This is a genomic window from Sulfitobacter sp. NFXS29, from assembly GCF_040148765.1.
GTDB lineage: Bacteria > Pseudomonadota > Alphaproteobacteria > Rhodobacterales > Rhodobacteraceae > Sulfitobacter.
Genome location: NZ_JAGDED010000008.1, coordinates 57,672 through 114,746 on the forward strand (window position 1 = coordinate 57,672; position 57,075 = coordinate 114,746).

The 57,075-nt window shown below is 61.6% G+C and carries 52 protein-coding genes and 1 pseudogene (2 of these 53 running past the window's edge); 28 read left to right on the top strand and 25 right to left on the bottom strand.

Going from position 1 to position 57,075, the window contains the following annotated elements; all coding sequences use genetic code 11:
- The 7 genes and pseudogenes from J3456_RS13275 to J3456_RS13305 all read left to right on the top strand — a co-directional run.
- Positions 1–416 carry the 3' portion of an FkbM family methyltransferase gene (locus tag J3456_RS13275; RefSeq protein ID WP_349580649.1) on the top strand. 274 nt of this gene lie to the left of the window's left edge, so only the last 416 of its 690 coding nucleotides appear in the window; its start codon lies beyond the left edge, outside the window; its stop codon occupies positions 414–416.
- Positions 406–1,469, top strand: a pseudogene (locus tag J3456_RS13280) (glycosyltransferase family 2 protein). The gene J3456_RS13275 and the pseudogene J3456_RS13280 overlap by 11 nt, the downstream one beginning before the upstream one ends.
- 142 nt (positions 1,470–1,611) lie before the next feature.
- Positions 1,612–2,571, top strand: coding sequence for a phosphoadenosine phosphosulfate reductase (locus J3456_RS13285; protein WP_349580650.1), 960 nt, complete (start codon positions 1,612–1,614; stop codon positions 2,569–2,571).
- 46 nt (positions 2,572–2,617) lie between these two features.
- Positions 2,618–3,649: a dihydroorotase gene (gene pyrC, locus J3456_RS13290; protein ID WP_349580651.1), complete on the top strand. Its 1,032-nt coding sequence runs from the start codon at positions 2,618–2,620 to the stop codon at positions 3,647–3,649.
- A gap of 55 nt (positions 3,650–3,704) precedes the next feature.
- Positions 3,705–4,382 carry an orotate phosphoribosyltransferase gene (locus J3456_RS13295; protein ID WP_132443518.1) on the top strand — a complete coding sequence of 226 codons (678 nt, stop codon included), beginning with the start codon at positions 3,705–3,707 and terminating at the stop codon, positions 4,380–4,382.
- 150 nt (positions 4,383–4,532) lie between these two features.
- Complete coding sequence (locus tag J3456_RS13300; protein ID WP_349580652.1) at positions 4,533–6,032, top strand: replicative DNA helicase; 1,500 nt, start codon at positions 4,533–4,535, stop codon at positions 6,030–6,032.
- 177 nt (positions 6,033–6,209) lie between these two features.
- Entirely contained in the window at positions 6,210–6,665 is a 456-nt protein-coding gene (locus J3456_RS13305) for a DsrE family protein (protein ID WP_259943898.1), read from the top strand.
- Positions 6,666–6,712: 47 nt separating this feature from the next.
- Here the strand turns inward: J3456_RS13305 and J3456_RS13310 are convergent, their stop codons facing one another.
- Entirely contained in the window at positions 6,713–8,020 is a 1,308-nt protein-coding gene (locus tag J3456_RS13310; RefSeq protein WP_349580768.1) for an alpha/beta hydrolase family protein, read from the bottom strand.
- 100 nt (positions 8,021–8,120) lie between these two features.
- The gene (locus J3456_RS13315; RefSeq protein ID WP_349580653.1) at positions 8,121–8,828 is read right to left on the bottom strand and encodes a sterol desaturase family protein; all 708 of its coding nucleotides are present in this window, start codon (positions 8,826–8,828) and stop codon (positions 8,121–8,123) included.
- A gap of 147 nt (positions 8,829–8,975) precedes the next feature.
- Here J3456_RS13315 and alr point away from each other — a divergent pair, with 147 nt between their 5' ends.
- The 5 genes from alr (at position 8,976) to purF (ending at position 14,893) form a co-directional block, all read left to right on the top strand.
- Entirely contained in the window at positions 8,976–10,019 is a 1,044-nt protein-coding gene (gene alr / locus J3456_RS13320) for an alanine racemase (RefSeq protein ID WP_349580654.1), read from the top strand.
- Between the two features lie 280 nt (positions 10,020–10,299).
- Positions 10,300–11,097 (top strand): DNA repair protein, encoded by a 798-nt coding sequence (locus tag J3456_RS13325; RefSeq protein ID WP_349580655.1) that lies wholly within the window; start codon positions 10,300–10,302, stop codon positions 11,095–11,097.
- A gap of 104 nt (positions 11,098–11,201) precedes the next feature.
- On the top strand, positions 11,202–12,569 hold the full coding sequence (radA, locus tag J3456_RS13330) for a DNA repair protein RadA (RefSeq protein WP_120350916.1): 1,368 nt from the start codon (positions 11,202–11,204) through the stop codon (positions 12,567–12,569).
- A 29-nt stretch (positions 12,570–12,598) separates the two neighbouring features.
- Complete coding sequence (locus J3456_RS13335; RefSeq protein ID WP_007119896.1) at positions 12,599–13,153, top strand: CvpA family protein; 555 nt, start codon at positions 12,599–12,601, stop codon at positions 13,151–13,153.
- A 255-nt stretch (positions 13,154–13,408) separates the two neighbouring features.
- Positions 13,409–14,893 (top strand): amidophosphoribosyltransferase, encoded by a 1,485-nt coding sequence (gene purF, locus J3456_RS13340; RefSeq protein ID WP_349580769.1) that lies wholly within the window; start codon positions 13,409–13,411, stop codon positions 14,891–14,893.
- An 88-nt stretch (positions 14,894–14,981) separates the two neighbouring features.
- On the opposite strand, the gene J3456_RS13345 is transcribed toward purF, so the two are convergent.
- Positions 14,982–15,251, bottom strand: coding sequence for a hypothetical protein (locus J3456_RS13345; protein WP_349580656.1), 270 nt, complete (start codon positions 15,249–15,251; stop codon positions 14,982–14,984).
- A 286-nt stretch (positions 15,252–15,537) separates the two neighbouring features.
- Between J3456_RS13345 and infC the strand changes: the two genes are divergently transcribed.
- Positions 15,538–15,999: a translation initiation factor IF-3 gene (gene infC, locus J3456_RS13350; RefSeq protein WP_259950033.1), complete on the top strand. Its 462-nt coding sequence runs from the start codon at positions 15,538–15,540 to the stop codon at positions 15,997–15,999.
- 111 nt (positions 16,000–16,110) lie between these two features.
- Here infC and J3456_RS13355 read toward each other — a convergent pair whose 3' ends face one another.
- The 6 genes from J3456_RS13355 to J3456_RS13380 form a co-directional block, all read right to left on the bottom strand.
- The gene (locus J3456_RS13355) at positions 16,111–18,036 is read right to left on the bottom strand and encodes an OmpA family protein (protein ID WP_349580657.1); all 1,926 of its coding nucleotides are present in this window, start codon (positions 18,034–18,036) and stop codon (positions 16,111–16,113) included.
- 161 nt (positions 18,037–18,197) lie between these two features.
- Positions 18,198–18,986 carry an FAD binding domain-containing protein gene (locus J3456_RS13360; protein ID WP_349580658.1) on the bottom strand — a complete coding sequence of 263 codons (789 nt, stop codon included), beginning with the start codon at positions 18,984–18,986 and terminating at the stop codon, positions 18,198–18,200.
- Between the two features lie 71 nt (positions 18,987–19,057).
- Positions 19,058–21,433: a xanthine dehydrogenase family protein molybdopterin-binding subunit gene (locus J3456_RS13365; RefSeq protein ID WP_349580659.1), complete on the bottom strand. Its 2,376-nt coding sequence runs from the start codon at positions 21,431–21,433 to the stop codon at positions 19,058–19,060.
- A gap of 115 nt (positions 21,434–21,548) precedes the next feature.
- Positions 21,549–22,034 carry a (2Fe-2S)-binding protein gene (locus J3456_RS13370; protein WP_007119904.1) on the bottom strand — a complete coding sequence of 162 codons (486 nt, stop codon included), beginning with the start codon at positions 22,032–22,034 and terminating at the stop codon, positions 21,549–21,551.
- An 86-nt stretch (positions 22,035–22,120) separates the two neighbouring features.
- Positions 22,121–23,122, bottom strand: coding sequence for a molybdopterin-binding protein (locus tag J3456_RS13375; protein ID WP_349580661.1), 1,002 nt, complete (start codon positions 23,120–23,122; stop codon positions 22,121–22,123).
- On the bottom strand, positions 23,119–24,078 hold the full coding sequence (locus J3456_RS13380; RefSeq protein ID WP_349580662.1) for an XdhC family protein: 960 nt from the start codon (positions 24,076–24,078) through the stop codon (positions 23,119–23,121). The genes J3456_RS13375 and J3456_RS13380 overlap by 4 nt, the downstream gene beginning before the upstream one ends.
- A gap of 144 nt (positions 24,079–24,222) precedes the next feature.
- Here J3456_RS13380 and J3456_RS13385 point away from each other — a divergent pair, with 144 nt between their 5' ends.
- The 3 genes from J3456_RS13385 to grxD are packed head-to-tail and all read left to right on the top strand — an operon-like array spanning position 24,223 to position 25,171.
- Positions 24,223–24,459, top strand: coding sequence for a BolA family protein (locus tag J3456_RS13385; RefSeq protein WP_259981201.1), 237 nt, complete (start codon positions 24,223–24,225; stop codon positions 24,457–24,459).
- A gap of 3 nt (positions 24,460–24,462) precedes the next feature.
- Positions 24,463–24,807, top strand: coding sequence for a hypothetical protein (locus J3456_RS13390; RefSeq protein ID WP_349580663.1), 345 nt, complete (start codon positions 24,463–24,465; stop codon positions 24,805–24,807).
- Between the two features lies 1 nt (position 24,808).
- Entirely contained in the window at positions 24,809–25,171 is a 363-nt protein-coding gene (grxD, locus tag J3456_RS13395; RefSeq protein ID WP_269345646.1) for a Grx4 family monothiol glutaredoxin, read from the top strand.
- Positions 25,172–25,347: 176 nt separating this feature from the next.
- Here the strand turns inward: grxD and rpiB are convergent, their stop codons facing one another.
- The 4 genes from rpiB to J3456_RS13415 form a co-directional block, all read right to left on the bottom strand.
- The gene (gene rpiB, locus J3456_RS13400) at positions 25,348–25,797 is read right to left on the bottom strand and encodes a ribose 5-phosphate isomerase B (RefSeq protein ID WP_067629151.1); all 450 of its coding nucleotides are present in this window, start codon (positions 25,795–25,797) and stop codon (positions 25,348–25,350) included.
- Between the two features lie 102 nt (positions 25,798–25,899).
- On the bottom strand, positions 25,900–26,235 hold the full coding sequence (locus J3456_RS13405; protein WP_349580664.1) for an MliC family protein: 336 nt from the start codon (positions 26,233–26,235) through the stop codon (positions 25,900–25,902).
- Entirely contained in the window at positions 26,232–26,624 is a 393-nt protein-coding gene (locus tag J3456_RS13410; RefSeq protein ID WP_067629152.1) for a cell division protein ZapA, read from the bottom strand. The genes J3456_RS13405 and J3456_RS13410 overlap by 4 nt, the downstream gene beginning before the upstream one ends.
- Positions 26,624–27,154, bottom strand: coding sequence for a hypothetical protein (locus J3456_RS13415; RefSeq protein ID WP_259943871.1), 531 nt, complete (start codon positions 27,152–27,154; stop codon positions 26,624–26,626). The genes J3456_RS13410 and J3456_RS13415 overlap by 1 nt, the downstream gene beginning before the upstream one ends.
- A 329-nt stretch (positions 27,155–27,483) precedes the next feature.
- Here J3456_RS13415 and tkt point away from each other — a divergent pair, with 329 nt between their 5' ends.
- Positions 27,484–29,499 carry a transketolase gene (tkt, locus tag J3456_RS13420; RefSeq protein WP_349580665.1) on the top strand — a complete coding sequence of 672 codons (2,016 nt, stop codon included), beginning with the start codon at positions 27,484–27,486 and terminating at the stop codon, positions 29,497–29,499.
- Between the two features lie 83 nt (positions 29,500–29,582).
- Here the strand turns inward: tkt and J3456_RS13425 are convergent, their stop codons facing one another.
- A complete protein-coding gene (locus tag J3456_RS13425) occupies positions 29,583–30,557 on the bottom strand; it encodes a DUF808 domain-containing protein (protein ID WP_349580666.1) in 975 nt (324 codons plus the stop codon).
- 218 nt (positions 30,558–30,775) lie between these two features.
- Between J3456_RS13425 and gap the strand changes: the two genes are divergently transcribed.
- Both gap and J3456_RS13435 read left to right on the top strand, forming a co-directional pair.
- Positions 30,776–31,777, top strand: coding sequence for a type I glyceraldehyde-3-phosphate dehydrogenase (gene gap, locus J3456_RS13430; protein ID WP_120350902.1), 1,002 nt, complete (start codon positions 30,776–30,778; stop codon positions 31,775–31,777).
- A 58-nt stretch (positions 31,778–31,835) separates the two neighbouring features.
- Positions 31,836–31,979: a hypothetical protein gene (locus J3456_RS13435; protein ID WP_349580667.1), complete on the top strand. Its 144-nt coding sequence runs from the start codon at positions 31,836–31,838 to the stop codon at positions 31,977–31,979.
- Positions 31,980–32,307: 328 nt separating this feature from the next.
- Here J3456_RS13435 and coaD read toward each other — a convergent pair whose 3' ends face one another.
- From coaD to J3456_RS13455, 3 genes are all read right to left on the bottom strand, one after another.
- Positions 32,308–32,805, bottom strand: a complete 498-nt coding sequence (coaD, locus tag J3456_RS13445) for a pantetheine-phosphate adenylyltransferase (RefSeq protein WP_349580668.1) — start codon at positions 32,803–32,805, stop codon at positions 32,308–32,310.
- A gap of 132 nt (positions 32,806–32,937) precedes the next feature.
- Entirely contained in the window at positions 32,938–33,372 is a 435-nt protein-coding gene (locus tag J3456_RS13450; RefSeq protein WP_067941819.1) for a CBS domain-containing protein, read from the bottom strand.
- A gap of 61 nt (positions 33,373–33,433) precedes the next feature.
- Positions 33,434–34,354 (bottom strand): LysR family transcriptional regulator, encoded by a 921-nt coding sequence (locus J3456_RS13455; RefSeq protein ID WP_349580670.1) that lies wholly within the window; start codon positions 34,352–34,354, stop codon positions 33,434–33,436.
- Between the two features lie 111 nt (positions 34,355–34,465).
- Here J3456_RS13455 and J3456_RS13460 point away from each other — a divergent pair, with 111 nt between their 5' ends.
- The 6 genes from J3456_RS13460 (at position 34,466) to J3456_RS13485 (ending at position 41,440) form a co-directional block, all read left to right on the top strand.
- Complete coding sequence (locus J3456_RS13460) at positions 34,466–35,965, top strand: CoA-acylating methylmalonate-semialdehyde dehydrogenase (RefSeq protein ID WP_349580671.1); 1,500 nt, start codon at positions 34,466–34,468, stop codon at positions 35,963–35,965.
- A 55-nt stretch (positions 35,966–36,020) separates the two neighbouring features.
- On the top strand, positions 36,021–37,130 hold the full coding sequence (locus J3456_RS13465; protein WP_349580672.1) for a carboxylate-amine ligase: 1,110 nt from the start codon (positions 36,021–36,023) through the stop codon (positions 37,128–37,130).
- Positions 37,131–37,211: 81 nt separating this feature from the next.
- Positions 37,212–38,354: an acyl-CoA dehydrogenase family protein gene (locus J3456_RS13470; RefSeq protein WP_349580673.1), complete on the top strand. Its 1,143-nt coding sequence runs from the start codon at positions 37,212–37,214 to the stop codon at positions 38,352–38,354.
- Between the two features lie 7 nt (positions 38,355–38,361).
- A complete protein-coding gene (locus J3456_RS13475) occupies positions 38,362–39,405 on the top strand; it encodes an enoyl-CoA hydratase/isomerase family protein (protein WP_349580674.1) in 1,044 nt (347 codons plus the stop codon).
- Positions 39,381–40,286, top strand: coding sequence for a 3-hydroxyisobutyrate dehydrogenase (gene mmsB / locus J3456_RS13480; RefSeq protein ID WP_502989506.1), 906 nt, complete (start codon positions 39,381–39,383; stop codon positions 40,284–40,286). Before J3456_RS13475 ends, mmsB begins: the two co-directional genes overlap by 25 nt.
- An 80-nt stretch (positions 40,287–40,366) precedes the next feature.
- Complete coding sequence (locus J3456_RS13485) at positions 40,367–41,440, top strand: transketolase (protein ID WP_349580676.1); 1,074 nt, start codon at positions 40,367–40,369, stop codon at positions 41,438–41,440.
- A 40-nt stretch (positions 41,441–41,480) separates the two neighbouring features.
- Here the strand turns inward: J3456_RS13485 and uvrA are convergent, their stop codons facing one another.
- The 8 genes from uvrA to J3456_RS13525 all read right to left on the bottom strand — a co-directional run bounded on the left by uvrA (position 41,481) and on the right by J3456_RS13525 (position 54,259).
- Complete coding sequence (gene uvrA, locus J3456_RS13490; RefSeq protein ID WP_349580677.1) at positions 41,481–44,366, bottom strand: excinuclease ABC subunit UvrA; 2,886 nt, start codon at positions 44,364–44,366, stop codon at positions 41,481–41,483.
- Between the two features lie 66 nt (positions 44,367–44,432).
- Positions 44,433–45,608 carry an MFS transporter gene (locus J3456_RS13495; RefSeq protein WP_349580678.1) on the bottom strand — a complete coding sequence of 392 codons (1,176 nt, stop codon included), beginning with the start codon at positions 45,606–45,608 and terminating at the stop codon, positions 44,433–44,435.
- A gap of 6 nt (positions 45,609–45,614) precedes the next feature.
- Positions 45,615–46,172 (bottom strand): class I SAM-dependent methyltransferase, encoded by a 558-nt coding sequence (locus J3456_RS13500; protein WP_349580679.1) that lies wholly within the window; start codon positions 46,170–46,172, stop codon positions 45,615–45,617.
- A 72-nt stretch (positions 46,173–46,244) separates the two neighbouring features.
- A complete protein-coding gene (gene lpdA, locus J3456_RS13505; protein WP_349580681.1) occupies positions 46,245–47,639 on the bottom strand; it encodes a dihydrolipoyl dehydrogenase in 1,395 nt (464 codons plus the stop codon).
- A 97-nt stretch (positions 47,640–47,736) separates the two neighbouring features.
- The gene (locus J3456_RS13510; protein ID WP_349580682.1) at positions 47,737–48,336 is read right to left on the bottom strand and encodes a DUF924 family protein; all 600 of its coding nucleotides are present in this window, start codon (positions 48,334–48,336) and stop codon (positions 47,737–47,739) included.
- Between the two features lie 65 nt (positions 48,337–48,401).
- Positions 48,402–49,736 carry an MFS transporter gene (locus J3456_RS13515; RefSeq protein ID WP_067938394.1) on the bottom strand — a complete coding sequence of 445 codons (1,335 nt, stop codon included), beginning with the start codon at positions 49,734–49,736 and terminating at the stop codon, positions 48,402–48,404.
- A gap of 72 nt (positions 49,737–49,808) precedes the next feature.
- Positions 49,809–50,873, bottom strand: coding sequence for a tRNA preQ1(34) S-adenosylmethionine ribosyltransferase-isomerase QueA (gene queA / locus J3456_RS13520; RefSeq protein WP_349580683.1), 1,065 nt, complete (start codon positions 50,871–50,873; stop codon positions 49,809–49,811).
- Positions 50,874–50,917: 44 nt separating this feature from the next.
- Positions 50,918–54,259, bottom strand: coding sequence for a YhdP family protein (locus J3456_RS13525; RefSeq protein ID WP_349580684.1), 3,342 nt, complete (start codon positions 54,257–54,259; stop codon positions 50,918–50,920).
- A 95-nt stretch (positions 54,260–54,354) separates the two neighbouring features.
- Between J3456_RS13525 and J3456_RS13530 the strand changes: the two genes are divergently transcribed.
- The 3 genes from J3456_RS13530 to J3456_RS13540 form a co-directional block, all read left to right on the top strand.
- Positions 54,355–54,828: a peroxiredoxin gene (locus tag J3456_RS13530; protein WP_349580685.1), complete on the top strand. Its 474-nt coding sequence runs from the start codon at positions 54,355–54,357 to the stop codon at positions 54,826–54,828.
- Positions 54,825–55,643, top strand: coding sequence for a ferritin-like domain-containing protein (locus J3456_RS13535; protein WP_349580686.1), 819 nt, complete (start codon positions 54,825–54,827; stop codon positions 55,641–55,643). The genes J3456_RS13530 and J3456_RS13535 overlap by 4 nt, the downstream gene beginning before the upstream one ends.
- A gap of 205 nt (positions 55,644–55,848) precedes the next feature.
- On the top strand, positions 55,849–57,075 hold the 5' portion of the coding sequence (locus J3456_RS13540; protein ID WP_349580687.1) for a DUF5930 domain-containing protein. 102 nt of this gene lie beyond the right edge of the window; 1,227 of the gene's 1,329 nt are visible here — the first part of the coding sequence; its start codon is at positions 55,849–55,851; its stop codon lies beyond the right edge, outside the window.

Below are 57,075 nucleotides of genomic sequence, written 5' to 3' on the forward strand. Positions count from 1 at the left end.
TCCGCCGGGTCCATGCGGCCAACGGGCTGAGCAACGCCCATGTCACCAATGCCATCCTTGGCCCTGCGCCGGGCAAGGTTGATTTTCACGTACGCGAACAGATCCTGTCCTCCTCCATGACCCGTTTCGAAGGCGAAGCCCCGCCCGAGACCCATCAAATCCACGTGCTGGGCGCCGCTGAGGTTTTCGCCGACCTCGCCCCCAGCGTGCTGATCTGCGACATTGAAGGCGCTGAAGTTGACCTGATCCCGGCGCTGCCGCTCGACACTCTGCGCGCCGCCATCATCGAGTTGCATCCGCAATGGATCGGCCCCGAGGGGGTCAATAAGGTCTTTGCCGCCTTCATGCAGGCGGGCATGGCCTATTACCACCGCGGCTCGCATAACAAAGTCGTGGCCTTCCGACGTGAGTGGTAAAGTCTCCCACCTCGCGATCCTTTGTGTGCGCAACGAAGGCGCGTTTTTGCTGGAGTGGCTCGCCCATCACCGCGCCATCGGGTTCGATCATGTGCTGGTCTTTTCTAACGATTGCGACGACGGCACCGATAACATGCTTGACCGGCTCCAAGCCCTTGGTGGTGTCACCCACATCCGCAACGACGGCCCCTATGAGAAAGGCGGCATTCAGTTCACCGCGCTGAAGGCCGCTGCCGAACTGGAGATCGTGCAGCAGGCCGATTGGATCCTGCCCCTTGATGTCGATGAATTTGTAAACATCCATGTCGGCGATCACAGCCTCTCCGCGCTGCACGCCGCCCTGCCCGAGGCCACGGCGATCACTCTTACATGGCGGCTTTTCGGCAGTGGCGATCAGGTCCGCTACGAAGACCGCCCGGTGACCGAAGGCTTTACCCGCTGTGCCCCTGCGGTGATGCACTGGCCATGGCGGGCTGCCATGTTCAAAACCCTCTACCGCAATGATGGCACCTATGCGCAGCCGGGCGTGCATCGCCCCCGTGGCCCAAACCCCGCGCGGCTGGACCAAGCCCGCTGGTTTGACGGCCATGGCCGCGCCCTGCCCGATCTCTTCAAGACGCGGCGCATCTTTTTAACCTATGGTCGGCAGAACTATGGGCTGGCCCAGATCAATCACTACCCCTTGGGCGCGATGGAATCCTATGTCCTCAAAGCCGACCGCGGCCGCGCGGTGCACCGCGCAGACATGCTGGGGCTGGACTATTGGGTTGAGCGGAATTTCAACACCGAGACCGACACAACCATCAGCGCCAGCGCCCCGGCGCGGGCCCGCGAACTCGCCGCCCTCAAGGCCGACGCAACCCTCGCCGGCCTGCACGAAACGGCCGTCGCTTGGCGCCGCACCCGGTTCGACACGCTAATGGCCCAAGAGCCATTCCGCGCCCTATTCGGACGCCTGCTGATGGCCCGCCAAGCCGCCCGGTCACCGCCAAAGCGGCACGTATCATGCTGGAATATGCGAGGCGCGCCCAAGCCGCCGAGCCCTCCCAATAGCGCTCCGCCACCATACCGCCCCCGGAAAACCGTCACATTCTCTTCAATTTCTCACGGATTTTCCGCATTTTCGCCCTAATATCCGGCTATACCCTCCTGAAACGGCGGTTCTGCCCCGCCCTGACAAGCCCGAGGATGCCCGATGCCGCGCGAGACGCCCACGATCGAAAGCTCACTGGCCGATATGCCCAAACGCGACTGGCTGCGCGCAATAGAGGCCGTGGCCGAAGAGGATGGATATTTCCAATCCTTGGGCAAACGCCATTTCTCTGCCTTCATTGAGCGTGAGACCACCCTGCTGGTCACGTTTGAGACCTATCAAGGCATGCATGCCCTTTCCGACAAGGCGCAGCCCTTGGGCTGGGACATGGTCCGCAATCACGACTGGTCGCATCTCTGCCTTGCCAGCGATGGCGACACCTGGTTCCGCGCCGAAGAGGTCTACGCCTATTTCGACAGGCTGATCGACGATGGGTTCTTTGACGAATTCGATCAGGTGCTGTTCTACGGCGCTGGCCCCTGCGCCTATGCCGCCGCCGCCTACTCTGTCGCCTCTCCCGGTTCAGCAGTTGTGGCGATCCAACCGCAGGCCACGCTGAACCCGCGCATCACCGATTGGGATGACCGTTTCACCGATATGCGGATCCTCGATTTCACTTCCCGCTATGGCTATGCGCCCGATATGCTCGACGCCGCGGAACGGGTCTTTGTGCTCTACGACCCGAGAGAAAAACTCGACGCGATGCATGCCGCGCTCTTTACCCGCGCCAATGTCACCAAACTGCGCATGCCTTTCATGGGCGATGCGCTGCAAACTGACCTGCTGGAGATCGACCAGCTTGACCCGCTGCTGCAATCCGCCGCCGACGGCACGCTGGACGCGTCCCGTTTCGCCGCCCTCTACCGCGCGCGACGCGACTACCTGCCCTATCTGCGCAACCTCAGCCAAGCGGTAAACGCCCAAGGCCGCGAGAGACTGCTCGAAGCGGTCTGCGCCAATGTCAGCGCGCGAATGAGCGCCCCACGCTTTGCCCGCCGTCTTGAACGCATTCGCGCCCGCCGTGAGGCCGCCGTGACAAAGGTGGCGACCGCCGCCGGATAGGTTTTCAATCTGGCGCGCGCCCCCGCTCTGTGCTAGCCCCGCGCCCATGACACAAAGCCTCACGATCCGCCGTCCCGACGACTGGCACCTGCACCTGCGCGACGGCGACATGCTGCGCGCCGTGCTGCCCCATAGCGCCCGCGACTTTGCCCGCGCCATCATCATGCCCAATCTCGTGCCCCCCGTGGTCACCGGCGCCCAAGCCGCCGCCTACCGCGACCGCATCATGGCCGCCCTGCCCGAGGGCGCGGATTTCACCCCGCTGATGACCCTCTACCTGACCGAGGACACGGACCCAGACGACGTGGCCCGCGCCCATGCCGATGGCCTGATCCACGCGGTCAAACTCTACCCCGCCGGGGCCACAACCAACTCCGCCAGCGGCGTGTCCAACTTCGACAAGGTCGCCCCCGTGCTCAACCGCATGGCCGAGATCGGCCTGCCGCTCTGCACCCACGGCGAAGTCACCGACAGCGAGATCGACATCTTCGACCGTGAGGCCGTCTTCATCGACCGCGTGCTCGACCCAATTCGCCGCGCGCATCATGCGCTGCGCGTGATCATGGAACATATCACCACCGCCGATGCCGCCGACTACGTGCGCAGTGCCGACAGCGGCCTTGCGGCCACGATCACCACGCACCACCTCGTGATCAACCGCAACCACATCCTCGCTGGCGGCATCCGCCCGCATTACTACTGCCTGCCCGTGGCCAAACGCGAGACCCACCGCCTCGCCCTGCGCCAAGCGGCCACCTCCGGGGATCCGCGCTTCTTCCTCGGCACCGACAGCGCGCCCCATACCGATGGCGCGAAGCTGCAACCCTGCGGCTGCGCGGGCTGCTTCACCGCACCCAACACAATGTCAATCCTCGCACAGGTTTTCGAAGAGGACGGCGCCCTCGACAACCTCGAAGCCTTCACCTCGCTCAACGGCCCCGCCTTCTATGGCCTGCCGCCAAACGAGACCCGCATTACCCTGCGCCGTGAAACACCGACCCACCCCACCAGCGTCGACACCCCCGACGGCCCGGTCACGGTCTTCGACCCCGGCTTCGATCTGCAGTGGACCACCTAATCTTCATCCTTTCTTAAATACCGATCCGACCTCTCCCCAGCCAAGGACGCCTGCCATGATCCCCACCAGCCACCCCAGCCCCGAAGAAATGGCCCGCCTCACCGCGCGCATGTTGCTGGAGATCGGCGCGGTGCATTTCAACGCGGATGAACCCTTCACGCTGGCCTCGGGCCTGCCGTCCCCGACCTATATCGACTGCCGCAAGCTGATCTCCCACCCGCGCATCCGTTCGACGCTGATGGACTTCCTCACCGTCACCGTGATGCGCAACGCGGGGTTTGAGGCTTTCGACAATATCGCCGGTGGCGAGACGGCCGGCATCCCCTTCGCCGCCATGGTCGCCGAGCGGATGGCGCTGCCGATGACCTATGTGCGCAAAAAGCCCAAAGGCTATGGCCGCAACGCGCGGATCGAAGGTGACATGACCGAAGGCCAGCGTGTGCTGCTGGTCGAGGATCTGACCACGGATGGTGGCTCAAAGCTCAGCTTTGTCGATGCGATTCGGGAAACCGGTGCAAGCTGCGCCCATACCGCCGTGATCTTCCACTACGGCATTTTCCCACAAACCGAAAAGACCCTTGGTGACCATGGCGTTACGCTTCATGCGCTGTGCACATGGTGGGATGTCTTGGCCGAAGCACGCGCGCAAGGCGCCTTTGACGCGGCCACACTGACCGAAGTCGAAGCCTTCCTGAACGCACCGCGCGAATGGCAGGAATCCCGCAAAAGTTAACCGAATTTCCGCAAGATGTTGACCCAAGGCCCCTCCACAAGGCAAAATGTGGTGGGGCCTTTTGTCGATAAAGATATCCACAAAAGATACAATTTGCGCCGGACGACCCCACTGGCTATGACGACCATCTGGGTAGAAATGGGTGAGGTCATGAACGAAATTACATCGCTGAACGCGAACCAATTGGCTGTGCAGGCACCGGAATCGATGCCGCATTCGATCGAGGCCGAGCAGCAGTTGCTGGGCGCGATCCTCACCAACAACGACGTTTATGACCGCGTGGCCTCTGTCATCGGCCCCAAGCATTTCTACGAGCCGGTCCACGCACGCATCTTCGACATCGCCGCACAGCGGATCGCCAAGAACAACCTCGCCTCCCCGGTCACGCTCAAAGCCTTTATGGAGGACGACGAGGGGCTGAAAGAGCTAGGCGGCCCGGCCTATCTCGCCCGTCTCGCGGGTGCGGCGATCAGCGCCTTTGCCGTGCGCGACTATGCGCAGATGATCTACGACCTCGCCGTGCGCCGCGACCTGATCCAACTGGGCCGCGACATTTCGGCCAAGGCCGCGCAGGTCGATGTCGCCTCCGAGCCGCGCGAGCAGATCGTCGAGGCGGAGCAGGAACTCTACAAGCTGGCCGAACAGGGTCAGGTCGAAAGCGGCTTCCAGTCCTTCCTCAAGGCCGTGACAGATGCGGTCAACGTGGCCAACGCCGCCTACCAGCGTGACGGGGGGCTCTCGGGCGTCTCCACCGGGCTGATCGACATGGACAAGAAACTGGGCGGTCTGCACCGCTCTGACCTTCTGATCCTTGCGGGCCGTCCGTCGATGGGGAAAACCTCGCTTGCGACCAACATCGCCTTCAACGTGGCCAAAGCCTACAAACGCGGGATGAAGCCCGATGGCACCGAAGGCGCGGTCGACGGTGGCGTGGTGGGTTTCTACAGCCTTGAGATGAGCGCCGAACAGCTTGCCGCGCGGATCCTGTCGGAAGCCGCCGAGATCCCCAGCCAACAGATCCGTTCGGGCGACATGACCGAGACCGAGTTCCGCCGCTTCGTCGATGCCGCCAAAGCACTGGAAGCCTGCCCGCTGTTCATCGACGACACGCCCGCCCTGCCGATCAGCCAGCTTGCCGCCCGCGCGCGGCGGCTCAAACGGACCCACGGGCTTGATGTGCTGATCATCGACTACCTGCAGCTGGTCCGCGGCACGGGCAAGTCGGAAAACCGGGTGAACGAAATCTCGGAAATCACCATGGGTCTCAAGGCCATCGCCAAGGAACTCGACATTCCGGTGATCGCCCTGTCGCAGCTGTCACGCCAGGTGGAAAGCCGCGACGATAAACGCCCGCAGCTGTCGGACCTGCGTGAATCGGGCTCGATCGAACAGGACGCCGATGTGGTGATGTTCGTGTATCGCGAGGAATACTACAAAGAACGCGAAAAACCGGGCGATCATGAGCTCGATAAAATGGCGGTCTGGCAAGAAGAGATGGAGCGCCTGCACGGCCGCGCCGAGGTAGTCATCGGCAAGCAGCGTCACGGGCCGATCGGCACGGTGGACCTCAGCTTTGAGGGCCGGTTTACCCGCTTTGGCAACCTTGTGCAGCCTTGGCAGCAGGGTGGCGGCGACGAACAGGAATTTTGATCCTCCTCGGCTGAAGGTCACCGCTCTTTGCGGGCGGTGACCCTCAGCCCATCGCCCCCATCCCCATCGAATTCACATTCCTGAATAAATGATTTGGATTGCCCCCGACTGCCGTTAGGCTAGATGGGCGGTTCTGCGCCTCGCGCCAGTACCGTCACTCACCTTGGGAGGACCAAAATGACGAATATCATCCGCGCCATCTGCCTGATGCTCGCCACCAGCTTTGCCTTCGCGCTCCACGCCGAAGAGACCGAGCGTTACGGCAAGCAGAAAGTTGTCTATCACATCAACTATAACGGCGGCGAAGGCTCCAAGGCGCATCTGGGGGCCATGCGCAACATCCAGAACCACATCAACGCCGTCGGGGCCGAGAATATCGACGTGAAGGTCGTGCTGCATGGCAATGGGCTGAGCCTCTTGGCCGATGCCAAGGGCAACGACAAGATGCAGACAACCGTATCTTCGCTCAAAGGGCAGAACGTCAGCTTTCATGTCTGCAACAACACCCTGCGCGGCCGCGAGATCAGCTATGAGAACGATCTCTATGACGTGTGGGAGGAAGACATCGTGCCCTCCGGCGTGGCGGAACTCTCGCGCCTGCAACAGATGGGCTACACCTACATCAAACCTTAAACAGTACCGCCCGGGGGGAGAATACCCCCCCCCGGGCGTTCGTTGTGTTACTCTCCCGCCGCGCGGGTCTCATACATCAGCCCCTTGGCGCTGCCTTCGGCGAAACCCTTCCAATAGCTGTGGTCGTCCTTTTCGGTCCCGTCTTCTTCGACCGACCAGACGCCAGCGTTGGAATCCTCTACCAGATCAAGGTAGCCCCCCTTCTCGGCCTCATCCTTCAGATGGCTATCCATCCATGCGGTCACGAAATGCTGGGCGATATTGTTCATCCGCACCGTGTCCCAAACCGCATCCGTGTAATGTTCTGAAATGTTGAACCCTTTGTCTTCGCTGAAGTAATAGGACTCGTCAGGCGCGGGCATCGGCGCGCCGGCGTTATGGCCCGCGTTCACATAGGTCAGCAGCGCACGGTCGACGTTTGAGGTGTTTTGCCAAATCGCGCGAATGCCGTCCTTATAGAGCGATGTGTCATCCTGCGATCCCGCGATAAAGAGCATCGGGATCTGCACGCCCGCCAGACCTTCGGCATCCCAAAAGCCCCGGTTCATGCCCCAAGGGCCGAAGGCCACGGCTGTCTTGATGCGCGGATCGGGCAGCGCGTTGTGGGTGTCGGACCCGGCCTGATGGATGCCCAATGTGCCATGCGGCCCACCCCATGCGTAGCCGACGGATGTCTCGGTTACACCTCCGCCGGCGGTGATGATCGCGCCGTAGCCGCCCATGGAGTAGCCGATCAGCCCGGTGTTCTCGGCGTCATAAAGCCCTGCAAAATCGCCACCCTCCGCGGATTTTTGCGCCATCTGCTCCAGTACAAAGAGTTGGTCCAGCGAGCGGTTCACCAGCGTCGAGCCAAAGGCCGCTTGCGTGCGGTAGGTGCTGTCGGTGTGGTCAATGGAGGCCACCACATAGCCCTTGGAGGCGAGGTTCTCGGCCAGATGCGACAGCAGATAGCGGTTGCCCGGATAGCCGTGGCTGATCAGGACCAGCGGAAAGGTCTCGCCCGAGGCCGGATCGACATCGCGCATCGCCTGTCCCTGCAACGTGACCTCGGTGGTGCCGTCGCGCAGATAGGCTTCGAAGGCGGTTTCACCCTGCGCGCCTTCGGCGGCAGGGTAATACATCTCAACGGTCAGAGGCCGGTCATAGCGCGGCATCTCATCGGGCTTATCGGCGGCCGGGTCGATGGCGAGTATGTCGATCTGATCGGGGTTGACCATCTCAAGCGTGCGCACGCCCACCGCGTGGTCGCCGTAGGCCGCGAGCTCGGGCGCGTTCGGCAATTGTCGGTCGATCCGATTCTCCGCCTGCGCCTCCCCTGCGGTAAGGCTGGCGGCAAGCAGAGCCGTGGTGGTCATATGTCGGTGCATGGTTCGTCCTCCCTTGGATAGGCCCGAGCCTACCTGCGTCGCGGAGGCAAGCAAGCGCCCTGCCCGTGACGTTACGGAAATTTCACACTCACGCCCGCGCGGCGCGGGCCACTTCGGCCTCAGAGAGCCCATACCTCCCGGCGAATTTGGCGCGGGCGGCCAACAGCCTTGGGTCATCGGGTTTCATGCCCAAGGTGCGAATAAAGGCGATGCGCTGCTGCTGTTTCAACGCTTCGGTGTCGATATCCGTGCCCATGGCGCGGTCGATAATCTCTCCGCCGGGGCTGACGTGGAACCATTTGTTGAAGTCGCGGAAATGATGCTGGTTGTGCAGCCGCGTGACATGTCGCTCGACCGCCGTTTTGGGGACCGACAGATGCGCCGTCATGTGGAACCATTCATAGCCCAAAAAGGTCAGCACCCCGCCCAAAGGGACGATTGCCGTGGCAATCCAAAAACTTGCGTCAAACCCCAGCAACGCCGCAATGCCCCAAACCAAAATGAAATTCCCCACAAGCATCGGCAGAGCGACCCAAAGCGGCACAAAGAACAGCCCGTGATTGGTGGGAAAGTCATGGTGCCCGTAATGCGCGCGGTAGAGCAGATCAAAGGCCCATTGCCGTTTCGGCGGATCAAGGTGAAAGACATGCCGGTGCAGGTTGTATTCATTGAGCATCTGCGCCGCGATCCCCAGCGGCACCAGCGCCCAGCACCACAGCGGCGCCCCCCAGAGCATCGCGCCAATGGCAACGACACAGGCCAGCGCCATGAGCGATACCCCCGCGTGACCAAACATGATCCTGATCCGTGACATCCGCCTGACCTCCCCATCCTGCGCATCCGGTAGGCAAAAGTGTAACAAATCCCCCTCGCCCCTGTCGCGCATGACGTTAGGTGCTCTTGGCCGCTTGACCTCCCCCCGCATTCTGGCCCACATCCGCCCATGAGCAAAGCGACCCTGACCATCGACCTGCAAGCCATCGCCAACAACTGGCGCGCCCTTGACCGCATGACGGGGGCCGAGACCGGCGCCGTGGTCAAAGCCGACAGCTACGGCCTTGGTGCGGCCCGTGTGGCGACAGCCTTGGCCGAGGCTGGCGCGCGGCAGTTCTTTGTGGCCTTGGCCGAAGAAGGCGTAGCACTGCGGCAGGCCTTGGGCGAAGGCCCGGTGATCAACGTCTTTTCCGGCCATATGGCAGGCGACGCCGAGGCGATTTCCGGTGCGACCTTGACGCCGATGGTCAACTCGACCGAGCAGCTTTTGCGCCAGCTTGAGACCCTGCCCGGCCATGGCTTTGGCATCCAACTCGACAGCGGCATGAACCGGCTGGGGATGGAGCCTGCGGAATGGGCGGCCTTGCGCGACATCGCGCTGAGCCAGAACCCCTCGCTGATCATGTCGCATCTGGCCTGCTCCGACGAACCGGAGCACGAGATGAACGACGCGCAGCTGCGCAGTTTTCACGAGATGACCCAAGGGATCGACGTGCCGCGCTCGCTCTCTGCCACGGGGGGCATCCTGCTGGGCTCTGACTATCACTTCGATGTCACGCGGCCCGGGATTGGCCTTTATGGCGGGCGGCCCTTCACCGATGCGCGGCCTGTGGTCACCCTCGATGTGCCGGTGATCCAAACCCGCAACGTCACCCCGGGAGAGACCGTAGGCTATGGCAACACATGGACGGCAGAGGGCACGGTGAAGCTCGCCACTGTCGCTGCGGGCTACGCCGACGGGCTCCAGCGCGCCATGGGCAACGCTATCGGCGCGGCCTCTTTCCAACATAACGGCATTTCGCTGCCAATTGTCGGGCGCGTGTCGATGGACCTGATCACGGTGGATGTCTCTGCGTTGGATGAAGTGCCAACGACTTTGCAGTTGCTGGGGCCAAAGCAGGGTGTCGATGATCTGGCGGATTGGGCCGGGACGATCGGCTACGAAATGCTCACCTCGCTCGGGGCGAGATACGCGCGGACCTACGCCGAGTAGATCGGCGACTTTCCCCGTTTCGGATTGCGTGGACTGCAAGTCGGCGGCGCTTTAGCGTGGCTATTTTCCCGCATGGTTGCCCACGCCCGTCTCGGGTGGCCTAAAGGTAAATCACCCTAATCACGCCGAAAAATTTACGAAAAACCTGAGGTTGTGCCATAATGTCGGCAAAACTGCGTTAAATCCTCAGCATATTTCCGCACTGAATGGGAACAAAGAAGGATAAAGAGGCGTTGGTCGGCAGAAACTTGCTTAGTAGCTCTTCCAGGGGGGAGAAAGTATGTCCCAGCTTCGTTCATTCGCCTACCTCATCCAATTCGCCTTTCAACGGCTAGCGGTTGTTGTCTTTGCCCTTGCGGCCCTTGCCCTCACCGTGGCCAGCATCATGGCCGGGCTTGGTATTTGGGATTGGATCAGCCTTGACCTTCAATATGGCGGTGAGCCTGTTGAAAACGCTGGGATGTACGCCCAGCTGAGCTTGACCGCTCTTGCCGTGGGTCTGTGTTTCTTCCTGCCCACCAACCGCCGCGTCATGCAGCTTGAAACCTCGCACCGCCAGTTCAATGTTGGCATGCAGGACGTGGCCCGCGCCTATGGTGCCGTGCACGCCGCCGATCGTGCGGAAACCTTTCAGATGAGTTCGGAATTCGATTCGGTGCGCGAACGTCTGGCCTATCTGCGCGATCACCCCGACCTCAGCACGCTAGAGCCAGCCGTGCTGGAAATGGCCGCACAGATGAGCCACGTGGCCCGCGATCTGGCCGAAGTTTACTCGGATGAGAAACTGGCCCGTGCACGCAGCTTCTTGAAACAGCGCCAAGAAGAGGTCGAGTTGTTCAACAGCCGTCTGGATCAGGCCAAAGCCATCTCGACAGAGATGAAACATTGGCTGCACGAGGTTGAACTTGAAGAGAGCGTCGCCGTGGCCCAGCTAGAACGCCTGCGTGACGAGATGCGTGAGATCATGCCAGAGCTCGGCCTCGAACGTGTTGTGCAGACCGAAGCCCCCGAGCGTCAGCCGGAGCCGACATCGCTCGACAATATCGTGATCGATCTGCCTCCCAAAGCTGCCGAGTAACAACGGCGGCGGCATCCGGCCCATTGGGTTCCCCCCCGGGATCATCACCCAAAGGCCGGATGCTTTTCCTTTGACGCCATCCGGCACCTGCGCGAAAAGGGCCCATGGCCAAATCCTCCTCCAGTTTTTCCTGCGCCGAATGCGGTGCGAAACATTCCAAATGGTCCGGGCGCTGCGACGCCTGTGGCGCTTGGAATTCGATCGTCGAAGATAAAGGCATCTCCGCAGGCCCGCCCAGCAAATCCTTGGGCGCACGGCGCGGCTCTGCCATTGAACTCACCGATCTTGCCACCCAAGAAACCCCGCCACCGCGCGCCCAGTCCGGCATTGCCGAGTTGGACCGCGTTCTGGGCGGCGGCTTGGTGCCCGCCTCGGCGATCCTTGTGGGCGGCGATCCGGGCATCGGTAAATCTACCCTTCTGCTGCAAGCTGCCGCGCATTTTGCGAATTCGGGTCTAAAAACGATTTACGTCAGCGGAGAGGAAGCCAGTGCGCAGGTCCGCATGCGCGCTCAGCGACTGGGCCTTTCCGAAGCGCCGGTGAAACTGGCGGCGGAAACCAATCTGCGCGACATCCTCACCACGTTGGAAGCCGAACGGCCGCAGCTTGCCATCATCGATTCCATTCAAACCATGTGGGCCGACAATGTCGAAAGCGCGCCGGGCTCGGTCAGTCAGGTGCGCGCCGCGGCACATGAGTTGACCAGTTTTGCCAAACGGCGCGGGGTTGCCGTGATCCTCGTTGGCCACGTCACCAAAGAAGGCCAGATCGCAGGCCCGCGGGTGGTGGAACATATGGTCGACACCGTGCTTTATTTCGAAGGCGAACGGGGCCACCAATTCCGCATCCTGCGCGCGGTCAAAAACCGTTTTGGCCCGGCGGATGAGATCGGCGTGTTCGAGATGACGGGCGGCGGTCTGTCTGAGGTCCTCAACCCCTCGGCCTTGTTCTTGTCGGAACGCGGCCAACCCTCCCCCGGGTCGGTGGTCTTTGCGGGCATTGAAGGCACGCGCCCCGTCTTGGTCGAGCTTCAGGCGCTCGTTGCCCCCTCGCCCCATTCCCAAGCGCGCCGCACCGTGGTGGGGTGGGATTCGGGCCGCTTGGCGATGATCCTCGCCGTGTTGGAGGCGCGCTGCGGGATTCCTTTCGCAGGGCTGGATGTCTATCTCAATGTGGCCGGCGGCATGAAAATCTCGGAGCCCGCTGCCGATCTGGCCGTGGCTGCCGCGATCCTTTCGGCCCGAGAAGACGCGGCCCTGCCCGCCGAAACCGTTGTTTTCGGGGAAATCAGCCTGTCCGGTGCGCTGCGCCCCGCCAGCCAGACGGAAAACAGGTTGAAAGAGGCGCAAAAACTTGGTTTTACGAGCGCTATTGCACCGCGCGGCGGGAAAGCCGTGGGTGCGACCGGAATTGCGCTGAATACGATGAGCGATCTGACCGGATTTGTTGGCGAAATTTTCGGGGCGGGCTGATCCCCCCTTAGACGAGGGCGAGAACGCGCATGGACGGTTTTACCATAATTGACGGGGTGGTCGCGGTGGTCATCGTGCTATCGGCACTGCTGGCCTATGGCCGCGGGCTGGTGCGCGAATTGATGGCGATTGTTGGCTGGATTGCAGCTGCGGTATTGGCCTTTCTCTTTGCACCGCAGGTTGAACCGCTGGTGCGTGAACTGCCCTATATCGGCGAATTCCTTGCTGATAGCTGTGAGCTGTCGGTTATCGGCGCCTTCGCGCTGGTCTTTGCCGCGGCACTGATCATCGTTTCGCTTTTCACGCCGTTGTTCTCTTCACTGGTGCACCGCTCGATCCTTGGCGGGATTGATCAAGGTCTTGGCTTTATCTTTGGCGTTGTGCGGGGCGTCTTGCTCGTGGCGATCGCCTTCTTCGTCTATGACACCGTCATCACCGGAGAGCGGGCGACCGCAGTCGATAACAGCCGCTCTGCCGCTGTCTTCTCGCGCTTTACAGGCCAGATCGAAGAAAAAGACCCCCAAGAGGCACTTGGTTGGATCACCAACCGCTACGAAGCGCTTGTGGGGAAATGCAGCGCCTAAGCGTTCATAATCCCTTAACAGACTAGATTTAGACAGGCGACCATAGCATAGGGCCGCCTGTTTTGCGTTTGTAGATGGTCGGTCACACATTTTGATCAACGGCATCCGGCCTGGCTGCTCATCTTACGGTCAAGCGTCCCGCTTTATCGTGGCTGTCTTCCCTCGCGTGCGACATGCGGGGTGACAGTCGGGTGCGAAGCACCTACATAGGCACCGACCCCACCCGGATTCGGAGTTGCCCCGTTGTCCAAGCTCATGCCACCTGCCCATCCTTTTGACACATCCTATCTGCGCGACAGCGGAGATGAGGACAAACTGAAGGAGGAGTGCGGCGTTTTCGGCGTCGTCGGCGTTGCTGATGCCGCCACTTTCGTGGCCCTCGGCCTCCACGCGCTCCAGCACCGCGGACAGGAGGCTGGCGGCATCGTCAGCTATGATCCCGAAGCTGGTTTTCAATCTGCCCGCCGCTTTGGCTATGTGCGCGATAACTTCACCTCGCAGGACATCATGCAGACGCTGCCCGGCGAATTGTCGATCGGCCATGTGCGCTACTCCACCTCTGGAAACAAAGGCCCGACTGCGATCCGCGACGTGCAGCCCTTCTTTGGCGAGTTTGCCATGGGCGGTGCGGCCATTGCGCATAACGGCAATATCACTAACGCCAATGCCCTGCGTCGTGAGCTGATCGAGCGCGGCTCGATCTTTCAGTCGTCCTCGGACAGTGAGTGCATCATTCACCTCATGGCGCGCTCGTTACAGCAAAACATCCCCGAACGGATGGAAGACGCCCTGCGCCGCGTCGAAGGTGCCTTTTCTGTCGTGGCCATGACACGCACCAAACTGATCGGTGTGCGCGACCCACTTGGCGTGCGCCCGCTGGTACTGGGTCGGGTCGGCGATGGCTGGGCACTGAGCTCGGAAACCTGCGCGCTCGACATCATCGGCGCCGAATTCGTGCGCGAGATTGAGCCCGGCGAGATGGTCGTCATCACCGAAAAGGGGGTCGAAAGCCATTTCCCCTTCCGCCGTGTGCCGTCGCGGTTCTGCATCTTTGAGCATGTCTATTTCAGCCGCCCTGACAGTATCCTCGGCGGTCGGTCGGTCTATGAGACACGCGAGAATATTGGCCGTGAGCTGGCCAAGGAAAGCCCGGTTGATGCCGATCTCGTCTGCCCTGTGCCTGACAGTGGCACGCCGGCGGCGATTGGGTTCAGCCTTGAATCCGGCATTCCCTATGCGATGGGGATCATCCGCAACCAATACATGGGCCGGACCTTCATCGAGCCGACAGAGCAAATCCGCAACATGGGTGTGCGCCTCAAGCTCAACGTCAACCGCGCGCTTATCAAGGGCAAGCGGGTGATCTTGGTCGACGACTCAGTGGTGCGCGGCACGACCTCGCGAAAAATCAAAGAGATGATCCTTGATGCCGGGGCCAAGGAAGTGCACTTCCGCATCGCCTCCCCGCCCACGGCTTGGCCTTGTTTCTACGGCGTCGACACCCCGCAGCGCGAAAAGCTGCTGGCGGCGACCATGTCGGAAGATGAGATGCGCGATCACCTGCAGGTCGACAGCCTCAAGTTCATCTCGCTCGACGGTCTGTACCGCGCGGTGGGCGAAACCGAAGGTCGCAAGGCCGAGTGCCCGCAGTATTGCGACGCCTGTTTCTCCGGCGACTACCCGGTGACCCCTGCGGATCAGATCAAGGAAGGGTTCCAGATGAAGCCCGCCGCTGAATAACCTGCCAGACGGATTGCACCAAAGCAAAGGCCGCGCCCGGAACCTCGGACGCGGCCTTGTGTTTTGTCACCCTCGCGGGATCGCTTGCTTAGTTTTGCGCCGCCGGCTCGGCCGCATCATTGGCGCTGTCCGTCGCATCATCCACGGCATCGCTGATCGCCTCTCCGGCGGCGTCGACCGTGTCGGTGATCGCCTCTGCCGCGTCTTCGGCGGCGTCGGTTACATCCTCGGCCACCTCTGGCGCATTGATCGCCTCAGAGGCTTCGATGGCCACTTCCTGCGGGCCTTTGCCGGTGAAAAGCATATAGCCAGCCAGCGCAATCAACGCCGCCACGACCAACCAGACCAGATTCTTCATTCCATTCCCCTTAATCTACGCCCCGCGACGTTAGAGATTACCCCCGGGGCCGCATAGCCGTCAATTGCGCCACATTCGCCCCAGATCAAGGGTAAATCGCCGCAAAGCCCACGCATAGCGCGATTTTGCGGCTTGAAGATGCCCCCCTCCGGGTTTACCTTGCATTCTCGAATTAGGTAACAATCAAAGGACCATCACCATCGCTCGCAGACCTCATAACGCGCCGCCCCAACGTGACACCGGCCCGCGCGTCAACGACAAGATCCGCTCCACTGAAATCCGCCTGATCGGTGCGGACGGCGAAAACGTCGGCGTTGTGACGCCTCAGCGTGCCATGGAAATGGCCGATGAAGCTGGGCTCGACCTTGTCGAGATTTCGCCCAATGCCAAGCCGCCCGTGTGCAAGATCATGGATTTCGGCAAGTTCAAATATGAACAGCAAAAGCGCGAGAGCGAAGCCCGCAAGAAACAGAAGATCATCGAGATCAAAGAGGTCAAGTTCCGTCCGAACACGGATACGAACGACTACGATGTGAAGATGCGCAACGTCTTCAAGTTTCTCGAAGGTGGCGACAAGGTGAAGGTCACCCTGCGGTTCCGTGGCCGCGAAATGGCGCACCAGAACCTGGGTCGTGAGCTTTTGGAGCGCGTCGCTGCGGATACCAAAGACATCGGCCGGGTTGAGAACTTCCCCAAGATGGAAGGCCGCCAGATGGTCATGGTGATCGGGCCCCTGCCCAATAAGTGATCCGCTTTAAGTCGAGTTCGCACGGCGGGCCCGATCGATCATCTTACAGCCCATAACGCAAAACGCCCCCGGATCGCTCCGGGGGCGTTTTCAATTTAGGGGTAGGTCTGCTTAACGCAGCAGACCGGTAATGTTCCGCACGACCGCACGGCGGTTCGCAGGTTCCGCTGACGTCGTCGGCACGCGCAGCTGGCTTTCACCGTAGCCCTGCGTGATCAGGTTGGCAGGCGGTACATCGAAGTACTCCGTCAGAGCCAGTGCAACGGTCTCTGCACGGCGGTCCGACAGGGCGAGATTGTAGCTCGCATCGCCAACCGCATCCGTATGCCCTTCGACAAGGATCACGGTGCGCGGATCCTTCTGGATCAGGTCACGCAGCGTGGTGCCAATATTGGCAAGCGAACGGGCCTGCTCAGGCTGGATCGCGGCGGAGCCTGTGGGGAAGCGCACGGCGTCCAATTCCAACTGCGGCGCGAGAGAGCGCACCTCACGGATTTCGCGCACCTGACGCAGGGAGAATGTCCGCCCCTGATCGTTGCGCAATTCCGTCTGCAGTGCCTGACGCAGCGCCGCTTCGTCTTGTGTGCTGGCGCGTTGAGCCTGCTGGGTTTCCTGAACCTGCGGCAGGTCGTTCACCACAACTTCACGCTCTTCGACAAGGTCATCCACAAGCACGTACTCGCGGCCCTGTGCGTCAAAGTTGGTGCGGCGTAACACGGTGCCATCGCGCGAACGAATGGTCTCGACCCGGCTGCCATCGCTCTTGGTCACGATAGTACGGGTGGAGCCGTCGTCGAAGGTTTGGGTCTGCACTTCATCGCCGGGGCGACGCAGCAGCGCATTGTCGTCCTTCAGAACACGCAGCTCACCAGTGTCGTCCTGAACAACCACACGGTCACCGGAACGGCTGACGATCTTTTCACCGTTGTTCAGCACCGACCCCACGGCCACTGCGCCAAGGCCAAGCAGCAAGGCTTTCTCGAAGTCCGACAGACCACCGTCGTCATCGTTTGAGGCTGCGGCTTCGGCTTCACCGGCGGCGGTCACTTTGGTATCGAAATCTTCGTCCGAGGTGCGCACATCATCTTCGGTGACTTCTTCGGTCACCACTTCTGCTTCCGCATCGTTTTCGGCAGCAGCGGCAGCCGCAGCGGCGGCGGCCTCACGCTCGGCGCGGCGTTCTTCACGACGCTCCTCGCGGCGCTCGGCACGGCGGGCTTCGCGGCGCTCTTCACGGGCTTGGATTTGCTCTTCGGTCAGACCAGCGTTGTCTTCTTCGCCCATCGCTTCACCGCTTATTTCAGCGTCGGTTTCGGCATCCTGAGCGGTTGTGGCAACAGCTTCATCATTCTGGACCGCCTCTGCCTCGGTCGCCGTTTCGGCCTCCAGTTCGCTTTCTACAGGCTCCGTGGTTTCTACAGTCTCGGTGGTCTCAACGGCTGTATCAGCAGTTGCATCCGCTTCTGCGGCGGTTTCGGCCTCGGCCTCAACTTCCGCGTCCTGCATGGTCTCGGCTTCGACTTCAGCCTCTTGCTCGACGACGGGTTCGGCTTCGGCCTCTTGCTCAACCTCTGCTTCGGCTTCCGCTTCGGCCTCTACTTCTTCGTCGACTTCAACTTCGGCTTCCGACGCAGCTTCGGCGGCAGCTTCAGCCTGCGCCTCTGCGGCATCAGCAGCTTCGTCGGCCTGTTCAGCCGCGTTGTCTACAGCGGCAGCGGCAGCATCGCCAGTGGACTCGACTGCATCGGCAGCTTGATCCAAGACAGAACCGGTTGTTGCTTCGGCCTCGGTTTCAACTTCAGCTTCGGCTTCCGCTTCCACTTCCGCCGATGCTTCCGCGTCCGCGCTCAGCCCGGCGATAACGCGCAACTCTTCGGCGTTCTCTACCGTTTGATCGTCAAATGCGCAGGGAAACTCTGTCGCTTCGCCCACGGGGCCGCATTCGGCTAGATTCTGCTCCTGAGCGAAAGCGCCATGCGGGAAGGCCAATGCAAGGCTCAGACCCAGCGAAGTCGTAGATCTCAGTAGGTTTTTCATGTTCACGTCCTCATTATTACGGGAACGCCGTTCGGGCAGCGCTTGTCATCCAACGCATAATGGGGGCGCTGGTTCCGCTATCCAATATCAATACCTTACCCCATGAAAAACCGCGCCCCCAATCGGGGACGCGGTAAAGGTTTACGAACTGTTATCGACTATCAGGCGATGGCGGCGACAGCGCGACGGGTCATCACGCCGCAAAGATGCGCGCGGTAGGCGCCGCTGCCGTGCAGATCGCTGATCATATCATCCGAACCGAGGGTCAGCCCCTCCAAGGCACCAGCCTCAAACCGGCCAGACAAAGCGGCTTCGGCCTCCGTCCAGCGGAAGACACCATCGTTCGACGCGCCGGTGATCGCCACGCGCACCTCATCACCGAACCAGGCGACATAGGTCGCGACCAGCGGAAAGCGTGAGGCGGGTTGGATGAACTTCTCGTAATGTGCGGCCTGCGGGATCGGAAAGCGCACGCCGGTCACGATCTCACCTTCTTCCAAGGCAGTGGTGAACATGCCCTGAAAATAGTCATCCGCCGCAATTTCGCGCCGGTCGGTTTCAATCGTCGCCCCGCTGGCCAAGGCCCCGGCGGGATAGCAGGCAGAGGGGTCGTTATTTGCAAGCGATCCGCCGATCGTGCCGCGGTTGCGCACCGCCGGGTCACCGATCCGCGCGGCGAGGCTGGCCAAGGCGGGATAGCTTTCCGCGGCCTCGCGCATGACGGTTGCGTGGGTCGTGCCGCCGCCAATCCAAAGCGCGCCATCGCGCATTTCTACGCCTTTCAACGCATCAATCCCCGCCAGCGACACCAGAACAGAGGGCATCGCCAGCCGCGCCTTCAGCGTCGGGATCAGCGTCTGCCCCCCGCTCAGCGGTTGCGCGTCTTCCTGCCCCAAGGCTTTGACCGCATCCGCTACGCTGCTGGGGCGCTCTACTTCGAAATCATACATCTTTCATCCTTCCCAGAGGCCGCCCGTGCGTCGCCTCTTTGTCCAATACACTTTTCAGTAGGACAAGGCGCTCAGCCATTCATCGCCTCCCAAACCCGCGCGGGGCTGACCGGCATGTCGATATGGCCGATGTCCTTGCCGCCCGAGCGCATGGCGTCGAGCACCGCGTTTACCACAGCAGGCGGCGAGCCAATCGCCCCCGCCTCCCCGCAGCCTTTCACGCCCAAGGGGTTGTGGGTGCAGGGCGTTTGGCAGGAATGATCCACGTCATAGAACGGCAGATCGCTGGCGCGGGGCATGGCGTAATCCATGTAAGACGCGCTGAGCAATTGGCCGTCTTCGTCATAGGCGCAATTCTCCAACAAAGCTTGACCGATCCCTTGGGCCAAGCCGCCGTGCACTTGGCCGGTCACGATCATCGGGTTCACCACATTGCCAAAGTCATCGGCAGCCGTGAACCGCTCAACGGTGACATGGCCGGTGTCGGGGTCAAGCTCGACCTCGCAGGCATAGGCACCCGCCGGATAGGTAAAGTTCGACGGGTCATAGAAGGCGGTTTCCTCCAAGCCCGGTTCGATCTCCTCCAGCGGATAGTTATGCGGTACGTAGGCCGCCAGCGTCACATCGCCCCAAGCCACGGATTTGTCGGTGCCGGCCACGCTGAACGCACCATCCTTCAACTCGATATCCCCTTCCGAGGCTTCGAGCAGGTGGCTCGCGATCTTTTTGGCCTTGGCGATGATCTTTTCCGTCGCCCGAACCATCGCGCTGCCGCCCACGGCCAGCGAGCGGGAACCATAGGTGCCCATGCCCATCGGCGTGCGCGCCGTGTCGCCATGGACGATCTCGACCATATTCTCGTCGATGCCAATCATATCGGCCACCACTTGGGCAAAAGAGGTCTCATGCCCCTGCCCGTGGCTGTGGCTGCCTGTCATGACAACCAGCCCGCCTGTCGCGTTGACCCGCACCGTGGCGCTTTCATACAGGCCCGCACGTGCACCCAATTGGCCGACGAGGTTTGACGGCGCGATGCCGCAAGCCTCGATATAGCAGTTCACGCCGAAACCGCGCAGCCTGCCTTTGGCTTCGCTTTCCTTGCGACGGGCTTCGAAACCGGCGTGGTCGGCAATCTCCTCTAGCTTGTCCATCGTGGCGTTGTAGTCGCCGGTGTCATATTCCACCGCCACCGGGGTGGCATAGGGAAACTCCGTCACGAAGTTCTGGCGGCGCAGTTTGATCGGGTCGACCTTCAGCTCATGCGCGGCTTTGTCGATCAAACGCTCCAGCTGATAGGTCGCCTCGGGCCGTCCGGCACCGCGGTAAGCGTCTACTGGCACGGTATTGGTAAAGACCGCCTTAACGTTCACGTAGATCAACGGCGTTTTGTAATTCCCGGCCATCAGCGTGCCGTGCAGCCATGTCGGCACCGAGGGCGCGAAGGTCGACAGATAGGCGCCCATGTTGGCGTAGGTATCGGTGCGGATAGCCTTGAAATTATTCTCGGCATCCAGCGCCAGTTCGATCTTAGTCACATGGTCCCGGCCATGGGCATCCGACATGAAAGCCTCAGACCGGCTGGAGGTCCATTTCACCGGGCGCCCGACGGCCTTAGCCGCGAAGGTGCAAAAGGCTTCTTCCTGATAGTGGAAAATCTTGGTGCCGAAACCACCGCCCACATCCGGGGCCACAACGCGCAGCTTATGCTCGGGGATGCCCAGCACAAAGGCCCCCATCAACAGGCGGATCACATGCGGGTTTTGGCTGGTTGTATAGAGCGTATAATCGCCAGCCGAGCGGTCGTACTCGCCGATGGCCACGCGCGGCTCCATCGGGTTGGCGACAAGACGGTTGTTGACCAGTTCAAGCGTGGTGACATGATGGGCCTCTTCAAAGGCCTTGTTCACCGCGTCCTTATTCTCTTCGACAAAACCCCAGTCGTAACAAAGGTTGCTTGTCAGATCGTCATGCACCTTGGGCGCATCGTCTTTGACCGCATCCTTCATGTTGACCACGGCGGGCAACTCGTCAATGTCGACCACAATTGCCTCAGCGGCGTCACGCGCCTGCGCCAGCGTCTCGGCCACCACGGCGGCGATCGGTTCGCCCACATGGCGGACCTTTTCATGGGCCAGAACCGGGTGCTTCGGCTCTTGCATGGGTTGGCCATGTTTATCGGTGATCTGCCAGCCACAGGGCATGCCGCCGATTTCGGCAAAGTCAGCGCCGGTGAAAATCTTCAGCACCCCGGGCATGTCTTCGGCGGCAGAGGTATCGACCCCCGTCAGCCGCCCGTGTGCCACATCAGAGCGCAGGAAAAACACATGGGTCTGGCGGCGCAGGTTGATGTCATCGGTGTAGCGCCCCGATCCGGTGAGAAAGCGAATGTCCTCCCGTCGTTTGCTGCTGGCGCCAATTCCGCTGCTCGGTTCAAAATCCTTTGGCATAATGTCCTCCCGTTTGGTGGCGGTGCGGATGCACCTGATCTGTCACGCGGCGCCCGGTTCTGGTGGTCCTCCCTCCGCCATCACCGGTCTGCTCTGCGTGACGCTGTTCTTGGATTTACTCTGCTGCCAGCGCGCTAACGTCCTGACCACTGGCCGCCATGATCGCTTTGACGATGTTATGATACCCGGTGCAGCGGCAGATGTTGCCGTCAAGGTAATGCCGCACCTCGGCCTCGCTCGGCTTGGGGTTGTCCTTGAGCAGGGCCGCTGCCGACATCACCATGCCCGGCGTGCAAAATCCGCACTGCAGCCCGTGGTGATCCTGAAACGCCTGCTGGATGGTGTTGAGCGTGCCATCTGGGGCCGCCTGCCCTTCGATGGTGTCGACTTCGGCGCCGTCAGCCTCAATCGCAAACATGGTGCAGGCCTTGACCGCATTGCCATTCACATGAACCACGCAGGCCCCGCATTGGCTGGTGTCGCAGCCCACATGGGTGCCGGTGAGTTCCAGATCATCGCGTAGGAAATGCACCAGCAGTGTGCGGCCTTCGACCTCCCCTGACGCGGGTTTGCCGTTCACGGTCATCTTGACCTGTGTCATGTTCTTCCTCCCAGTCTGACGCTTGTTGAGGTCAGTTAAGCACGACAAGCTCTAGTTGAGAACACATATTTTCTGAGGGCTTTTTCTCAGCCGCCGCTCGCGCATTTGCCGGGATTTCGCGGCTGCGGGCGGGTTGGGATTTCCTTGAGCAATCCACCCACCCCCATGCCTGAGATGTCCGCGCTGGTGACGGGAATGCCGCAGACCAGCCGCGACAGCACCCAATCCGCGCCGTTGAGCGCAGGCGAGCGGGCGCAGCCCGGCAGGCCGATGACGGCACGGGTCCCCAGATGGCCGAGAAAGAGTAGATTGCCGGGGTCCACCGGCATGCCAAAACGCGTCACCTCGCCGCCCGCTTGACGCAAGGCCGACGGAGCGATGTCATTAATGTCAGACGTGGCCGAGGCAGTGAGGATGAGGATCAGGTCGGTCTGGGCTGCGGCAATCGCCTCGGCGAGTGGTGCGGTGCGATGGGGGACCATCATGACGTTTTTCAACGCCACGTTCAGCGCCTTTAACCGCCCCTCCACCGCCGCGCGGCCCTTCTCTCCGGCGCCTCCGGGGACATCTGTAATGATGAGCGTTGCATCGCGCAGGACGGGTGCCGCAAGGCGCAGCGCGCCCTCTCCTGCCGCTGCACAGGCGGTCTCCACCGCCTCGGCGGGCACGGCATAAGAGATGATTTTGATCGTCGCCACCATGCCGTTTTCGCCCATCTGGTGATAGGGCGGCACGGTGGCCAGCGTGATCATCGGATGCACCGCGTTCACCGCCTCAAGGGCGGCGCGGTCCATCACCACCACGCCCGGCCCATCGGCGAGCAGGTTCACGCGCCCGGTAAAGGGTTGCGACATCCTCAGCCCCGGCCCGCAGAGGGCTTGGGCCAAACGCGCAGCACCGGCGTCTTCGTCAATGTCACCGAGGTCGAGCTGGGCGACGATCACCTCTGCGATCCCGGCCTCATTCAGCGCATCGATATCGCCCTGTGCCAGTACCCTACCCTTGCGCAGCCGCCCGGACGGGACCGCCACGGAATGGGCCAGCGTCGCGCCGAGGGCATCGCTCAGGGGAACCGGGCCGAACCTCATGGTCGGCGCAGGCTTTGGATCATCTGAGCAAGGATCGAGACGGCGATTTCGGCGGGGCTGGCAGCGCCAATATCAAGCCCGACCGGTCCGTTGATCCGCGCCGCTTGCGCTGCCGCCACGCCCGCCTCCTCCAACCGCGCAAGGCGGCTGGCTTGCGTTCGGGTCGAGCCGAGCGCGCCGATATAGAAGGCCTCCGACCCAAGCGCCACATGCAACGCCGGATCGTCGAGTTTGGGGTCATGGGTCAGCAAAACAACGGCAGAGCGGGCATCGAGGCCAATCTCGCGCAGCGCGGCATCGGGCCAGTCGTTTACAAGCCGACAGTCAGGGAAGCGCGCAGGCGAGCCGAAGGCTTCGCGCGGGTCGACGACGATGGGGTCAAACCCAGCCTCCCCCGCCATGCGCACCAAATGTTGCGCGATATGTACCGCGCCGACAATCACCAGCCGCAGCGGCGGGTTGTGGATGGCAATGAAACGCCCGGTCTCCTCGTCCACGCCCGAACGGTCGTGGCGGAAGCGGTCTTGGTGGCCGTCGTGGGTCAGGTGGCGGGTGCTGCCGTCAAGCGCAACATCATAGGCCACCGCCTGCCGGCTTGCGCGTTTCGCGACCAATTCGCGTAACATCTCAAGGGGCAACGCCTCAGGCCCGACCGGCTCCACCAGCACTTTGATCGTGCCCCCGCAGGCCAAGCCCACGGCGAAGGCATCGCCGTCGCTCACGCCGTATTCCAACAGCCGCGTGCGCCCGTCCTCCAGCGCCTCCAACGCCTCGATCACCACGGCCCCTTCGACACAGCCGCCAGAGACCGAGCCCATCATCGTCCCATCGCCCGCCACGACCAGTTGCGCGCCTGCGCGGCGTGGCGCAGAACCCCACGTCTCCACCACCGTGGCCAGTGCCACGGGCTGTCCAGCCTCGGCCCAATCGAGCGCCTGTTCGGGGATCCGGTCCATCTGGTTTCCTTTCGCCGTGAGGGCGCAGAGTGTGTTGCAACGCGGGCAAAGGTCAATGCCCGATGCGGCCACGGCTTCGCCTTGCACGCAGCGCAGTGCGGCACTACATCTAGGCCAAGATATCACAACACCCGGAGCCACCCCATGCCCATGCAAGCCAGCGAAATCGAAGACCTGATCCGCGCGGCCTTTCCGGACGCCAAGATCACCGTCGAAGGCAATGACGGCGTGCATATGGCGGCCATGGTTGTTGACGAAAGCTTCCGTGGAATGAACCGGGTGCAACAACAGCGCGCTGTCTATGCGGCACTCAAGGGCAAAATGGACGGATCGAACGGTGATCTGCACGCGCTGGCGTTGACCACGCGGACGCCGGATTAAACGATGTGGGGCTGGGCCGCAGCGGTTGTTCTGGGCGGGATCGCCGCCACCGCCTATGCCCAGCACCGTGCGCGGCGCGGGCGGCATGTGCCGCTCTCGCAACGCCAGCCTCCGCGCCCTGAGACCGGCAAAGTGCCGCTGGGGATGGAGGCGCTGGATCTGGATGCCGTGGCCAGCACCGCGCGGCGCAATGAAAGCCTTGAGCGCGGGCAGACGAATTGGACGAAGAAACGGGGCGGTTTCTTTCTCGGCGGGGCCGAGTTGGATGTGAAGCCCTGGGCCGACGATGAAACCTATGCGCGGCGCTATCACGCTGCGTTCAAGAAATCAGATGTGAAGGACAAATGACATGAGCGATGCCGCCAACCAGATCAAAGAACAAATCACCAAAAACGACGTGGTTCTGTTTATGAAAGGCACCAAGGAAATGCCGCAGTGCGGTTTCTCCAGCCGCGTGGCCGGGGTGCTGAACTACATGGGCGTGAACTATAGCGATGTGAACGTGCTGGCCGATGAGGGGCTGCGTCAGGGGATCAAGGATTTCTCTGACTGGCCGACCATCCCACAGCTTTACGTCAAAGGCGAGTTCGTCGGTGGCTGTGACATCATCACCGAGATGACGCTTTCGGGCGAGTTGGACACGCTTTTTGCCGAGAATGGCGTGACCTTTGATAAGGACGCTGCGGATAAGATCCGCGAAGCCAACGGCTAAAGCGACCACAGGTTAGACGAAAACACCCCGGAGCGGCTTGGCCCTCCGGGGTGTTTTTTTGTCCGGCAACTGCAGGCGCGCCATGCAGCACAGCCAGCGATGACGCCCTGCAAACGCGGTGTCGAAAACCGCCCCGAACGCACCCCAAACGGGCGCGCCCCGGCAGCACCTTAACCTCAGTCTTCAATCGCCGTGATCATATCGACGCGGCGGCCATGACGCCCGCCTTCAAACTCGGTATCGAGAAAGGCATCCACGATCTCAAGCGCAAGCCCGGCCCCAATCACCCGCGCGCCCATCGACAGCATATTCGCGTCGTTATGCGCCCGGATCATCTTTGCCGAAAAGGTATCGGCACAGACGCCGCAGCGAATGCCCTTGACCTTATTGGCCGCCATCATGATGCCCTGCCCCGTGCCGCAGATCAGGATGCCAAGGTCGAACTCCCCCGCTGCGATGCGCCGTGCGGCGGCTTCGCCGTGTTTGGGGTAATCCGTGCTCTCTGCCGTTGCCGGGCCGATGTCTTCGACCTCAAACCCGCGTTCGGCCACGTGGCGCGCGATGTCTTGGCGCAGGGCGATGTCGGCATGGTCGCTTGAGATGATGATGCGGGGTTTCACGGTCATGGGAGGGTGTCCTGATTGTTACGTCGCAAAAGCCAGCGCCCAAGAGGCACTTTTCGCGCCCCCCAGAGCATATTGCCGCCCGCGCCGCAATCCCGCATGGGGTCAATCTTGCGGCACACAGTCCGTATAGATCAGCGTCACCGCGTCACTGGCCCCCTCGTGCCAACCAAGGCGCGCACGGCCCTGATGTTCCCACCATTCATAGGATGACCCATCCGAGGGCCAGCCGTATCGCGCGCCAGAGCCGGAGGGCATGGTCTGCAAATGGATGAGCCGCCCTTCGACATAGAGCACCGCCGCAGCGGGATCGGCATCGGGGACATAGACCACCGGCACCGATACCCCACGGTCACAGAGATAGGTCACGGCGGTGGTCTCGGCCCCCGCGGGCGCGGTCCAGAGCAGCACGCAGAGGGCTGCCCTGATGCCAGTGCTCATTTGCCAGATTTCTCTTCGATCTCGGCGGCCAGCGCTTCGGCCCGTGCGGCGATCTCGGCCAGCGTGTCTTTGACGCCCTGCGGCACGACGGGCACTTCAATGCGCTCCGGCTCAATCTTGGTGTTGCGCAGGCTGGTCAACTCGGCCTCACGCTCGGCCAATTCGGCGCGCACTTCGGCGATGCGGTCTTCGACGCTGGCGGTTTTGTCGGCCAAAAGCAGACCGGCCATCAGCAGCATCCGCGCCTCGGGCATGCGGCCCACTTGATCGCTCAGCACGCGGGCTTCATCGTCCAGCATCTTGGCGGCGGCGTGCAGATAGCTCTCTTCACCTTCCTGACAGGCGACCTCGAACTGGCGGCCGCCAATGGTGATCCGTATTTCGGGCATCAGTCGGCCCCTCCTGACTTGGGTTCTTCTTCGGCGCGGTCATCCTCGGCGGGTGCTGCGGGTTCGGGCTCGCCGTCTTCGACCAGAGGTGCCAGTGCGGTCAACACGGCGTCAATCTCGGCCATTTCGATGGCGCGGGTGGCGCGCAGGCTTTCCAGCTCGGCAATAACGGCGGTGTCGATCAATTTGGGGTCGGCCAGCCCTTCGGCATTGGCCAAGCGCAGCTGTTCACAGGCCGCCGACAACTGCTCATTCGCCTGACGCAGACGCTGCACGTCCATATCAAGCTGGGTCACCCGGTCATTGTTGAATTCCATCTGATCGCGCAGGGCGGTCAATTCGTCCTGATGGCTTTCCTTCAAGGTTTTGACCCGGTCGGTCAGCTGAGCGTTGGCTTGCCGCTCGTCTTCCAGCGCCTGCACGATATCCTCATCCGGCTCGGCCGGGGCGGCGTTGAGCTGATCCAGCCCCTTCGCCATCCGGTCCATCGCGGCCGTGATGCGGCGTTGATATTCTTCAAGTTCACTCATCCGCATGAAGTCTCCTCGTTCGTCCTGCTCTATCGGCGGCGTTTTCGCCTGCCGTGCCCCGTGGCGGCGGCCCGTGATGGCTGCCATATTCGGCAGATAGCGCGCAGCCCACGCAATGTCACGCGCGCGAATCGCCCGGATCAGCCGGTTTCCGCAATCCTAGACAAAGCGCAGGCAAATTGCGCCCCCCCTTTCGTTTCAGCGACTTGAGGCGCAGAGTTCACCCCTGCCCGTGCCGCGCACCGCTTCTGGCGCCCGGTTGTGCTTGAACTTTGCCCGATCGCTGGTATGCACAGGCCCAATCTGCCACAGCCGCAAAGGAACGCCCCGTGGATCTGACAGCCCTCGCACGCGCAAACCCCGATCACTGGTCCAAGGCCACCGCCATTCGCGCGCTGACCCTCGATGCCGTCGCCGCCGCCAATTCGGGCCACTCCGGCATGCCGATGGGCATGGCCGATGTGGCAACCGTGCTTTTCGAAAAGCACCTCAAGTTTGACGCGGCGAACCCGCTTTGGCCTGATCGTGACCGGTTTATCCTGTCTGCGGGCCACGGCTCCATGCTGATCTACTCGTTGTTGCACCTGACGGGCTATGAGCAGTTCCCCATCGAAGAGCTGAAGAACTTCCGCCAGATGGGCGCGCGCACAGCCGGGCACCCGGAAAACTTCCTCGCCGACGCGATTGAGACCACCACCGGCCCGCTCGGCCAAGGCATCGCCAATTCGGTCGGTTTCGCCATGGCCGAAGAGATGCTGCGCGCGCAGTACGGGGCAAAGGTTGTGGATCACCACACCTACGTCATCGCGGGCGACGGCTGCTTGATGGAAGGCGTGAGCCAAGAGGCGATCACCCTCGCCGGCCGCCACAAACTGAGCAAGCTTATCGTGATGTGGGACAACAACAACATCACCATCGACGGCCCGGTGACCCTGTCGGACAACACCGATCAGGTCGCACGTTTCAAAGCCGCGCAGTGGCATGTGATCGAAATCGACGGCCACAACCCCGATGAGATCGACGCGGCCCTGACCGAGGCGAAAGCCACTGACCTGCCGACGATGATCGCCTGCAAGACCCATATCGCTCTGGGCCACGCGGCACAGGACACCTCAAAAGGCCACGGCGCTTTGACAGACGCCGACCAGATGGCCGAGGCCAAAAAGGCCTACGGTTGGACAACCGGCCCCTTCGAAGTGCCCGCTGACGTAAAATCCGCTTGGGAAGAGATCGGCAAACGCGGCGCCGACGCGCGTCGCGACTGGGAAGAGCGTTTCGACAAGATGCCCCGCGCCAAGCGCGAGACGTTTAACCGCGCCTTGGCTCTGGACGCTCCTAAAAAGATGAGCGCGACCGTCAAAGCCTTTAAAAAGCAGATCACCGAGAGCGCGCCCAAGATGGCGACCCGCGCGGCGAGCGAAAAAGCCCTCGAAGTGCTGAACCCGATCCTGCCCGAAACCGTCGGCGGCTCGGCGGACCTGACCGGCTCGAACAATACCAAGACCTCTGATCTGGGCGTCTTTGACGTGGACAACCGCGGCGGGCGCTATGTCTACTGGGGCATCCGCGAGCACGGCATGGCGGCGGCGATGAACGGCATGGCGCTGCACGGCGGTATCCGTCCCTATGGCGGCACCTTCATGTGTTTCACCGACTATGCGCGCCCGTCGATGCGTCTGGCGGCGCTGATGCAAATTCCCACGGCCTTTGTCATGACCCATGACAGTATCGGCCTTGGCGAAGATGGCCCGACCCACCAGCCGGTTGAGCATCTGGCGATCAGCCGTGCGACACCCAACACCTATGTCTTCCGCCCCGCCGACGCGGTGGAAACGGCTGAAGCTTGGGAAATCGCCTTCACCTCAAAAACCACGCCGTCGGTTCTGTCGCTGACCCGTCAGGGCCTGCCAACCGTGCGTCTTGAGCACAAGAACAACAACCTCACCGAAAAAGGCGCCTATGTCTTGGCCGATGCCGAGGGCAAGCGTCAGGTGATCCTGATCGCCACCGGTTCGGAAGTGCATGTGGCACTGGCCGCGCGTGATCTGCTTCAGGCCGAAGGCATCGGCACCCGCGTCGTCTCCATGCCTTGTATGGAGCTTTTCGCCGCGCAAGATGAAGCCTACCGCAAACGCGTACTGCCCGGTGGTGCTGTGCGTGTTGGTGTTGAAGCAGGCATGCGTCAGGGCTGGGACCAGTGGCTCTTTGGCGAGCGCGGCAAATACGGCAAGGCCGATTTCGTCGGCATGGACCGTTTCGGTGCCTCTGCCCCAGCCGAAGAGCTGTTCGAGCGGTTCGGCTTTACTGCTGAGAATGTCGCTCAGAAAGCCAAAGCACTGCTCTGAGCCGTGGATCATATGGCACGAAAAAAGGGGGCGACGGTTTATCCGTCGCCCCCTCTTCATTGTTCTACCCCCTAGCCTGTGTTTTACACGGCGGCCTTGTGAAAGACCTTGCGCCAAATCGGCGTGACGATCTTTTCCCCAATCGGGATTAGCACCAGACCAAGCGCCAGACCAAAGAGCCCATCAATCCCCGCCGTGGTGATCCATTCCACCGCCCCTTCGAACTGGGCCGGGACCGCGTGGCCGACGGTGACCGCGATGTCGTGGATCCAGTTGTAGGGCGCGGCAAAGCCCATCTGCTCCAACCCATGAATGATGATCGACCCGCCAACCCACAGCATGGCCGCCGTGCCAACAACGGTGAGCAGTTTCAGGAACCCCGGCATCCCGCGCACCAGCCCGCGGCCCACGCTGCGCGTCAGGCCAAACCGCCCCCGGTTCGCCATCACCAGCCCCAGATCATCCATTTTGACGATCAAAGCGACGGAGCCATAGACCGCGATAGTGATCATCACCGCCACCGCTGCCAGCGTGGCCGCTTCCATCCAAAAGTTACTCTCGGGGATCGCGGACAGGGCAATGGTCATGATCTCCGCCGAGAGGATAAAGTCGGTCTTGATCGCGCCTGCGGCCTTCTTCTCTTCCAGCTGTGCCGGGTCTTCGACCACCTTCTCCTTATCGGGATAATCCTCATGCCCGTGTCCCCAACCAAGCGCATGTGCAACCTTCTCGGCCCCCTCGAAACACAGGTAAGCCCCACCCAGCATCAGCAGCGGCGGGATCGCCCATGGCGCAAAATTCGCCAACAGCAGCCCCACTGGCAGCAGATACACCAATTTGTTGCGCAAAGACCCTTTGGTGATCCGCCAGATCACCGGCAGCTCACGTTCGGCCTTAAACCCATGCAGATACTTCGGCGTCACAGCCGCGTCGTCGATCACCGCACCCGCCGCCTTAGAGCCCGCCTTGGCCGCCTGCCCGATCACATCATCCACGCTTGCCGCCGCAACTTTGGCGATGGCCGCCACATCATCCACAAGTGCCAGTAAACCGCTCATTCCATGCCCCTTTTTGCGTGTTGCAACCGAAGTAGCATGTGCAGCCCATCTGGCAAGTCCGAAGCCGGGCCGACCTTTACCGCTAACATCCAGGTTTAACGCTAACATCCCGAAATCATTTGGTTTTGCCCCTTTCCCCTGCCTGCCTTGCACGGATATAGAACGCGCGACCCCGACATACGGCCTCCCTTCGCGCGGCCCGAGACAAGGAATGCACCATGACCATCAAAGTTGGCATCAACGGATTTGGCCGCATCGGCCGCTGCACCCTCAGCCATATCGCAGCCTCGGGGCGCGATGACATCGAAGTGATCAAGGTGAACGCCACCGGCCCGCTCAGCACCGCTGCGCATCTCATCAAATACGATTCCGTTCATGGCCGTTTCCCCGGCGAAGTCTCTGTCGACGGCGGCTATATGAACCTCGGCCAAAACGACATCGAGATGATGTCGAGCTACAACCTCGAAGAGCTGGACTGGTCCGGCTGTGACGTGGTTCTGGAATGCACCGGCAAGTTCAACGACGGCAACAAAGCCAACGTTCACCTCAAAAACGGTGCCAAGCGCGTCCTGCTCTCCGCGCCCGGCAAAAACGTCGATAAGACAATCGTCTACGGCGTGAATGATGACCAGCTGACCGCCTCCGACCGGATGATCTCAAACGGGTCTTGCACCACCAACTGCCTCGCGCCCCTGGCCAAAGTCATGCATGACGCCGTGGGCATCGAAAGCGGCCTGATGACGACGATCCACAGCTACACCGGCGACCAGCCGACGCTCGACCGCCGTCACGATGACCTCTACCGCGCCCGCGCCGCCGCCATGGCGCTGATCCCCACCTCCACTGGGGCTGCCAAAGCTCTGGGCGAAGTGCTTCCCGCGCTCAAAGGCAAACTCGACGGCACCGCCATGCGCGTGCCCACGCCCAACGTCAGTGCCGTTGACCTGACCTTCCAAGCCAGCCGCGACGTGACGGTGGAAGAGATCAACGCCGCCGCCCGCGCCGCCGCCGATGGCCCGATGAAACGTGTGCTGGCCTATGATCCCGAACAGAAAGTCAGCATCGACTTCAATCATACGGAGCAAAGCTGTATCTTCGCCCCCGACCAGACCATCGTCGTCGCAGGCCGCACCGTGCGCGTGCTCGGTTGGTATGACAACGAATGGGCCTTCTCGGTCCGCATGGCTGATGTGGCCGTGGCCATGGGCCAGTTGGGCTAAGGCTTGCACGGCGGGGGCGTGGCTGTAATATCAGGCCAACCCCGACCGGAGCCGCGCCATGACCAATTCCATCGCCATCGTGCTGGCCCTCGTCATCGCCGGGGCCATGATGGTTGACGTCTATGCCTATGGCGCGGACCATATGATCTATCTCGGCAAAAAGTTCTTTGAATTGATCGAATGGGTTGCCTTCTGGCGGTAAGGCCAACCGCGCCGCAAATCCGCTTTTTCTGTCCCATCGCAACCGGCATGCTATCGGTCACCGACCGCAAACTGGTCTCAACCGTTTTCAACCACGCCACCGATCAAACGGCGCTGCAACAAGGCAATCTGCTGCGTGTCTTAGCATGGTATGACAACGAAGGGGGCGTCTCCAACCGCATGCCGGCCCCGGCCGCTATCATAGCCGCCCAACGCCGCTGACGACAAAAAGGCGCGGTCGCTACTCACGCGCCACGCCCCTCCCCTTCATCCTTTTAAAAATACCGCGCAGAACCGCGCCGCACCCGGCCCGCTCTCCACTCCAGACGCTACTTCCGCGCGAAGCGCTCAATCAGCACTCCGTTCACCGCTGGGGTCACAAATTTGCTGACATCCCCATCAAGCCGCGCAATCTCTTTCACCAGTTTGCTGGCGATGGCCTGATGGGTGGCCTCGGCCATCAGAAAGACCGTCTCGATAGAATCGTCCAGCTGACGGTTCATCCCAACCATCTGGAACTCATATTCAAAATCCGACACGGCCCGCAGACCGCGCACGATGGTCTGCGCCCCGACATCGCGCGCACAGTCGATCAGCAGGTTCTCGAAAGGGTGCACCACGATCTCGACGCCGGTTTCCTCGGCCAATTGCACGCATTCCGCTTCGATCAGCGCGACACGTTCCTCAAGGCTAAAGAGCGGCCCCTTGTCGCGGTTGATCGCCACGCCGATCACCAGCCGGTCGACCATACGGGCGGCGCGGCGGATGATGTCGATATGCCCCAGCGTGATCGGGTCAAACGTACCGGGGTAGAGGGCTATGCGCATGTAATTGTCCTGCGTATCTGCTGCGTTGCGGCGCAGCCAAGCATTTCACCGCCGCAAGCGCAAGTCGGTTAGCGGTAGCACGGCCCCGCGGTCAGGCCGCAGGACCGCGGGGCCGTGCCCCCTGAAAATGCTTCAGTGGCCCATGATCATGCCTTCGAGGGCCTGTTTCTCCATCGAAAGCTCCTGCAACTGCGCCTTGACCACGTCGCCGAGAGAGATCAGCCCCACGAGTTCCCCGTCTTCCAGCACGGGCATATGGCGAAACCGTCCGTCGGTCATCTGTTGCAACACTGCGTCAGAGCGGTCGTCCCGGCTACAGGTCACCAGTTTGCGGGTCATAATGCTCTCAGCCGCCTGTTGCAGGCAGCCCGCGCCCGAACGGCCCAGTTCGCGCACGATGTCCCGCTCAGACAGAATCCCATCCGGCGTCTTGCCATCGGCCGAGATCACCAGCGTACCGATCCGCTTTTCAGCCAGCATCGCCGCTGCCTCAGAGATCGCCAATCCTGGTTTGGCCGTGACCACCTTGCCATCGGGCTTGGTCTTGAGAATCTGCGATACGAGCATCTGGCGCCTCCTTTGATGCAGGGCAAAGTCACCTCCAGCGTCACCGCGAAATCCTTTCCTGTCAAGCTTTTGGCGCAGTCTTCTGCGCGGCTTCGGCCTCCAGCCGGGCAGTCTCGGCCCGAAGCCCGGCGGCCAGCGCCTCGGCAAAAGCCGCCAGCCGGGCGTTGCGACGGTCGTCGGCATGGCGGATCAGGTAAAAGGCCCGCTTGAGACTGACGGCCCGCGTCAGGATGCGCCGCACGCCTTGGGTTGCGGCAAGCGAAAAGTCATGCGCGATGCCGATCCCGCCCCCCTGTTGGATCATCCGTACCTGAACGGAGACGGAATTTGACGCCAAGGCCACGCGGCTGATGCCGAGGTCGGCGAGGTAGTCCAACTCCCGATCAAAGATCATATCCGGGATATAGCCGACCATCCGGTGCCCTTGCAGATCGCCGACCGAGGTCACCTCGGGGTGGCGTGCGAGATAGCTTTCCGCCGCCGCGAGATGGAGGTGGTAATCCGTCACTTTCTGCACCACCAGCCGCCCCGCCGTGGGCGCGCTCACCCCGATCGCCATATCCGCCTCGCGCCGGGACAGGTTAAAGACGCGCGGCAATGCGATGATCTGCACATCCAGATCGGGATTTTTTGCTGCGATGGCCGCACAGACCTGCGGCAGCAGATAGTTCGCCGCCCCATCGGGCGCACCAACTCGGATCTGCCCCGAGAGTTGATCGCTTTGCACCGGCACCCCGGCGGTGGCAGCGCGCATCGCCTGCTCGGCCCGCTCGGCCCGCTGCATCAGGTCACTGCCAGCTTCGGTCAGCATATAGCCTTGGGGCGATTTGACGAAGAGAACGGTCTGCAGCGCCTTTTCCAACCGCGCCATGCGGCGGCCCAGCGTCGCCGGATCCAGCCGCAGCAGCTTGCCCGCGCCCGACAGGCTCTCTTCACGTGCTACGGCTAGAAACAACCGCAGGTCGTCCCAATTCTGATCCATTTCGCTGCCTTCCAGAGCTTTGCAAAAATGCAAGACGGTTTTGCCATCCTTCCTCTGTTCCATTGCTTTTTGCAAGGCTATCGTGCCGCCAACCATATGAGGAGACTGATCATGCAAGAGATGACCCATTACCTGAACGGCGAACACGTCAAAGGCACCTCCGGGCGCTTTGCCGATGTGATGAACCCCGCCACCGGCGAAGTGCAGGCCAAAGTGCCGCTTGCCAATGGCGACGAGCTGAACAAGGCCGTGGAATACGCCGCCGCCGCGCAGCCCGCTTGGGCCGCGACCAACCCGCAGCGCCGCGCGCGCGTGCTGATGAAATTCGTGGGCCTTCTGAACCGCGACATGGACAAGCTGGCCGAGGCGCTGAGCCGTGAGCACGGCAAGACCCTGCCCGACGCCGCCGGTGACGTGCAGCGTGGCCTCGAAGTGGTGGAATACTGCATCGGTGCGCCAGAACTGCTGAAAGGTGATTTCACCGACAGCGCTGGCCCCGGCATCGACATGTACTCCATGCGTCAGGCGCTTGGTGTGACTGCGGGCATCACGCCCTTCAACTTCCCCGCCATGATCCCAATGTGGATGTTTGCCCCGGCCATCGCTTGCGGCAACGCCTTTATCCTCAAGCCGTCCGAGCGTGACCCCTCCGTGCCACTGATGCTGGCCGAACTGCTCGAAGAAGCCGGTCTGCCCAAGGGCATCATTCAGGTTGTGAACGGCGACAAAGAAGCCGTCGACGCGATCCTGAACCATGACGTGATCCAGTCGGTTGGCTTCGTGGGTTCGACCCCGATCGCTGAATACATTTACGCAACCGGCTGTGCCAACGGCAAGCGCGTGCAGTGTTTCGGTGGCGCCAAGAACCACATGATCATCATGCCCGACGCGGACATGGACCAAGCCGCCGACGCGCTGATCGGTGCGGGCTACGGTGCTGCTGGCGAACGCTGCATGGCGATCTCCGTGGCTGTGCCGGTGGGTGATGATACTGCCGACCGTCTGATCGAAAAGCTGGTGCCGCGCATCGAGAGCCTGAAGGTCGGCCCCTACACCTCCGGCAATGACGTGGATTACGGCCCCGTCGTGACCGCAGCCGCCAAAGCCAATATCGAGCGTCTGGTTCAGACCGGCATCGATCAGGGCGCGGAACTGGTCGTCGACGGGCGTGACTTCAAACTGCAAGGTTATGAGGACGGCTACTTCGTCGGTCCGCACCTGTTTGACCGCGCGACCAAGGACATGGACATCTACAAGCAGGAAATCTTTGGCCCCGTGCTGACCTGTGTGCGCGCCCAGACCTATGAAGAAGCCATCGGCCTTGCCATGGACCACGAGTACGGCAACGGCACCGCGATCTACACCCGCGATGGTGATGCGGCGCGTGACTTCGCCAACCGGATTAACGTCGGCATGGTCGGCATCAACGTCCCGATCCCGGTGCCGCTGGCCTATCACACCTTCGGCGGCTGGAAGAAATCCGTCTTTGGCGATTTGAACCAGCACGGCCCGGATGCGTTCAAGTTCTACACCCGCACCAAGACCGTGACGGCCCGCTGGCCGTCGGGCATCAAAGAGGGTGGCGAGTTCTCCATTCCAGTGATGGAGTAAATCATCACGCCGGCTGCCCCCGCGGCAGTCGGCCCTAAACAACGGGGCCAGCGCCATGCAAAAAGAATTCACCATCGGAATTGAAGAGGAGTATCTTCTGGTCGACAAGGATTCACTGGCGCTGGCTGACACTCCCGAAGGGCTGATGGAAGATTGCCGCAAGGACCTTGGCGATCAGGTCAGCCCAGAGATGCTGCTTTGCCAAATCGAGATCGGCTCGAAGCCCTGCAACAATGTGACCGAGGCCCGCGATGACCTGCGCCGCCTGCGCAGCACCATCGCCAAACATGCCGCCAAACATAATATCGCCCCCATCGCCGTGTCCTGCCATCCGTTCTCGGATTGGAAAAACCAAGAGATCACCCACAAGGAACGCTACGCCAAGATCGAAAGCGAGTTGGAAAACATTGCCCGCCGGATGCTGAGCTGCGGGATGCATGTCCATGTGGGCATTGAGGGCGATGACCTGCGCATCGATCTGATGCCGCAGTTCGCTTATTTCCTGCCCCACTTGCTCGCACTCTCGGCCTCGTCGCCCTATTGGCAGGGCGAAGACACCGGGCTGGCGTCTTACCGTCTTGCGGTGATGGAGAGCATGCCCCGCACGGGGCTGCCGCCCTTGTTGCATAGTTGGGGCGAGTATGAGCGCAGCACACAGGCGTTGATCGACCTCGATATCATCCCCGACCAGTCGAAAATCTGGTGGGATCTGCGCCCATCGACCAATTACCCGACGCTGGAAAGCCGCATCTGCGATGTGCAGCCGCGCTTGTCACACGCGCTTGGGCTGGCGGGGCTGACACAGTCTCTCGCCCGTTTCCTGCTGCGCCTGCGCGACAGCAACCTGCGCTGGCGCGAATATGATCGCTTCCTGATCGAGGAAAACCGCTGGCGCGCGCAGCGCTACGGCGTGAACGAGACGCTGATCGATTTCGGGGGGCCGACGCTCAAACCCTTCGACCAGATGTTCGAGGAAATCATCGGCCTCATCGCCGAAGACGCCGAGGCGCTCGGGTGTCTCGATGAGGTCTGCGCCCTGCGCGACGTGGTGAAACAGGGCACATCCGCCGACCGTCAGCGCAAAGTCTGGGCTGAAGCGCCCGAGGGCAAGGGCGGCGAGACAGTCGTGCGCCATCTGATCGAGGAATACCACGCCGATCTGTGACGCTTGTTGCGGCACCTTTCGGCTGATAGAATTAAACAAGTGTTCAGTTCCAAGGACACATGACTTCAGGGAGGAGCCGCGATGGATTTCGCATTGAACGAGGAACAGACCGCCATTTTCGATATGGCCCATGCATTCGGGCAGGAGAATATCGCGCCCCACGCCCACCAATGGGAGAAAGACGGCACCATCCCCAAAGAGCTTTGGCCAGAGGTCGGCGCATTGGGGTTCGGCGGGCTTTATGTCTCTGAAGAGACCGGCGGCGCGGGGCTCACACGTCTTGATGCCACGCTGGTCTTTGAGGCGCTGTCGATGGCCTGCCCCTCGGTCGCGGCGTTCCTGTCGATCCACAACATGTGCGCCAAGATGCTCGACACCTTTGCCAGTGACGAGATGAAAGAGCGCGTGATGCCCAAGGTGCTCACGATGGAAACCGTACTCTCCTACTGCCTGACCGAACCGGGATCCGGTTCGGACGCGGCGGCGCTCAAGACCCGCTGCGCGCGCACAAACAACGGCTACACGCTGAACGGCACCAAGGCTTTCATCTCGGGCGGGGGCTATTCGGATGCCTATGTCACCATGGTGCGTACGTCGGATGACGGCGCTAAGGGTGTCTCGACCGTCTATGTCGAGGATGGCACGCCCGGGCTCAGCTTCGGCGGGCTGGAAGACAAGATGGGCTGGCGCAGCCAACCGACGGCGTTGGTGCAGTTTGATGACTGCAAGATCGGCGCGGAGAACCTTGTTGGCGAAGAGGGCAAGGGCTTCAAATACGCGATGGCCGGCCTCGACGGTGGGCGGCTGAACATCTCGGCCTGCTCGCTCGGGGCCGCGCAGACTGCGCTGACCAAGACGCTGGAGTACATGGGCGACCGCAAAGCCTTTGGCCAGAGCATCGACCAGTTCCAAGGGCTGCAATTCCGCCTTGCCGATATGGAGATCGAATTGCAGGCCGCGCGTACCTTCCTGCGCCAAGCGGCGTGGAAGCTCGACACCGGCGCGCCGGATGCGACCAAGTTCTGCGCCATGGCCAAGAAATTCGTGACCGAAACTGGCAGCAAGGTCGTCGACCAATGTCTGCAGTTGCACGGCGGCTATGGCTACCTCGCCGACTACGGGATCGAGAAACTGGTCCGCGACCTGCGGGTGCACCAGATCCTTGAGGGCACGAATGAGATCATGCGCGTGATCGTTGCCCGCGACATGCTCAAGAACCGCTGAGGCCCCCATGAGTGATATCCACATCCGCAAAACCGGCCGCGCCGGACGCATCACGCTGACGCGCCCCAAAGCGCTGAACGCACTGAGCTACGACATGTGCATCGCCATCGAAAAGGCGATCGACGACTGGCGCGATGACCCCGAGGTCGCCGTGATCGTGCAGGATGCCGAGGGTGAAAAAGCCTTCTGCGCGGGCGGTGACGTGGCGCAGCTCTACCAAACGGGCAAGGATGGGGATTTCGAGTTCGCCCGCCGTTTTTGGGCCGATGAATACCGGCTTAATAACGAACTGCACGGCTTTCCCAAGCCGGTGATCTCCTTCATGCAGGGCTTCACCATGGGCGGCGGGGTCGGCATCGGCTGCCACGGCTCGCACCGCGTCGTGGGCGAGAGCAGCAAGATCGCCATGCCCGAATGCGGCATCGGTCTGGTGCCCGACGTGGGCGGCACACTGCTGCTGGCACAGGCACCGGGACGGATGGGCGAATACCTTGGCCTCACCGGCGCGCGGATGGGCGCAGGTGACGTGCTCCACGCCGGTTTCGCGGATTATTTTATCGCGCAAGCCGAATGGCCCGATCTTATCGCGCAATTGGAAGAGAACGGTGATCCCTTCATCCTCGACCGCGCGGCAAGCACCCCGCCCCCGTCCACGCTGGCAGAGGTTCAGGAGGAGGTGGACCGCCTGTTTCATGCCGAAAGCCTCAGTGAAATCGACGCGGCGCTTGCGATGTCCGACAGCGGTTTCGCCGCAGAGACACTAAAAACCCTGCGCCGCAACTCCCCCCTGTCGATGGCCTGCACGCTAGAGATGCTGCGCCGTCTGCGCGGCCCCGGTATCGGCATGGTCCCGGCACTGGAACAGGAATACCGCTTTACCGCGCGGTCACTGGAAAAAGGCGATTTCATCGAAGGTGTGCGCGCCGCGATCATCGACAAGGACCGCAGCCCCAATTGGCAACACGCCGCCGGGGACGTGCCGCAGGCCGATATCGACGCCATGCTCGCCCCCTTGGGCGACAACGAATTGAAGTTGGAGGAAAATTCATGAGCAATCTTACAATCGGTTTCATCGGTCTGGGCAATATGGGCGGGCCCATGGCCGCCAATCTCGCCGCCGCTGGTCATACCGTGCGCGGCAACGACGTGGCCGGCACCACCGCCGAAGGGGTCGCCGAGGCCAAGACCATCGCCGAGGCGGTCGGGGATGCCGATGTGGTCATCACCATGCTGCCCAACGGCGCAATCCTGCGCCAAGTGGCCGAAGAAGCGGTCGCCCATATGGCACCGGGCGCGCTGCTGATCGATTGCTCCACCGTCGACGTGGAAAGCGCGCGTTTCGCGGCAGAGGCCGCGCAGAAGGCCGGGTTGCTCTTTGTGGATGCCCCCGTCTCTGGCGGGATCGGCGGCGCGCAGGGTGGCACGCTCACCTTCATGGCGGGCGGCGCGGAAGCGGCCTTTGAAAAGGCCAAACCGCTGTTCGACATCATGGGTCAGAAAGCCGTTCATTGCGGCGATGCGGGCGCCGGCCAAGCGGCGAAAATCTGCAACAACATGATCCTTGGCGCTACGATGATCGCCACCTGCGAAGCCTTTGCACTGGCTGACAAACTGGGCCTTGATCGCGAACGGATGTTCGATGTGGTCAGCACGTCTTCGGGCTATTCTTGGTCGATGAACGCCTATTGCCCGGCCCCTGGCGTCGGCCCCCAATCGCCTGCCGACAACGACTACAAACCGGGGTTCGCGGCAGAGCTGATGCTCAAAGATCTGGGGCTGTCCCAACAGGCCGCGGAAATGGCCAATGCCGACACGCCGATGGGTGCGCTGGCCAAGGAACTCTACACCCGTTTCGTCGAGGAAGAAGGCGGCAAGGGCAAAGACTTCTCCGCCATGCTGCCCCGTTTTGAGCAGCGCGGCTGGCAAGGTTAAGCCGACCGCCCCCCACGCGGGAACGACCTGACCCGAGCAGGCGTTGGCTTCAGAATGACCCCATCTGAGGAGATCACCTGATGCGACGCCTGCTCATTACCACAATCCTGACCACCGCCTGCGCGACCGGCCCGCTGGCCGCCGCCGGAACCGGCTTTGCTCCGGCCCAGCCCGCGGTTGCCTTTGACAGCAGCGGCCCTGAAACGCTTTGGCTCGCCAAAGACGACAAGGGCGATAAGGGCAAAGACAAGAAAGACAAAAAGGCCAAGAAGAAGGACAAGCAGGAGAAGAAGGCCGAGAAGAAGAGAGAAAAGCGCGAGAAAAAGGCCGAGAAGCACAAAGAGAGGAAGGCCGAGAAAGATAAGAAAGACGATAAGATCGAGATCAAAATCAACGGTGACAAGGTCAAGATCAAAGGCGATGACGTCAAACTGCCCAAGGGCATGGACCGCGCCGAGTTTGATGAACGCGTGACCCGCTTTACGCAGGACCGCGAGACTGTGGTCACCCGTCTTTTGAACACCCCGGCGCCCGAAGGGCGTGACATGGCCGCTATCCTCGGTGCGGCGGCGCTTGCCCTGGCCGCGCCTGAATTGAACGCATCCGCCCTGCCCGAGGACGAGCTGATTACCTATCGCAACTGCCCCCCCGGTCTGGCCAAGAAAGACCCGCCCTGCGTGCCCCCCGGGCTGGCAAAACAGGGCGTGACCTATGAACAATGGGCCAGCTATTCCGACGATGAGCTGGACACTCTGCTGGAAGAGCGCCGCCAACCCTATCTTGAAGCCGATCCGCTGACGGAACGCGAGTTGCTCCTACTGGAGTCTAACCAGATCGCACAGCTCTACAGCCTTGATGCCGCGCCTGCTGGTCACCGCTACGCGCTGATCGATGGCCAGCCGGTGCTGCTGAGCAACGAAGATCACACCGCTCTGCTGCGCATTAACGAATTGGCACGGGTGCCCACTATTGGCTCAGGCGTGAACATCGCACCGACCGCCGCGCTGACGCAGGCGGACCTGATCAATCTCTACCGTCTGGCCGAGCCGGAAGAAGGCTATAACTACGCGGTCCTGAACGGTCAGGTGATCTCTCTTCGCGATAGCGCCTATGAGACGCTGCAACTGATCCGCATCGCCCGCGCCGTGTTGTAAGGACACGCCGCTGCAGGCCAAGCCAACCAAGTGGCGGCGGTTATTCCGCCGCCACTTTTGTTTGCTTATATAGCATCGGCTTGAGGTATTTGCCGGTATAGCTTTCGGCCACATCCGCGACCTTTTCCGGCGTGCCCGTCGCCACAACCCGGCCACCGCCGTCACCGCCCTCAGGGCCGATATCGATAATATGATCGGCGGTTTTCACCACATCGAGGTTGTGCTCAATCACAACCACGGAATTGCCCTGATCGACCAATTCGTGCAGCACTTCCAACAGCTTGCGCACGTCTTCGAAATGCAGGCCCGTTGTCGGTTCATCAAGGATATAAAGCGTGCGCCCGGTGGAGCGCTTGCTCAATTCCTTGCTGAGCTTCACCCGCTGCGCCTCACCGCCCGACAGAGTCGTGGCCTGCTGACCGACCTTGATATAACCCAGCCCCACACGCATCAGCGCGTCCATCTTTTCACGGATCGACGGCACGGCAGCAAAGAAGCTCTGCGCATCTTCCACCGTCATATCAAGCACATCGGCGATGCTCTTACCCTTGAACCTCACCTCCAGCGTCTCGCGGTTGTAGCGCGCGCCTTTGCAGGTCTCGCATTCCACGTAAACGTCCGGGAGGAAGTGCATCTCGATCTTGATGACCCCGTCGCCCTGACAGGCCTCGCAACGCCCGCCTTTGACGTTGAAAGAGAAACGCCCGGGCTTATAGCCGCGCTCTTTCGCTTCCGGCAAACCGGCGAACCAATCCCGGATCGGCGTGAAGGCCCCGGTGTAAGTCGCTGGGTTCGAACGCGGAGTCCGACCAATGGGCCGCTGGTCAATGTCGATGACCTTGTCGAGATGTTCCAACCCTTTGATGGTCTGACAGGGCGCAGGCGTCTGCCGCGCGCCGTTCAGGTTCATCGAAGCGGTTTTGAACAGGGTTTCAATCGTAAGGGTAGATTTGCCGCCCCCCGATACGCCCGTAACACAAACGAATTTGCCCAGCGGAAAATCCACAGTCACATTCTGCAAGTTGTTGCCAGTGGCCTTTACGACCTGCAGCTTCTTCTTGTTCCCCTTGCGCCGCTTGGCCGGGACCGAGATTTCACGAGCGCCTGTAAGATACTGACCAGTAACAGAATTCGGATCATTCGCCACCTGTTCTGGCGTGCCGTGGCTCACCACTTGCCCGCCGTGAACCCCAGCACCCGGCCCGATGTCGAACACATAATCGGCCTCGCGGATGGCCTCTTCGTCATGCTCTACAACGATTACCGTATTCCCCTGATCGCGCAGGTTCTTCAAGGTATCCAGCAATCGGTCATTATCGCGCTGATGCAGCCCGATCGACGGTTCATCAAGCACGTAAAGCACGCCCGTCAGGCCAGAGCCAATCTGGCTTGCCAAACGGATACGCTGGCTCTCGCCACCACTTAAAGTGCCACTTGAACGTGACATCGTAAGATATTCTAGACCCACGTTATTTAGAAATCCAAGACGTTCCCGAATTTCCTTCAGAATGGCCTTCGCGATCTCATTCTTCTGCGGGGTCAGATGGTCTGGGACGGCCTTGCACCAGTCAAAGGCTTCACGGATCGACATCTCCACCACCTTACCGACGTGGAGCAATTCGTTCTCATTGCCAGTCGTGGGGCCAATCCGTACCGCAAGCGCTTCGGGCCTCAGACGATAGCCGCCACAGGTGCCACAGGGACGGTTGTTTTGATAGCGCTCAAACTCCTCGCGGACCCAATTGCTGTCCGTTTCGCGGTAGCGGCGCTGCATATTGGGGATCACCCCCTCGAACACGCGCTTGACCTCATAAACGCGCCCGCCTTCGTCATAGCGGAAGGTAATCTCTTCCTTGCCGGAACCACGAAGGAACACTTCTTGCACCTTCTCAGGCAGGTCTTTCCAGCGGGTCTTTTGGTCAAAATTATAATGTTTCGCAATGGCTTCGATGGTTTGTTTAAAGTAAGGGGACTTCCCCTTACGCCAAGGCGCCAAGGCCCCGTCATAGATTTTCAAGTTCTGGTCCGGCACCACCAAACGCTCGTCGAAAAAGAGCTCGACCCCAAGGCCATCACATGAGGGGCAAGCCCCAAACGGCGCGTTGAAAGAGAACAACCGCGGTTCAATCTCGGGAATGGTGAAACCACTGACAGGGCAGGCAAATTTCTCCGAAAATGTATGACGCTCTGGCTCGCCTTCACTGGGCGCGGTTTCGAGAATGGCGATGCCATCGGCAAGATCGAGCGCCGTGCGCAGCGAATCTGCCAGTCGCGTTTCCAGCCCTTCGCGCACCACGATCCGGTCGACGACAACATCGATGTCATGGCGGAATTTCTTATCCAACGTCGGCGGCTCATCCAGATCGTAGAATTCACCGTTCACCTTGACTCGTTGAAAGCCTTGCTTGCGCAACTCAATGAACTCTTTGCGATATTCACCTTTGCGGTCGCGAATAATCGGCGCCAGCAGATAGGCCCGCGTGCCCTCTTCCATGGTCATGATCCGGTCGACCATGTCCTGCACCTGCTGGGCTTCGATCGGTTTGCCGGTGGCCGGGCTATAGGGGGTGCCGACGCGGGCGAACAACAGCCGCAGATAGTCGTAAATCTCGGTCACCGTGCCGACGGTGGATCGAGGGTTCTTTGAGGTGGTCTTCTGTTCGATTGAAATCGCAGGGCTGAGACCGGAAATGTGATCCACATCCGGTTTCTGCATCATATCAAGGAACTGCCGCGCATAGGCCGACAGTGATTCCACATAGCGCCGCTGCCCTTCGGCATAGATCGTGTCGAAGGCAAGGCTCGACTTGCCCGAGCCGGAAAGCCCGGTAATTACAACCAGTTGGTCACGCGGAATATCCACGTCGATGTTCTTTAGATTGTGCTCGCGCGCGCCGCGCACTTCGATGTTCTTCAGCTCAGCCATGACATGCCCCTCTTAACGGTTTGTACATAGGTGCTGATGCAGTGTTTTCCAACGGAAAAGTGAGAACTAAACAGGAACGCGCCGACTGCGACGTCGGGCCGCACCAAGGAGGAGATGTGCCACCAGCCCCATAACAAAGGCCCCACCCGCCAATAACGGCAAGGCCGCGCCGCCAAAGCTCGCCAGGCCGAACGCCATAACCGGGGTGCCCAGACTGTTTCCAAGGTTCCCCATTTGCGCCACCGCACCGTTTGCCTGCGCCTGCGCGGCGGGTCCGTTATTAAGTTGCGCGACCGCGGTAAAGCTTGCGCCTTGAATCAGCCCCATGGCGCCAGCCAGTGCCAAACAGGCCAAGGGCGCGCCGGGCGCGAGCCAGAGCCAAAGCATGGAAAGGGCGGAAAGAGCAAAGCCAGTTTGCACTACAGAGACCGCCGGTAGACGGCGGAGCAATGCGACGCCGATGGTCATCGAGACCGCGATGCTAGTGAGCGGCATGGCGGCCATGGTGGGCGCGCGCCATGCTTCCGGAAGGTAGGGCGGCAAGACAGTGAGGATGGAAACGAAACTGAATGTATAGAACAGCCACCCCGCCGCCGGGGCGGAAAGGAAGGGAGATCGGTAGATCGCGACGTGATCACGCAGTATCTGCGGCAAAGAGAATGGCGGCTGAGGGCCCTCTTCCGGCAGGCTGCGCAAGCTGCCGGAAAGCACCAGCGCGCAGCCCGCCATATAGATTGCGTGGACAGCGAAAAGCGCAGGCACGCCCCATGTCAGCGCAAGAGGGCGGCCTATGAGGGTCAAGATCGCGAAAGCCACGCCAAAGAAGGTGCCCCAGAGGGTCAGAGTAAACCCACGGTCCTTTACCGTACTGAGCTGCGCAATCAACGTCGGCGCAGCAACGACGATGGCCAGATGCGACAGCCCTTCGACCACGCGGCTGGCCAGCATCCAACCGAAACCCGGCAGTAGCGCCTGAAAGGCCGATACGGCCGCGCCCAGCCACAGGGCAAATAGCAGCGCACGACGATAGCGGATACGGGCGACCACCAGCCCCGCCACAACGCCAAGGAGGATACCGACACCGCCCACCATTGAAACCAAGAAGCCCAGCGACGCTCCGGCCTGCGGATAGATCTTTGGCAGCAGGTCGAAGATGACGCTCATCTTACCATATTGGGCCGCCGCCCCCAGACCCGCGGCCCAAAGCGCGAAAACGCGCGGAAAGGAGGTTTCGTCAGCCATCGGCTCTCATTTCTTCTGGGCCAGCGCCCAAGCGCACAGCAGCATTTTCGGATCGTTAGCCAGGTCATCCGTGTTTTTATCGAAACTCGGCGGCCAGTCGGGTTCAAGATTGCGGGCGGTGGCGGCACGGTTGCTCCATTGTCGCGCGATGCCCCGGCTCCCGTCGAAGAGGGCTTCGAACAGCAGCTTCTTCAGCCCCCGTGCGAACCACCCCGAATTATCATTGGGGGCCGCATGAAAGGGGATGAAAAACAGCACCGCGATCCAGAAGTACCCGCCCGCTCTGAGCATCTGTCGCACATGGACGAGCGCCGTATAGGGCCGGTTGAGATGTCCCCAGACCTGATTGGCGGGGATCAGATCAAACTGCCGCACGGTTTTGGGATCGATAAATGGACCTGCGCAGATGTCGTAGGTCGGGTTGCCAAACTGGGTATAGCTTTTAAACGCGAAGCGCTTGCCGAACCTGCCAAAGATTTCGGCGGTATCCAGCGTCGCGGGGTTCAAACGGCCAATCAGCCGACGGCTGCTGCGGTGCATGACGACACGGTTAAGGCTGACCACGACATGGCTCCCGACGGCTTGGCCAAATTGCGGCGGGGCGGGGCGCGGTAAATGCACCCTGCCCCGCCCGCTTTACATGTGAATCACGCGGTCAAAGGCGTCGAGCACGGATTCGTGCATCATTTCGCTGAGTGTTGGATGCGGGAAGACGGTGTTCATCAGGTCTTCTTCGGTGGTCTCCAACTGACGGCCCACAACGTAGCCTTGGATCAGCTCGGTCACCTCGGCCCCGACCATATGCGCGCCCAGAAGTTCGCCTGTCTTGGCATCAAAGATGGTTTTCACCAGCCCTTCCGGCTCACCCAAGGCCACGGCCTTGCCATTGCCGATGAAGGGGAAGCGACCAACCTTGATGTCATAGCCTTGCTCTTTGGCCTTCGCCTCGGTCAGGCCGACAGAGGCGACCTGCGGGTGGCAATAGGTGCAACCGGCGATGCTTTCGGGTTTGACTGGATGTGGTTTCTGGCCCGCGATAAGTTCGGCAACCATCACCCCTTCATGGCTCGCTTTATGCGCAAGCCACGGCGCACCGGCGATGTCGCCGATGGCATAGAGCCCGTCGACACCTGTGCGGCAATATTCATCCGTCACCACATGGGTCCGGTCAACTTTGACGCCAAGTTCTTCCAGCCCCAGCCCTTCAGTATTGCCGACGATGCCAACCGCAGAGATCACGGTATCGAACTCAAGTTTTTCGATTTTGCCGTCACGTTCGATATGGGCGGTAACCTTGTCGTCCGCACGGTCGAGTTTCTTGACCGTGGCCTTTTGCATGATGGTCATGCCCTGTTTCTCGAACGCCTTCTTGGCGAATTTAGAGATTTCTTCATCTTCTACTGGCAAAACACGGTCCATCACCTCGACCACGGTCGTGTCAGCGCCGAGTGTGTTATAGAAGCTAGCAAATTCGATCCCGATGGCGCCGGAGCCGATGACCAGCAGCTTCTTGGGGTCATGGACGGGCTGCAAGGCGTGGCGGTAGGTCCAGACGCGCTTGCCATCCGCCTCGAGCCCCGGCAGTTCACGGGCGCGGGCGCCGGTTGCCAAAACGATGTTCTTGGCCGTCAACTCTTCGCTGCTCTTGTCGGTTTTGACAGAGACCTTGCCCTTTGCCGGGATCGAGGCTTCACCCATGAAGACGTCGACTTTGTTCTTCTTCAGCAGGTGTTTGACCCCGCCTTCCATCTGCTTGGCGACGCCACGCGAGCGTTGGACCACCGCCTCGAGATCATAGTCGATCTTATCCGCTGCCAGACCAAAGTCCTTGGCGCGGTGCATCAGGTGAAACACTTCGGCAGAGCGCAGCAGCGCCTTGGTGGGGATACAGCCCCAGTTGAGGCAGATGCCGCCCAGATTTTCCCGCTCAACAACCGCGACCTTCAGGCCAAGCTGTGCGCCACGGATGGCGGCGACATAGCCGCCCGGCCCCGCACCGATCACGATCAGATCAAAGGATTTGGCAGCCATGGCAAGGACCTCGCGTTAGGGTTTGCAAATATAGTTTACCGCTAAACCATATTTGCAATCGCCACAACCACGCGTATTTACCCTGCCTTGCCGAAGCTCAGGCCGCCTGCAGATTTTCACGCAGCTGTTTGACGGTCCGGCCATATCCGCCTTGGTCAAGATAAGAGGTCTCCTGCGCGGTGAAATTTCGCGACAGCGCCGCGTTGCGGTAGGGAAAGCGGCCAAACTGACGGATCACTTCACGATGCGCGCGGGCGTGCAGCAGGTTGCTGCCATTGCTTTCCGGCATCCGTTCGCACATCAAACGCACGCAGCGGTCCTGATCGCAGAGGTTCTCTGAATGCATCAGCGGCAGGTAGAAAAACTGCCGCTCGGGCGCTTCCACGCGCATGTCCCAGCCCTTCTCGATCCCCAGCTTCGCGGCCGCGAGCGCGATACGATCGCTGGCAAATGCCTTGCCGGTATCGCGGAACATATTGCGCGGGAATTGATCGGTCACGATCAAGAAGGCCAACGCATCGGTAGGATTGGTCAGCCAATGGTTCAGCTTGCCCGCCTCTGCCTCATTCCAGAGCCCCTTGAAACGGCTGCGGATCTCGGCGTCCAGCGCATCGGAACTATTGTACCACCCCGCCGGACCCACGTCCTTGAGCCAGAAATTCAGTACATCTTGGGGTTCTGCATTTGTGGCAGCCATCCCGCACACTCCTTTGCCGTCATCTGGGCGTTTCATTAAAGTTAAGAACGTCTTACCCTAAAAGCCTAGTCACGTTTTATGTCATCCGCGACATCGTTATCGCTATCAGGGGCGTTTTTGTCAGCTTCGGCGTTTTCTTGGGCAGCTTCTTCGGCGGCTTCCTGTTCCGATTCAATGGCATACTCTTGCGCGATTTCCACGGCCACTGCGGTGGCAGAGGGGTAAATCGGCACGTAGTTGCCTGTTTCGTCAACCGGAACCGCAGCACGCTGCGTTTTACGGTAGGAAGCATAGCCAGCCAGTGCGGCAAAGAGCACGGCGGTAAAGAGGTAAAAGCCCCCCGGCCCCAGAGCCGTGCCCATCATCCAACCGGTAATCACCGGGCCAAGGACGGCACCTAAGCCGTTGATAAACAACATCCCACCCGAGGCCGCGGCCATATCCTCTTGTTCGAGGAAATCGTTGGTATGGGCCATGATCAGCGAGTAAAGCGGGTTCGACATGCCGCCCACGACAAAGGCCGTGGCGAGCAGGATCGGAAAGATATGCCCCAGCATCATGCCGACCATGGAGCCCGCGCCACCGATCAGCGCGGTGATGACGATCAGGCTGCGTCGGTCCATCCGGTCAGAAATCCAGCCGATGGGATATTGCAGGATCACCGAACCGACAAAGAAGGCCGCCACGAAAAGTGAGATCTGCGCGACGCTCAGCCCTGCCTCGGCACCGTAAACCGCCGCCATCCCGAACTGCGCCGAGAAAACACCGCCCAAAAGGAACATGCCGACACAGCCGAGCGGAGAGGTCTCCATCAGGGTGCTCAGGCTCATCGGTTTGGTGGTGCCGAAGGGCGGTGTGGGGCTGATCGACAGCAGGATCGGCGTGACCGCGATGCTCACCAAAACCGAAGGAATGACAAAGAGCACAAAGCCCGATGGGTCAGCCGTCAGCAGCAGCGCTTGGGCGATGACGATGCCGAGTGTTTGCACGATCATATAGGCCGAAAGCGCCTGCCCTCGGTTCTCGTTCGTGGCGGCATTGTTGAGCCAGCTTTCTGCGGTCACGTAAACAGCCGAGAAACAAAAGCCGATGAGGACCCGGCCAAGCGACCAGACGATGGTATTGGGGAATGTCGGGTAGAGGATCATCACCGCCGAGATCAGCGAGGCCAGCGCCGCAAAGACCCGCACGTGGCCCACACGCCGGATCATCCCCGGCGCCATCCGCGACCCGCCCAAGAAACCGACGAAGTAAGCCGACATGACGATCGACATTTGCAGGGTCGAAAACCCTTCGATGCCGCCGCGAATACCCAGCAAAGTGCCCTGCATGCCGTTGCCGACCATCAACAGGCACATGCCCAGCAATAGCGCCCATGCGCTTGAAACCACTTGAATCATCGGTCAATTCCTTGTTCGCCCAAGCCCTCCCATGGACGGCAATCGCAGGCTAGTCACCCCCTAGAGCGACATTCAAGCGGGTTTTTGCGCCTCGGGCAGCAGAAGAGAGGAATCGCCGTATGAAAAGAAACGGTATTTCTCGGCGATGGCATGGGCGTAGATGTCTTTTACCTGCTGCACGCCCATCAGGGCCGAGACCAGCATCATCAGCGTGGATTTGGGCAGGTGGAAATTCGTCATCAGCCCGTCGGTCACGTTGAAGTCGAACCCCGGCGTGATGAAAATATCGGTATCCCCTTCCCACGCCGCGATCTGCCCGCCGCGCGCCGCCGTTTCGATCAGGCGCAGCGCGGTGGTGCCCACGGGGATCACGCGCCCTCCGGCAGCACGGGTCGCGGTGATCTCTTTGGCGGCCTCGGCGCTCACCCGGCCCCATTCGGCGTGCATTTTGTGCTCGGAAATGTCATCGACCTTGACCGGCAGGAAGGTGCCCGCCCCGACATGCAGGGTGACATGGCTAAAGGTGACCCCCTTGGCCGACAGCGCCGCGAGCAGCGCCTCGTCGAAATGCAGTGACGCCGTGGGCGCCGCGACCGCGCCTGCGTGGCGGGCGAAAACGGTTTGGTAATCCGTCATATCCTGCGCGTCAGCCGCGCGTTTGGCAGCGATATAGGGCGGCAGCGGCATGGCCCCGGCCGCGTTCAGCGCGGCGTCGAAATCATCACCTGTGCAGTTGAACCGCAGATGCCCCTGCCCGTCTTCCACCGCCTCCAGCGTGGCGCGCAGATCGTCGGAAAAGACGACTTCTTCGCCGATTTTCAACTTGCGGAGGGGTTTGATCAACGCCGACCACGTGCCATCGCCGCGCGGCTCTAAAAGCGTGACTTCGATCTTGGCCTGCACCGCCCCTTGGGCCGAGGCACGGTGGCGCAGCCCAGAAAGCCGCGCCGGGATCACGCGGGTGTCGTTCAGCACCAAACGGTCGCCGGGACGCAGCCAGTCTATCAGGTCGGTCACGCGGCGGTCATGCAACTGATCCCCCGCGGCCACCAACAACCGGGCAGAGCTGCGCGGATTGGCGGGGCGCGTGGCGATCAATTCCTCGGGCAGGTGGAAATCGAAATCAGATAGCTTCATCGGTCGGCGTTCCTATTGGTCTGGCAGCATAGGTCGCCCGGCGCTTAGCGGTCCTCTGGCACCCGGGCAACCGGATTCGCTTGGCCCTGCACCGCGGGGGGTGTGGGGGGCGGGCGGCGGAACAACTCGCGGAACATGCCGGGCGTGAGCGCCGAGAGCGGATTGACCGAGACATTGGGCTCTTTCGCGGCGCCGGTCAGACGGTAGTTGAACCCGATCAGCCCCTCGCCCTTGCGGGTGAACAGCGAGCCGATCCCGTTGAACATATAGACCGGAGAGATCACGCCCTGCATGTCGATCAACCCACTGTCCAGCGCATAGACCCCATCCATCGACAGCCCCAAGGACGCGCCCACGGCGCTGGCCTCGGTCAGGGTCAAGCGGTTCGGGGTCAGGCGAAACTTCGCCTCAACATCGTCAAAGTAAATGCCATCGCCGTTGAGTTCGTTGATCAGCCCCACGACCGAAATGGCATTGACCAGCGCCGCGATCCCCGGCGCGTCTTGAATGGCGACATTGCTGACCTCAAGCTGCCCATCAAAGGCCCCGCCTGACCCGACAGGCAGCAGCGTGAGCGACAGATTGCCCCCGACGACCTGTTTCACCAGCCCGGCCGAGCGCAGTATCCCGCCCGCATCATCCGAGACCACGCGCACCGCGCTGCGCCCGCCTTGGGGCAGGACCCGCCCTTGTACAGGCGTGCCGCCGTTGAGCCGCGCGGTAAAGGATCCGTCCATCCCCTTGGCCGTGTCAAAGGTGCCTGCAAGGTTCGTGAGGTAAATCGTATCGGTGATCTGCAATCGGTCCAGCGCCACGCGCATCGGCGGTCCGGCTTGCCCCCCGGCCCCGCCAAACTCCGCCCGGCGCATGTCCAGCGTGCCGCCGCCCAGCACCACCTGCACCGGATTGCCCTTGCCACGCCCGATCAGTTGTACGGGGATATCAAGCCAGTCGCCGCGCCGCAGCCGGTCGATCCGCACGCGGTCCAACGCGCCGTCGGGTTCAAGGTCGATGGAGCCTGCCACCCGCAGCCCCGGCGCGTTCAGTTGAAAGGCGTCGATGTTCGGCATCTCGCCCAACCGTCCGGCCAGTCGCAATTCGCCTTTGGTCGCCGGTGCTTTGGACCACGATAGCTGCGGCACGGAAACGCCCAAGCCCGCCAAATCGCTTCGCAGCGAAAACCGCGGTGCCGCGCCTTTCTTGAGGTCCACCTCAATCTGTCCGCTGCTCTCCCCGCGAAGGCTGCCGGGGGGCAGTGCGACGCCAAAAGCTTCCAGCCCGGCAGGGGTCAGCGCCACTTGGGCAGTCAGCCTGCTTTCGTCAGAGCCGGGCCCAATTGCCTGCGACCATTCCCCGTCGAAACCCACCCCGTCGATACGCCCTTCGCCACCGATGGTGATCCGATCATTGCTGGCGGTGATGGCGAGATTGCTGGCCTGAAGGCTGCGGTCCTTGACCAGCGTATCGGTCGAGAGCGACAGCAAATCCCCCGCGAAGTGATAGCGCACATCTTCGGGCTTGCCGCCCTTTTTCAACGGCAGCGCCAGCGTGCCCTTCAGCACTGCCTCCCCATCCGCAAGCGTCACCGGCAGCCCGGCCTTGTCCATCACCCGCATCGGCGGCTGGTTCAGCAGCGACAGCGCGGCGGTCAGGGTTGACCGGGTATTGAGCCGGATCACCGAAGGGCTGCCGTCTTTCACGCGCACATCCGGGATGATGAAAGACGACCCATCCAGCGTCACCGCCCCGCCCTGCGGCGCGATTACCTCGCCTGCGTCCACCGTGACGACAAGACGATTATCGAGCAGGCTCATATGGCCGCTTCCATCGGTGATATGCGGCAGGGTTTTGAGGAAACGCACCTCGGCACCTGCGTAGTCAAACGCCACATAGGTTTGCGGCGCCTGGCCCGGTGCCATGCGCAGGGCCAGATCGAGGTTGCGCATCTGGCCTGCATGCAGGTTCTCGTCCAGCCAAGTGCGGGTCTTGGGTTTCACACCTTCTGGCCAGAGGGTCAGCAAACGTTCCGGGCCCAACCGGTCCATGCGCCCGTCAAGGGACAGGTTCCACCCCTCAGGCTCAGCCAAAAGTTCGCCATCAAGGCGCAGGCTGCGACCCTGATCGTTGAGCTCTAGACGGCCCAGCTTCAGGCGAAACGGGTTGAGACTGAGTTGAAAGTCGATGTCGGCCTGATCCAACGCCACAGGCTCGGAATAGACCTCAGCCGGATTGGCGCGCAGATCGCGTAAGGAAAACTGCCCGACCATCTCCCCCGGAATGCCCCCCGTGACATCGCCCAATTGCGACGTGCCGGTGATGTTGCCAGAGACCCAAGGGCTGTCGAGCGACATTTCATCAAAGCGCAGAAGCTGGCGCGCGGGGTCATAGCTGAAGTAGCTGCGCGCCCCGTCGAAAGGGATCGGTTTGGTCTGCGAGTTGGGCTGCAGCACGCCTTTTCCGATCTGCAGCGATGCGTTGATCGGGGCAAAGTGACCGGCACTGTCGATCCCGCTGCGCACCGCGCCTGAAATGTTGGCCCGCAGCACTTCAAGCCATGAGAATGCCGGACCCTGTGCGGCAATGTCGCGTGCGTCGATCCCGTCAAAGGTCACGCCAAAGGTCGCGGCATTCTGGCCGATGCGGCTGCTGTAATTCGCCGTAAGCGTGGCCACCCCTGCGCCGCCGCTCAGCACCGCAAGATCGGCAGAAAGGTCAACCTGCTCACCACTGCGCGACAGGCGCAGCCGCCCACCATCTCCGGTCCAAGCCCGGCCCGCGCGGGCATCCTCGAACCGCAAGGTCAAAGCGCGCAACTCGACCGAGCGCAGCGCCGAGAGCGCAGGCGCGGCCAACACGTTGTCAATTTGGCCGATAAGCTGCGGCAGGGTCGCGGCCTCCCGCTCGGGCGGGGCGATCCCGGCCCCGGCGCTGAGGCTCACGCGCCCGTCTGCGCCCCGGCGCAGATTGGCCACCACGCCCGACAAAGAAATCTCACGCGGCTGCGCCACCCCGCGCAGCAGTGACCGCATCGAAAGACTTGCCTTGAACTCATTAAAGCTGACGATCTCGTCGCCCTCAGGCGTGGTGACAAAGATGTCTTGCAGACGAACACGGGGTCGCCAGCCTTCGTCGACGACGAATTCCATCGCACCGAATTCCACCCGCGCCTGCGGCAGGGCGCTCGCGATCCGCGTCTCGATCCGCTCTTGGACCCAAAGCGGCGCGGGGATTGGACGCCCTGTGAAATGTATCGCCACCCCCGTTGCCATCACGGCCAGCAGCATCAGCGCCACGAGTGACGCAACCCCCACGCGGCGCAGCGGCCTGCGGCGCGATGGCCCCTTGCCGGTGGGCTCAGGCGGGCTGGAAGGGGGCGGGTCGCTCATCGGGCTCCGGTTCGGCTGGGGCGGCTTTGACGTTGTCAAATCAGATGCAGTATGACAGCCCTGAACGACCCTTCACAAGCCAAAGGAACCGCCCCATGTCGCAGATCGGACCGCAGCCCGGCCAACCGGCCCCGGATTTCACCCTTCCCGTGACCGGCGGTGGCGAGATTACGCTCTCTGCCCTGCGCGGTGGCCCCGTGGTCCTGTTCTTCTACCCGCGCGATGACACGCCCGGTTGCACCAAGGAATCGATCGGCTTTTCGGAGCGGCTGTCGGAGTTCGCCGAGGCCGGTGTGCAGGTCTTTGGCGTTTCCCGTGACAGCATGGACAAACACGACAAATTCGCGTCCAAACACGCGCTGACCGTGCCGCTTTTGTCCGACACCGATGGCGCGGTGACGGAAGCCTATGAGGTCTGGGTCGAGAAGAACATGTACGGCAAGAAATCCATGGGCATCGAGCGCGCGACCTATCTGATCGACGCCGCAGGCCAGATTGCGCAGGTCTGGCGCAAGGTGAAAGTGCCCGGCCATGTCGATGCGGTGCTGGACACGGTGCGCGGCGCATGATGCCGCTGGCGGAAATGGCCGAGGCGGTGCTGCGCACGGCGGATGGGCGCGAAAAGACCGCACTATCGCGGAAATTCGCAGCGGAATGGCTATCGGCCCGGGCCGAGGGCGCGCGCCCTGAGGTGGGCCGTGCCGATCCGCCGCTGCACCCTGCCCGCCCTGCCCAACCCGAATTGCTCAGCCCGCGCGAAGTGCCTCGCCGCCGCCCCGGCACGCCTGAGGGGCGCGCGGCGCTGTTGCATGCCGTGGCGCATATCGAATTGAACGCCGTGGACCTACATTGGGACGTGATCGCGCGGTTTTCGCATGTGCCGCTGCCCTTGGGGTTCTTTGACGACTGGGTCAAAGCGGCGGATGACGAATCCAAACACTTCAACCTGATGTGCGATTGCCTTGAGGAAATGGGCAGTCATTACGGCGCCATGCCCGCCCATGCTGGCATGTGGCGCGCGGCCGAAGACACGGTGGACGATCTGATGGGCCGCCTTGCCGTGGTGCCGATGGTGCTAGAGGCACGTGGCCTTGATGTGACCCCCGGCATGATCGAGATTTTCCGCAAAGCCAAGGCCGACAACGCCGTGGCAGCGCTTGAGACGATTTACGCCGAAGAAGTCGCCCATGTGGCCTATGGCAGCAAGTGGTTTCACTTTCTTTGTGGGCGCCATGACGAAGACCCGAAAGACCGCTTTCACGCCCTCGTCCGCAAGTATTTCCATGGCGATCTCAAGCCGCCTTTCAACGAGGAAAAACGCGCCGAGGCGGGAATCCCGCCCGATTTCTACTGGCCTCTCACGGCGGACGGAGGCCCAAGCTGATCCGGCCATAAAACAGCAAGTGCTTGGTATCGGCGGATTTTTGCCAATAGCAAAGTGCTTTTTTTGGGGCGAATGGGGGATTGCCGCGCAGGCGCGGGTCGCCGCGGGTCAATAGGGTTGCCCCATTCGCGGGCACTGGCTATTGACGTTGGGCGCGGGCTGGGCGAGCCCCCCGCGCCGACGGGACGGGACAAAGGACGACAACGTGCGCACACGGATTGCCATCAAGACGCATGCTCTGCTTGAGCATTATTTTCCCGAACGCCGCGTCTTTTTGAAATCCGACAGCGATACACGTTTCATCCGCCTGCGCCCCGGCACCCAGATTATCGGGCTGGCGGGGTCGGCCTTCCTCGTGTCTTGGGCCATCATCGCGACGGCGATCATTTTGATGGACAGCATCGGCTCGGGCAACTTTCGCGAGCAGGCCAAACGCGATCAGCGCACCTATCAGGCGCGTCTGAACGAGCTTTCCGCGCAGCGCGATCTGCGGGCCGAAGAGGCACTGGCCGCACAAGACCGCTTTAACGCCGCGCTTACGCAGATTTCCGTCATGCAATCTGAACTGCTGGCGTCAGAGACCCGCCGCCGTGAGTTGGAGACAGGGATCGACGTGATCCAATCTACTCTGCGCGACACGATAAAAGACCGCCAAAAGGCCCGGCTGAAGCTGGCCGAATTGGAAGGCAGCCTTGAAAATGGTGAGGCGGGCAGCCTGCGCGCCGACGCCGATCAAGCGCCGGTCGATTTCCTTGCCCAAGCTCTGGCACGCACCGCGGCAGAGCGCGACAAAGTTGTGGTCGACGCGCAGGATGCGCTGTTGCAGGCCGACGAAATGGCGCAAGAAATTGCACTGATGCGCGATCAGAACGACGCGATCTTCCGCCAGCTTGAAGAAGCGATGAGCGTCTCTGTCGCCCCGCTTGACAAGATGTTCCGCAGCGCGGGCATGCCGACCGACCGTATCCTCGCCACCGTGCGCCGGGGCTATTCCGGCCAAGGTGGCCCGATGACGCCGCTGTCCTTCACCACCCGCGGCGAAGAACTGAGCCCCGATACGCTGCGCGCGAACCGTCTGCTGAACCAGATGGACCGGCTGAACCTCTACCGCATCGCCGCCGAAAAAGCGCCTTTTGCGAACCCGGTCAAAAACGCTTTCCGCTTCACCAGCCAGTTCGGCTATCGCCGCGACCCCAAAACGGGTGGCCGCCGGATGCACAAGGGCGTCGACTTTGCCGCCGGCATGGGCACGCCGCTTTATGCGACCGCCGATGGTGTGGTGATTCACGCAGGCTGGTCCTCGGGCTATGGCCGTTTGGTCAAGATCCAGCATGAGTTCGGGATTGAGACCCGTTATGCCCACATGTCCAAGCTGCGCGTGAAAGTTGGTCAAAGAGTCTCGCGCGGGCAGCATATTGGTGATATGGGAGCA

Coding starts and splice junctions, on each gene's coding strand:
- J3456_RS13285 (WP_349580650.1), top strand. CDS start 1,612: ATGCCGCGCGAGACGCCCACGATCGAAAGCTCACTGGCCGATATGCCC.
- pyrC (WP_349580651.1), top strand. CDS start 2,618: ATGACACAAAGCCTCACGATCCGCCGTCCCGACGACTGGCACCTGCAC.
- J3456_RS13295 (WP_132443518.1), top strand. CDS start 3,705: ATGATCCCCACCAGCCACCCCAGCCCCGAAGAAATGGCCCGCCTCACC.
- J3456_RS13300 (WP_349580652.1), top strand. CDS start 4,533: ATGAACGAAATTACATCGCTGAACGCGAACCAATTGGCTGTGCAGGCA.
- J3456_RS13305 (WP_259943898.1), top strand. CDS start 6,210: ATGACGAATATCATCCGCGCCATCTGCCTGATGCTCGCCACCAGCTTT.
- J3456_RS13310 (WP_349580768.1), bottom strand. CDS start 8,020: ATGACCACCACGGCTCTGCTTGCCGCCAGCCTTACCGCAGGGGAGGCG.
- J3456_RS13315 (WP_349580653.1), bottom strand. CDS start 8,828: ATGTTTGGTCACGCGGGGGTATCGCTCATGGCGCTGGCCTGTGTCGTT.
- alr (WP_349580654.1), top strand. CDS start 8,976: ATGAGCAAAGCGACCCTGACCATCGACCTGCAAGCCATCGCCAACAAC.
- J3456_RS13325 (WP_349580655.1), top strand. CDS start 10,300: ATGTCCCAGCTTCGTTCATTCGCCTACCTCATCCAATTCGCCTTTCAA.
- radA (WP_120350916.1), top strand. CDS start 11,202: ATGGCCAAATCCTCCTCCAGTTTTTCCTGCGCCGAATGCGGTGCGAAA.
- J3456_RS13335 (WP_007119896.1), top strand. CDS start 12,599: ATGGACGGTTTTACCATAATTGACGGGGTGGTCGCGGTGGTCATCGTG.
- purF (WP_349580769.1), top strand. CDS start 13,409: ATGCCACCTGCCCATCCTTTTGACACATCCTATCTGCGCGACAGCGGA.
- J3456_RS13345 (WP_349580656.1), bottom strand. CDS start 15,251: ATGAAGAATCTGGTCTGGTTGGTCGTGGCGGCGTTGATTGCGCTGGCT.
- J3456_RS13355 (WP_349580657.1), bottom strand. CDS start 18,036: ATGAAAAACCTACTGAGATCTACGACTTCGCTGGGTCTGAGCCTTGCA.
- J3456_RS13360 (WP_349580658.1), bottom strand. CDS start 18,986: ATGTATGATTTCGAAGTAGAGCGCCCCAGCAGCGTAGCGGATGCGGTC.
- J3456_RS13365 (WP_349580659.1), bottom strand. CDS start 21,433: ATGCCAAAGGATTTTGAACCGAGCAGCGGAATTGGCGCCAGCAGCAAA.
- J3456_RS13370 (WP_007119904.1), bottom strand. CDS start 22,034: ATGACACAGGTCAAGATGACCGTGAACGGCAAACCCGCGTCAGGGGAG.
- J3456_RS13375 (WP_349580661.1), bottom strand. CDS start 23,122: ATGAGGTTCGGCCCGGTTCCCCTGAGCGATGCCCTCGGCGCGACGCTG.
- J3456_RS13380 (WP_349580662.1), bottom strand. CDS start 24,078: ATGGACCGGATCCCCGAACAGGCGCTCGATTGGGCCGAGGCTGGACAG.
- J3456_RS13385 (WP_259981201.1), top strand. CDS start 24,223: ATGCCCATGCAAGCCAGCGAAATCGAAGACCTGATCCGCGCGGCCTTT.
- J3456_RS13390 (WP_349580663.1), top strand. CDS start 24,463: ATGTGGGGCTGGGCCGCAGCGGTTGTTCTGGGCGGGATCGCCGCCACC.
- grxD (WP_269345646.1), top strand. CDS start 24,809: ATGAGCGATGCCGCCAACCAGATCAAAGAACAAATCACCAAAAACGAC.
- rpiB (WP_067629151.1), bottom strand. CDS start 25,797: ATGACCGTGAAACCCCGCATCATCATCTCAAGCGACCATGCCGACATC.
- J3456_RS13405 (WP_349580664.1), bottom strand. CDS start 26,235: ATGAGCACTGGCATCAGGGCAGCCCTCTGCGTGCTGCTCTGGACCGCG.
- J3456_RS13410 (WP_067629152.1), bottom strand. CDS start 26,624: ATGCCCGAAATACGGATCACCATTGGCGGCCGCCAGTTCGAGGTCGCC.
- J3456_RS13415 (WP_259943871.1), bottom strand. CDS start 27,154: ATGAGTGAACTTGAAGAATATCAACGCCGCATCACGGCCGCGATGGAC.
- J3456_RS13425 (WP_349580666.1), bottom strand. CDS start 30,557: ATGAGCGGTTTACTGGCACTTGTGGATGATGTGGCGGCCATCGCCAAA.
- gap (WP_120350902.1), top strand. CDS start 30,776: ATGACCATCAAAGTTGGCATCAACGGATTTGGCCGCATCGGCCGCTGC.
- J3456_RS13435 (WP_349580667.1), top strand. CDS start 31,836: ATGACCAATTCCATCGCCATCGTGCTGGCCCTCGTCATCGCCGGGGCC.
- coaD (WP_349580668.1), bottom strand. CDS start 32,805: ATGCGCATAGCCCTCTACCCCGGTACGTTTGACCCGATCACGCTGGGG.
- J3456_RS13450 (WP_067941819.1), bottom strand. CDS start 33,372: ATGCTCGTATCGCAGATTCTCAAGACCAAGCCCGATGGCAAGGTGGTC.
- J3456_RS13455 (WP_349580670.1), bottom strand. CDS start 34,354: ATGGATCAGAATTGGGACGACCTGCGGTTGTTTCTAGCCGTAGCACGT.
- J3456_RS13460 (WP_349580671.1), top strand. CDS start 34,466: ATGCAAGAGATGACCCATTACCTGAACGGCGAACACGTCAAAGGCACC.
- J3456_RS13465 (WP_349580672.1), top strand. CDS start 36,021: ATGCAAAAAGAATTCACCATCGGAATTGAAGAGGAGTATCTTCTGGTC.
- J3456_RS13470 (WP_349580673.1), top strand. CDS start 37,212: ATGGATTTCGCATTGAACGAGGAACAGACCGCCATTTTCGATATGGCC.
- J3456_RS13475 (WP_349580674.1), top strand. CDS start 38,362: ATGAGTGATATCCACATCCGCAAAACCGGCCGCGCCGGACGCATCACG.
- J3456_RS13485 (WP_349580676.1), top strand. CDS start 40,367: ATGCGACGCCTGCTCATTACCACAATCCTGACCACCGCCTGCGCGACC.
- uvrA (WP_349580677.1), bottom strand. CDS start 44,366: ATGGCTGAGCTGAAGAACATCGAAGTGCGCGGCGCGCGCGAGCACAAT.
- J3456_RS13495 (WP_349580678.1), bottom strand. CDS start 45,608: ATGGCTGACGAAACCTCCTTTCCGCGCGTTTTCGCGCTTTGGGCCGCG.
- lpdA (WP_349580681.1), bottom strand. CDS start 47,639: ATGGCTGCCAAATCCTTTGATCTGATCGTGATCGGTGCGGGGCCGGGC.
- J3456_RS13510 (WP_349580682.1), bottom strand. CDS start 48,336: ATGGCTGCCACAAATGCAGAACCCCAAGATGTACTGAATTTCTGGCTC.
- J3456_RS13515 (WP_067938394.1), bottom strand. CDS start 49,736: ATGATTCAAGTGGTTTCAAGCGCATGGGCGCTATTGCTGGGCATGTGC.
- queA (WP_349580683.1), bottom strand. CDS start 50,873: ATGAAGCTATCTGATTTCGATTTCCACCTGCCCGAGGAATTGATCGCC.
- J3456_RS13525 (WP_349580684.1), bottom strand. CDS start 54,259: ATGAGCGACCCGCCCCCTTCCAGCCCGCCTGAGCCCACCGGCAAGGGG.
- J3456_RS13530 (WP_349580685.1), top strand. CDS start 54,355: ATGTCGCAGATCGGACCGCAGCCCGGCCAACCGGCCCCGGATTTCACC.
- J3456_RS13535 (WP_349580686.1), top strand. CDS start 54,825: ATGATGCCGCTGGCGGAAATGGCCGAGGCGGTGCTGCGCACGGCGGAT.